The sequence below is a fragment of the Bacteroides sp. 2_2_4 genome, assembly GCF_000157055.1.
Taxonomy (GTDB): Bacteria; Bacteroidota; Bacteroidia; order Bacteroidales; family Bacteroidaceae; genus Bacteroides; species Bacteroides ovatus.
The window spans coordinates 53220-110890 of sequence record NZ_EQ973370.1; the positions used below are offsets into that span (position 1 = coordinate 53220).

Below are 57671 nucleotides of genomic sequence, written 5' to 3' on the forward strand. Positions count from 1 at the left end.
GTTGGAACCGAAAGGGTTTGAATTCCACTTTCAATGGAGCGATTTTAGTCAGTTTGGCAACCACTGTAGTCGGAGAGGCATACGTACCGACACTGACTTGTCGAAGTCCGATAATTCCGTCAAACGGAGCGCGAAGTTCAGTCAGTTCGATATTGGTTTTTATAATTTCTATGTCGGCGTTCAGGGTAGCTAAATCCGTCTTAACCTGTTCGTAGGCTTCTTTACTGACAGCATCCCGTTTCAACAAAGCGTCCTGACGGAATACACGGTCTTCTGCCAGTTTCAATTGTGAAACCAATCTTTGCAATTGCGCCTGTAACTGTCGGTCGTTTACCTTGGCTAGTAATTGACCTTTCTTTACAGCCGTTCCTTCTTCGAAGTTGATTTCTACAATTTTGCCCGAAGTCTCGAAAGATAAATCCACCTCTTCGTCCGGCAGAAGCACACCGGTAGTAGTAAACTCATCTGTCAGGGATTGCGGTTTTATGACCTTGGCATTTACATTTAGTACTTGTTTTCCTCTTTTCTGATTGCCACTCATTACTTTGTCGGCGGCTGCTAGTTCGTCGTTTTTTTTCGGTAATTGTGAGTAGATTCCTCCACCGATGATTCCGGCACCAACAAGAATAATGATGCCCCACTTAGTCTTCTTATTCATGGTTTAGTATTGTATATAGCAATTATATTATATGTCATCAAAGATTAGACTTCTCCCAAAGGGAAAGGTTTAAAGAAGAAAAAAGTAAAAAAGAGTTAATCAGTAGGCAGCCCGGTATTTCCCTTCCTCTTTATCTTCCAACATATTTAGATAAGAGGTATAGCGGGATTCGCTGATGAGATGTTCTTCCACTGCTTTGCGTACGGCACATCCCGGTTCATGACGGTGGGTGCAATTACCATATTTGCAGTCGGCAGAAATTTTGAATATTTCAGGAAAATAGTGTCCGATCTCTTCTTCCTCCATATCGAATGTGCCGAAGCCTTTGATGCCCGGAGTGTCGATAATATAACCGTTTCCTTCTACGGGAAACATCTCGGAGAAAGTGGTGGTATGCATTCCTTTGTTATGGTAAGAAGAAATCTCGCCGGTTCTGGTTTCTATGCCCGGCAGTATGGAATTGATAAGAGTTGATTTGCCGACTCCCGAATGTCCGGAGAATAAGGTAATTTTGCTTTCCAGAGCTTTCTTGATTTCCTCCACTCCATTACCGTTCTTTGCGGAAACTTTGAAGCAGGGATAGCCGATCTGTGTATATAAGTTGATGAGTGCGTCCAAATAGCGGAGTTCGTCCTCGTCGTAAGCATCTACCTTATTAAATACCAGTTTGACGGGAACACGATAGGCCTCTGCGGATGCGAGGAATCGATCAATAAAAATAGTGGAAGTTTCGGGATAATTGATCGTTACCACCAGCATACACTGATCGAGATTGGCGGCAAGGATGTGGGATTGTTTGGAAAGATTGGAAGAACGGCGAACGATGTAGTTCTTTCTATCTTCTATTTCGCTGATAAAAGCAGTGCCTTCCTGATTAAGTATAATCTGAACACGATCGCCTACTGCTACAGGATTAGTGCTGCGAATCCCTTTCAGTCGGAAATTACCTTTGATTTTACATTCGATAGATTGTCCGTCATCGGTTTTCACCTGATACCAACTACCCGTGTTTTTGATTACTAATCCCTTCATTTATTTAGTTGATAGTTAATAGTTGATAGTTGAGAATTGGTTGCATTATCCAGTAACTGCATAGTAACTATCAACTCTCAACTATCAATTCTCAACTAATTAAACAGTCATAATTTCTTTATCCTTTTCAGCCAGCATATCATCGATTTGCTTGATATACTTATCATGGATTTTTTGCAGTTTGGCTTCCGCATTCTTCTGTTCGTCTTCTGCCAATCCGTCTTTTACAGCTTTCTTCAGTGCGTCGATACCGTCACGACGAGCGTTACGTACACTAACTTTAGCTGTTTCACCTTCTCCTTTACACTGTTTTGCCAGTTGTTTACGACGTTCTTCCGTCAAAGGAGGAATACCGATACGGATCATTTCACCATTGTTTTCAGGCATGATACCGAGGTCAGAGTCGATGATTGCTTTTTCGATGACACGGAACATGCTTTTATCCCACGGTTTGATTACGATACTGCGGGCGTCCGGAGTGGTAATTGCTGCTACATTGCTGATAGGCACCATACTTCCGTAAGAATCTACGCGGATGCCATCTAATAAGCGGGCACTCGCTTTTCCAGCGCGGATATGTGCCAGTGCTTCTTCCAGATACATGATGGCCATATCCATTTTTTCTTGTGCATTGTCAAGGCAAGTCTTTACGTCTACCATATTTTTTGAGATTTAAAATTGCATTTTGATTGATTAAGTAGCAAAAGTATATTATTTTTTGTTCATCTGCAACAGCATTCCCATCTTTTTTATGAGTGACTTACCGATGATAATTAAGGTAACAGCGGTGATAATCATTAAAATACCTACCATTAACCGGGGAGTCAGTTTTTCGTGAAACAGGAGAACACCGAAAAATAGAGCTGTCACAGGTTCCAGAGCACCCAGTATGGCTGTTGGAGTAGAGCCTATATAATGGATGGCTAGTGCGGTACAGATCAGAGATACGGCAGTTGGCAGAATGGCTAGTGTCAGCACGTCGGCCCAGAGCCAGGCTGACGGTATTATTTGCAGTTCCGTACAAAAATTTAAACGGACGATATAAACCGATAGTCCGAACAAAATTGCGTAGAATGTGAGCTTGGTGGTCGGCAGGTTTTTCAGCGTCGAACGGTTCACACCTACTATATATATAGCATAAGAGAGTGAGGACAGCAGAACAAAGATAATTCCCAAAGTCGACAGCGGTTTGTTTCCGTCTCCCTGATAGAGCAAGGCGATACCAGAAAGTGCCAGCAGGATGGAAAAAACGGTAATTGCGGAAATCTTTTCTTTGAAGAATATCCCCATAATGACTGCTACCATCACCGGATAGACAAAGAGAATGGTAGAAGCAATACCGGCATCCATATAATTATAGCTCATAAACAAAAGTAGTGATGAAAAAGAGAATAGCAATCCCATAATGACTAAGGGCAAGACGTCTGCCTTATGAAGCGCAAAAGACTGGTGCTGCATTTTCATCAGAATACCCAATACGATTGTCGCAAAGAAGTACCGGTAGAATAAAACGGTATCGACACTCATTTCGGCTGCATAGAGCGGAAGTGCAAAAAGAGGATTCATACCGTAGCTGGCAGCGGCAATCGCTCCATAGATAAAACCTTTGGTTTTGTTGGTCATTGTTTTGCTTTTTTTTAATGGCGTGCAAAAGTACGCAGTTCACCAATGATAAACAAGCGTTTAGGCGGTTGGTAGTATAATTTAATCTTTCGTATGCTAAAAACTATTTCTTAGTGAAGAGGATACTAATCTTGTTTATGCATAAAATTAATCGTCTGACAGTTGATTCTTTTTCGTCTGACAACTGTCAGACGAAAGTTCAACAGTAGTCAGACGCAAGTTTAACAACTGTCAGACGATTAATTTTATTCGATCGGGAGATTAGTTATACGTAGTCCGAGGGATAATTAACAGGCAATAGTCAATCAGGTTTTTGCATAAACACTTGCATATATCTTGGATTTTCCCGAATATTGTATCCGAATTATCGAAAAACACAGATGACCAAAGCTAACTTTCTTGTTATTTATTGCCTGTTTATATCGGGACTTTGTTGCATGGCAAATGTGACGAAGGATATCAATATGCGTTTTAAAGACGTGAGGCAAGGACTTTCGCATCAAACGGTCAATTGTTTCTATCAGGATGAATTCGGATTTTTATGGATTGGTACTCAAGACGGACTGAACCGCTTTGACGGTCGTAAATTTGAAGTCTTCAAACCGGATAACGCCAATCCCTATTCAATCAATATAAATAATATCCGGCAGGTTTGCGGAAACAAGGAAGGATTGCTTTTTATCCGTAGTTTGCAGAGTGTGACTCTTTATGACATGCGTTTGAACCGCTTTAAGGTGTTGCGTGAAGGAGAAGTTGCAGGAATCTGCTATGCGCACGACGCATTGTGGATAGCTACCGGAAAAGAAATCTACCGTTATCGTGATCTCAACCAAGTGCCCGAGTTATTCTTTTCATTCCCTTCGGACGGAGAGGATATATTGATGAACAGTCTAATGGTTCGTCAGAATCAAACCGTGGTGGTGGGTACTTCTTCCAAGGGTATTTACTGTATCGATCAGGCTGCTCATATCACCCGTCATATTGATGTGGGGGCTGTTAATTCGATTACGGAAGACAGAGACGGGAGCATCTGGATAGCTACCAGAAATCGGGGACTTACCCGGTTGGAGGCAAATGGGGAGCTTACTCATTACAGATATAATAAAGTGGCTGATAATACAATCAACCATGATAATGTGCGTCATGTGACACAAGCCAATGATAGTCTTCTGTATATCGGAACTTACGCCGGTTTGCAGACTTTAAATCTCTCTACCGGAGAGTTTACGGATTATGAATATGACTTGAATGTGGAGGCAGCCGATATACGTTCCATCATTTCGATGCATTACGACACTTCGGGAACTTTATGGCTGGGCACTTTCTATCAGGGAATACAATATTATAATGTAGCGAATGATGCTTATCACTTTTACCGTTCGTCTACGGCTGTTGGCGGGCATTTGAATTCCTATATCATCAGTTCCATTGCCGAAGACTGTTCCGGGCGGATCTGGTTTGCAAGTGAAGGAAGTGGATTGAACTACTATGATAAATATGCCAAACGCTTTTTTCCGCTTAAACATTTATATGCTCAAGAGCTGTCTTTTAAGATTGTGAAGTCTTTGTATTATGAGAAAGAACCGGATTATCTTTGGGTAGCTTCGCTTTATCAGGGCATCAATCGGATTAACCTGTCGACCGGACATATAGAATCTATTACGGAAAATATCGATACTCCGGAAGGAAAAACAGTCGACAGGGCCTATAATCTGGTAAAAATGATAGAGTTTGCCGGTCATGATTCCTTATTGATAGCAGCCAAGGGTGGGCTGCTTGTATTGGATAAAAAACATCTCCGGTTGCATCATTTCGAACATCCTTCTTTAGCTTCCAGACATTTGTCGCAGGTTTGGGATATGACGTTTGATAAAGAAGGGGATTTATGGCTGACCACTTCTTTTGATTTGATACGGGTCAATTTGAAAGCGGGTACTTCCCGTAGTTATCCTTTCTCCCAAATAGCGCAGAGCACGGCACAGCATCACATTAATCATATTCTATGTGATAGAAAAGGACGTATATGGCTGGGATCGACGGGATCGGGAATTTATCTATTCGATAAGAAGAAAGACACCTTTGTAGGATACGGAGCGAAGCAGGGATTGGAGAATGGATTTATCACCGGATTGGTAGAGAGTCCGCTGGACGGTTCCATTTATGTGGCAACGAATGGCGGTTTCTCTAAATTCAATCTAGCCACTACCACATTCGAGAACTATAACAGGCAGAGTGATTTTCCCTTGAATAACGTGAATGACGGAGGGCTGTACATTACGTCCGACCACGATATTTATGTCTGTGGACTAGCAGGTATCGTTTCCATAGCCCAGGAGAAACTGAACAAGCAGTCTGTGGATTATAATGTGTTCGTAAAACGAGTGCTTGTGGATAATACGGAAATACAACCACTTGATTCGTTGGGACTTATCAAGGAAACGGTATTGTATGAACATCAATTAGTATTGCCGCCCAGGTATTCTTCCGTCACTTTTGAGATAGCGAGCAATACCCTGAATAATATTTCCAATATCGGTCTGGAATATAAACTTGAAGGATTTGATAACGAATATATGAAGGCGGGAGATAATACGATGGTTACTTATACCAATCTTCATCCGGGGCGTTATACTTTTCATGTTCGTGGCGACCAGTTGCGCATTCACGACCAGGAAGCACCTTCTGCCAGTTTTGAGCTGATAGTGGAGGCGCCCGTTTATCAACGAGCATGGTTTATTTTGCTGATGATATTGGCAGGTATCCTTATTGCAGGTTATATTATCCGTATGTTCTGGATACGGAAAACCTTGCAACATTCTCTATTGGCCGAGAAACGGGAAAAAGAGTATATCGAAAATGTGAATCAGTCCAAACTACGTTTCTTTACCAATGTATCGCATGAGTTCCGTACTCCGTTAACGCTTATATCCAGTCAGCTTGAGATGCTCCTGATGCATAAAGACATGATCCCCGAGGTGTATAATAAAATTTTGGAGATTTATAAGAACTCCCGCCGGATGAATAATCTGGTGGATGAAGTGATTGATATCCGTAAGCAGGATCAGGGATATCTGAAATTGAAAATTTCCAAAGAGAATATTGTTGCGGTGATAGAGGAGATTTGTTGTTCTTTCTATAGTTATGCGCAGCTGAATAAGATCGATCTCCGCTTTTCTTCCACTTTCAAAGAAGCGGATTTGTATATTGACAAGACGCAGATAGAGAAAGTATTCTATAATCTATTGTCCAATGCTTTTAAATATACGAAGCCCGGTGACTGGATTTCTGTAGAATTGGTAGCGGAAGGAGAGAATGACATTGTGATTTCAGTCAATAATCTAGGTGTCGGTATCGAAAAGTCCAAGATCAAACATGTATTTGAACGGTTTTGGCAGGATGACTCGGCAACAACTACACAGACAGTCAAAGGATCGGGTATCGGGTTGGCAATGGCGAAAGGAATTGTGGAATTGCATCAGGGAACTATCGGAGTGGAAAGTGAGCCGAATGGAATAACGTCTTTTATCGTTACTCTTCACCGGGATGCAAATGTGAATGTGGAAGCATCTTCCTCTGCAGATGAACGCGTTGCCGGACATTATGTAATAGAGCCTCAAGAAATCTCGGAAATGGTGAAGCCGGATAAAACGGTGAAAATACTGATTGTGGAGGATAACCCGGAGATGCGTAAGGTGTTGGCACAGATTTTTGAACAAATATATGATGTATATACGGCTGCCGACGGGCAGGAAGGATTGGAGCAGGCTTCTTCACTACAACCACAGATGATTGTGAGTGATATTATGATGCCTGTTATGTCCGGCCTGGAGATGTGCGAGAAGTTGAAAAGCAATTTGCAGACCAGCCATATTCCTGTGGTATTGCTGACTGCCCGCAACCGGGAAGAACATACCTTAGAGGGCTTGCAGACGGGAGCGGATGATTATATCTCCAAACCTTTCAATATCAAGATATTGGTGGCCCGTTGCAACAATATCATCCAGACTCGTAAACTGCTCCAGCAGCGGTTTGCCCGGAATGATGAACCTAAAGTGGAAGACCTTCCGTTTAATCCGATCGATAAAAAGATGCTGATGGATGCTACCGCGATTGTGGAATCTTATATTGATAACGCAGACTTTGACGTAGCCACTTTTGCACGTGAGATGTGCATGAGCAGAACTTTGCTTTTCACCAAACTGAAAGCATTGACCGGACAGACCCCGAATGACTTTATTTTATCTTTGAGACTGAAAAAGGCAACAGAAAAATTAATCAATGATCCCAATGCCCTGATTGCTGATATAGCATTTGATTACGGTTTTTCTAATCCAAGTTATTTTATCCGATGTTTTAAGAATGCTTATGATATTACTCCGGCTGCTTACCGGAGGAAATACACAAACGCTTAATATATAGCGTCTTATGTATTTGTCTCCTGGTGAGAATTGTACTATTTGAACTTTTATACGGACGATTCTATTATTCGAAATCACTAATTATTTGGATTTTTGCACTGTAATCATTCAAATTATTACATAGTATGAAAAACATCGTAATTAAATGGGCTGTGTTCCTGACAGCCTTTCTTATCTCTTTAGAGGTTAGTGCTCAAAACGTCAGAGTTTCTGGAGTTGTGACAGACGCACTTGGACCAATCCCCGGAGCTAATATTATGGAGGAGGGGACTACTAACGGTACAGTGACGGATGTAAATGGAAAATATTCAATCAGCGTATCTGCAAAATCTACCCTTGTTTTCTCTTGTATAGGATATAAGGAACAGAAGATACGTGTCGGTACGAAAACGGTACTGAATGTGGATATGGTAGAAGAGTCGAAAATGCTCGATGAATTAGTCGTTGTCGGCTATGGCGTTCAGCGTAAAAGTGACGTGGCAACTTCGGTAGCCTCGGTCAAAGCGGATGAAATGAAAACCTTTCCTGCCGGCAATGTGGCTGATATGCTGCGTGGACGTGCCGCAGGTGTGAATGTAACGAGTAGTTCCGGACGTCCGGGATCGACTCCTTCGATCACTATTCGCGGTTCCCGTTCTATCAGTGCGGACAATGCTCCTTTATATATCATAAATGGTTCTCCTTCTAGTGCAACGGAGTTTAGCACGTTGAGTGCGGACGATATTGAGTCGGTTGAAATTCTGAAGGATGCTGCGTCGCAGGCTATTTATGGGGCACGTGCCAGTGACGGTGTGGTATTGGTAACTACCAAGCGCGGTAAAGCCGGAAAGGTGGAAGTCAGTTATAATGGTTATCTGGGTATCCAGTCTCTCTGGAGGAATTTTGATTTCTATTCTCCCGAAGAGTATATGCAGCTTCGCCGTGAAGCGAAGGCACATGATAAGGGAATTGTTGATGCACGTGAGATTTCGATAGCCGAGGCATTGGAAGACGAGGTTATGCAGCGGGTATGGGCCAGCGGAAAGTTTATCGACTGGGAAAAAGAAATGTTCAGAAATGCAATTTACCATAATCATGATGTCAGTGTACGTGGAGGAACAGAGAAAATCAAAGTATCGGCAGGTGCCAACTATTTTGACCAACAGGGAATGGTGGTTACCGGATCGGGATACCAGAAGTTTTCTTTAAGGTTGAATCTGGACTTTGAAATATCAAAGTGGATTAGTTTTGGCATCAATTCTTCTTATGCGATGACTAAACAGGATCGTGAGGATGGTAACTTTAATGATTTTATTACCAGTTCCCCATTGGCGGAAATATATGATGTGGATGGTAAATATACAAAGTATATCAACTCGGAAGGAAATTATAATCCTTTGTACCGTGCTCAACATTACGGACGTGAAGTTTCTCGTGATAATTACCGCCTGAACTTTTTTATGGATGTGAAGCCTTTCAAGGGATTCAATTATCGTCTGAATACTTCCGTTTATAATCAGACATCTGAAGACGGTTCCTATAAAGATTCCCAATATCCGGGAGGCGGAGGAACAGCTGTGCTCGACGAATCACGCACGCAGAACTGGCTGGTTGAGAATATTGTGACTTATAAAGTGCCTATCCGCAATAAGAAACATCAGTTGACGTTGACCGGTGTGCAGTCTGTCGACCATAATGGCTCGAAGTCTATCGGCTATTCAGTAGAGAATCTTCCGGTAGATAAAGATTGGAATTTCATTTCTCAAGGTGAGTTTACAGGCAAGCCCCGTCGTCAGTTTAATGAAAATAATCTGGTGTCGTTCATGGCTCGTGCACAGTATTCGCTTTTAGACCGTTATCTATTGAATGTGGCTGTTCGTCGCGACGGTTCCAGCCGTTTCGGAAAAGAAAATAAATGGGGTACATTCCCGTCAGCTGCTTTTGCCTGGCGTGTCAATCAGGAGAATTTCCTGAAAGATGTGTCGTGGATTGATAACCTGAAATTACGTGTCAGTTATGGTATTGTTGGTAATCAGAACGGTATCGGCAATTACACTACTTTGGGGCTGGCAGATAATAAAGGATATGAGTTTGGAGATACTTTCCAGATGGGATATTTGCCGGGTAAGGAGCTTTCTAACCCGAACCTGAAATGGGAACAGTCTGCAACGGCTAATTTAGGTGTTGATTTTAGTTTCTTCAATGGTCGCCTGAATGGTACGGTGGAATATTACAATACGCATACGAAAGATTTATTGGTGGAACGCTCTTTGAATGCATCACTTGGATATACCACTATGCTGGATAATCTGGGAAAGACAAAATCCAGTGGTATCGATCTTTCTTTAAATGGTGATGTGATACGTACGAAAGAGTTTACCTGGTCGCTTGGAACTAATTTCAGTATGTATAAGAATGAAATTGTCCGTATTGACGATACGCTCGATGAAAATGGTAAACCCGCCAGTCAGGTAGCACAGGGATGGATTATCGGAGAACCGATCAATGTATATTATGATTATCTGGTAGACGGAATTTTTCAGTATGATGATTTTGATATTACTCGTGATGGTACAGGTAATCTGGTATATACGCTGAAAAACACCTATGACAGTAACAATGACGGTGTAGCCGACAGCCCGATTGATTACGGCGGCGCTATTGAACCGGGTATGGTTAAGGTACGTGATAACAATGGAGACGGAAAGATCACGGCAGATGACAGAGTGCCTATCCGGAAAGATCCGAAATTTACCGTCTCTCTTTCTTCCACATGGAACTGGAAAGGATTTGACTTGTTCATGGATTGGTATGGAGTTTCCGGCAGAAAGATAAAGAATAGTTATTTGTATGACTATAATTCCGGAGGTTCTTTGCGTGGAAAACTGAATGGAGTGAAGGTGGATTATTGGACTCCGTTCAATCCGTCGAACGAATTCCCGCGTCCTTCTTATAGCGCAGACCCTGCTTATTTGAGTGCCATCGCTATTCAGGATGCATCTTATATCCGTTTACGCACCTTACAATTGGGATATACTTTCCCGGCCAGACTATTGAAGAATACTCCGATTCATAAATTACGTCTGTATGCAACTGCTACTAACTTGCTGACATTTACGGAATTTAAGTCTTATAGTCCCGAACTGACTCCCGGGTCTTATCCGGAGTCCAGACAATATGTATTTGGTGTCAATGTTTCATTCTAAAATAAAGAATCCTTATGAAAAAGTTAATATATACAGCCTTTGTCATCTGCGGAATGTTGACCGCTTCCTGCTCGGATTTATTAAATCTGGAATCAAAGACAGACGTGACGAACAATTATCTGTTCACTACTCCCGAAGGGTTGAATACAGCTGTTACAGGTCTGTACTCCCTAGCTCGTGAATTGCCGGGTGGAGCGGATAATAATGAATCCAATCTGTACATCGTTACTATGTGTGACTTTAATACGGATATTGCGATACTTAGAGCAGGTGTTTCTACTTCAATCGGACGTTTGAACACGAGTTTTACTCCAAGTACTGGGGATGTCAATAAGTTCTGGAAACATCACTATGGTATTATTGGAAAAGCAAATGAAATTATTGTAGCCGCAGAAGCTCTGGGGCTGGATGACAGCGATGTGCTCCATGCATGGAGTGAAGCGAAATTCTTCAGAGGACGGAGCTATTTTGAACTCTGGAAACGCTTTGACCGTCTTTATCTGAATATCACCCCGACCACCGTCGACAATCTGAAACGGGAATACAAACCTGCTTCTCATGAAGAACTGATGACGCTGATTACAACTGACTTGGACGATGCCATGAAAGGGCTGGACTGGTCGCTTCCTCAAAATAATGGAAATGTATTGTATGGACGGGTAACAAAAGCTACTGCCAAGCATGTTCGTGCACAGGTTGCCATGTGGGAGTCAGATTGGGATACAGCCATTGAGGAATGTGAGGATATCTTTAAGCAGGAAGGCATCTACTCGATGGAAAAGAAAGCCGAGAATGTATTTAATGGGGCAGATTTGAAATCTCCGGAAGTGTTATGGAGTTTCCAATATTCACAAAACTTGGGTGGAGGTGGTTCCGGAACTCCGGTTGCCGGACATCGTGTCTCTATTCAAACCACTACCCGAATCAATAAAATTTCAGGTTGTATCAATACGGCCGATCAGGGTGGATATGGTTGGGGACGTATTTATCCGAATACCTATCTGTTGAGTCTGTACGATCAGGCAAAAGATACGCGATATAATGAGTTGTTTGTTCACCGTTTCAAATACAATGACCCTACTTCTCCTAAATATGGAGAATTGATTCCTCTTACACAGAGTTCCAGCTATTGTGAAACACTGCATTTTATGTCGAAAAAATACTTTGACCAATGGACGATGGCTGATAATCCGGACCGGACAACGGGTTTCAAGGATCTGATTGTCTATCGACTGGCAGAAACTTACTTAATGGCGGCAGAGGCATATATGCGTCGTGACGGAGGTATGAGTACAGATGCTTTGCGCTGTTACAATAAAACATGGGAACGTGCGGGAAATGATAAATTTGCAGGTCCTCTGACGCAGGATATACTTTTGGATGAATATGCCCGTGAGTTGAATTTTGAAGGCGTTCGCTGGCCTTTGTTGAAACGTTTGGGACTCTTGGGCGAAAGAGTGAAAGCGCATTATGGCGAGACGAAGGCTGAAAATCCTTATCTGGATAAAGATTATGCGGAATGCCGTACCAGTTTTGTGGTTGGAAAGCACGAATGTTGGCCTATTCCACAGGAACAGATTGACTTGATGGGGAAAGAGAATTTCCCACAGAATGAGAACTGGTATTAAGCGATTGATTATCTGTAAAACATGAATGAATATGAAAAAAATAATATACTTCTTATTGATTTTAAATCTGGGGTTACTTTCTTGTGTCGATGATGCATCGGTACGCGTGATGCCTGAATTTAATTGTAAAGATACAAAAGTAAATTTGGCGAAAGCGGCGGGTTCTTCTGTTACGTCGCTGTTATATACCAATGTCGGTCAGGTTGTTGCACAGTACGAAGCAGAATGGCTTTCTGTAGATGTAAGTTCAAAAAGTGTTGTCTACACGGCCTTGACACAAAATGATGGTGAAGATGCAAGAACGGCTGTCGTGAAACTGACTTGCGGCTCATATACAGTAGAAGTGACGGTTACCCAGGATTCTAAAGAACCGGATCTTTCTTTGAAGATAGGACAAAGTGTGGATGAGGGTATCGGTATGATTTTCTGGGTGGATCCTTCGGATAATATGGTAGGAAAAGCGGTTTCAGTGAAACGTCAGGGAGGGAATCCTTTTGAGGCTTCTGTGATGCCTCATAGTGCACTTTCCACCGTCAACGGATATGCTAATTCTGCCTTGTTCACTTCTCCGTCGGCAAATGATGCGGTAGCATATTGCCAGTCGTTGGGTGACGGGTGGTATCTGCCTGCCCGCGATGAATTATGGGAATTGTTTGATACCTATAATGGTGTTGGACATACTGATCCGGATTTTGTTTCAGCCGTACCTGATAAACTGACGGAAGTAGAGAAGGCGGCACGTGCTGCATTTGATAAGATGTTGACTGATTTACAAGGTGATGTGATGAACGAGGCTGCCGGTTCGGGTAATGGCGAAAGCTATTGGTCGAGTACGGAAAACGCAGCAGGTAATCAGGCTTATTGGGTACGTTTCGGTAAATCGGGAGCTGATGCAGGAAATAAAACAGCTACCAACCGTTTTGTAAGATGTATGCGTACAATCGGTGATTATACTTATCCTGAAGAACCGGCAACATTGACGGTTAATCCAAATCCTGTGACATTGGAAGGAGCTAATGAAGCGGAAGCAAATGTGACATTGACATCCAATAAAACGGTATTTAGTGTGGCTTTGGCAAATGATTCCTGGCTTTCGTATACTATTTCGGGCACAACAGTTACGTTCAAAGCAAAATCTAAAAATACCACTGGCGATGTTCGTACGACTGTTGCTACGGTTACAGCCGGTACTGGCACAGCCGCTAAGTCGGTGGAGGTAACGGTGAATCAGAATGTTGCGGCTGAAGGAGGCGCTTCTCTCGAGTTAAGCACAAATGCCGTGACTATTACTCCTGATGCTGTGACGAAATCAGAAGGAATAACGATGATTTCTGATGAAACAGAATTTACAGTAAATATAACTGATGAGTCTTGGGTGAAAGCGTATGTTGATATAACAAGTAAAACTCTTTATTTCTGGACATTATCGCCTAATTTGAATAGTTCTAACCGGGTAACGACTGCTACGGTAATAGCCGGAAGCGGAGCGAATGCACCTAAACAAGAAGTTACTATTACACAAAGAGGGCTTTTAAGTTCCGAGTTTACGGTGGGACAGGTGATTGCGGATAATGGTTCGTTAAAAGGGGGCATTGTGTTCTGGGTAGATGGCACTAATCGCGGTAAAGCTAAGATTATGTCGTTGGACAGAGAGAGTCTGGCATGGTCTACGGCAAGCTCTCCGGCTTCTACCGGTTTAACTTTATCCAATGACAATGGCCTGGCAAATACTACTGCGTTGGCAGCATTGCCGAATGCAGCAGAAATGCCCGCTCTTAAATATTGTATGGATAAAGGTTCCGGATGGTATTGGCCTACGAGAACGGATTTGGAACAGATGTTTGAAACTTATAATGGGACTGCAGTGGCAGATGCAACGGAGAATAACCCGGATGCGATTACTGATTTTGAGAAAGCAAACCGTACAGCTTGGGATCAAGTGATTACTGGTGCAGGAGGAACTATCATGAATACGGCAGCAGCATCTGCTACCGGAGATTCTTATTGGGCTAGTCGTGAAACGTCGAGCGGTACAAGCGCATTTTATGTACGTTTTGGAAAACCGCTTGCCTGGGATAAATCGAATGCTAAAAAAGACGGTAAAAGATTTGTTCGTGCAGTCCGTTCAATCTCGAAATAATGGTATTAGGTATGTATAAGGTATATCAAAAAATAATTTTAGCCTGTTTGTTACTGGTTATGACCGGCACGGTTTATAGTCAGCGTGTGACGCAAACGATTAATGATGGTTGGAAGTTCTCCCTCTTTGAGGGAGACGCGTCCACTGCTGACTTTGATATTTCCGGTTGGACTGATGTTTCCATTCCTCATACATGGAATGCAAAAGATGCAGATGATGAAATTCCCGGTTATTTCCGGGGAAAAGGCTGGTACAGGAAAGTGGTGACAGTGGAGGAACTGATTCCCGAACAAAGAGTCTATCTTAGTTTTGAGGGAGCCAATCAAGAAACGAATGTGTTTGTGAATGGAACGTTTGTTGGAAATCATAAAGGTGGTTATTCCGCTTTTACGTTTGACGTGACTGATTATGTCCATGCCGGACGCAATCTGATAGCTGTGAGTGTTGACAACTCGCATCATCCGGATATTGCTCCTCTTTCGGCGGACTTTACTTTCTTCGGGGGAATCTATCGGGATGTTTATCTGGTGTATACTTCTCCTGTGCAACTGTCTACTACTCATTATGCTTCTAGTGGTGTGTATCTCAAAGCATCGAAGATTACGGATTTGCAAGCAAATATTTCAGTGAAGACATTCTTGTCCAATGCTTTGAAGAGTAATCAATCATTGATTCTTGAAATGGAGATTTTGGATGCAGATGGTAACAGAGTAGCGCTTTCACAAAAGAAAGTAAATGTGAAGGCAGAAGAAAAGAATGTAGCTTTTGAATCGCTCATGACTATTACGCAGCCTAAACGTTGGGATGTAGACTCTCCTTATATATATAAGGTGTATAGCCGTCTGAAGAATAAAAAAGAGGAGGTGCTCGATTGTGTTGTCAATCCGCTGGGAATTCGTGAATATCGTTTTGATGCGGAGAAAGGTTTTTTCTTGAATGGGAAATATCGGAAATTGATTGGTACCAGTCGGCATCAGGATTACAAAGGAATGGGAAATGCTTTGCGGGATGAAATGCATATTCGGGATGTACAGTTGAGTAAGGATATGGGAAGTAATTTCCTGCGAGTGGCTCATTATCCGCAAGATCCGGTTGTGATGCAGATGTGTGATAAGTTAGGGCTATTGACTTCGGTTGAAATTCCAGTAGTGAATGCCATCACTCAAAGTAAGGCATTTATGGATAATTGCGTGGAACAGGTGACAGAGATGGTTTGTCAGAACTATAATTATCCATCTGTTATTATTTGGGCTTATATGAATGAAGTGCTTTTGCGTCCTCCTTTTAATCCGGAAAATAGGACGGAACGGGCGGACTACATGACATTCCTTCATCAAATAGCTTCGGCGGTTGAGGCGCAGATCAGAAGTCTGGATTCGGAACGCTATACCATGTTGCCTTGTCATTCTACTTCTCAAATCTATCAGGAAGCAGGAATTGCAGAATTACCGATGCTATTGGGTTTTAATCTTTATAATGGATGGTATGGTGGTAGCTTGAGTGGATTTGAAGAGAAACTGGAAGAACTTCACAGGGAGTTTCCTCACAAACCGTTGCTCATTACCGAATATGGGGCGGATGTGGATACTCGTATTCACTCTTTTTCGCCGATGCGGTTTGACTTTAGTTGTGAATTTGGTTCCATCTACCACGAACATTACTTGCCTGAAATTCTAAAGAGGGATTATATCGTGGGAGCTATGGTTTGGAACTTGAATGATTTTTATTCCGAAGCCAGAAGAAACGCTATGCCTCATGTGAACAATAAAGGGTTGGTAAGTACGGATAGAGAACGTAAAGATGGATATTATCTTTATCAGGCTTATCTGAAAGAGGCACCTGTCCTGCACATTGCTTCTAAATCGTGGAAGAACAGGGCAGGAGCCAGTCGGGATGGAAAGAGCTGTACGCAACCTTTGAAGGTGTATACCAATACAGATAAGGTAGAAGTCTTTTTAAATGGAAAGAGTTTGGGAGTATATCCGGTATCGGATAAGGTCGTTTCTGTGGATATTCCTTTTGTCAACGGAGAAAATGTGGTAGATGCTGTAATTGAAAAAGAGGGACGCGAATATCGTGACCAGTATGTTTGCAATTTCCAATGTGTCAATGTGAAGAACGGCTTTACGGAAGTCAATGTATTACTGGGTGCTCAACGTTATTTCGAGGATCGGACAGCAGAACTGTGCTGGATACCGGAACAGGCTTATGAAAAAGGCTCATGGGGATATATTGGCGGAGAAGTGGCTCCGAACAAGACTCGTTACGGTTCTTTGCCTGCCAGCGACACTGATATACTGGGAACGGATCAGGATCCTATCTTTCAAACGCAACGGGTAGGTATTGAGGCCTTTAAAGCGGATGTGCCGGATGGTGTCTATGCTGTATATTTGTATTGGACGGAACTTACTTCTGAAAATAAGAGAGAGGCTTTGGTGTATAATTTAGGAAATGATGTGGTGAAAGAGGAGTATGCAAACCGGGTATTTTCTGTGGATATAAATGGGGTATCTGTTGCCGGGCAAATGAATATTGCAGAAGAATACGGTTCCGAACGTGCGGTCATTAAAAAGTATATTGTTCCGGTTTCACAGGGAAAAGGGCTTGTCGTTCGTTTTGGAGCGGTAGAGTCTGTGCCTATTTTAAATGCAATACGAATCGTAAAAGAATATTAGAAGATGAAAAATAGTATAGTTATATTGTTTTTACTGCTGTTATCCCAGTTGGGTTATGGGCAGGGGCGTACATTTAAGGTCACTGCCCGTCCGTGGGTGAAAGGACAGAAAGATTTTCCATGGAAGGAGTATGATACCCGTACCATTGCTCAATTGGATGGTTTTAAAGCTACTGATAAAGTGCATGTAAATGAGTATGGAAGTGATTTGGATGCTCCGAAACACCGGGCTACTGGATTTTTTAGAGTAGAACGTATTGGAAATCGTTGGTGGATGATTGATCCCGACGGATATCGGCATTTGCAGAAAGTGGTGGTTGGAGTACGTTTGGGGACTTCCGAACGCAATAAACAAGCGATGCTGGACAAATTTGGTACGGAAGAAAAATGGATCGAAAGAACAGCACAGATGATTCATTCACTGGGCTTTTCCGGTACGGGCTCTTGGAGTAACGAAGAGGCGATTGCTTCTTACAATGCATCCCACAAGGAGGTCTTGACCCGCTCAATCATTCTCAACTTGATGAGCGGATATGGAAAGAAACGGGGAGGAACTTATCAGTTGCCTGGTAACACGGGATACCCTAATCAGTGTATTTTCGTTTTTGATCCGGAATTCGAAACTTATTGCGATGAGATGGCACAAAAACTGGTTGCGAATAAAATGGATAAAAACATCATTGGTTATTTTTCGGATAATGAACTTCCGTTCGGACCCAAGAATCTGGAAGGCTATCTGACTTTACAGAACCCTGGTGATCCGGGAAGAGTGTATGCGGAATCCTGGTTGAAAAAGCAGGGAATTACTTCGCAACAAATAACCGATGAGCACCGGGAGGAGTTTGCAGGGGTGGTAGCTGAACGATATTATAAAGTGGTATCGGAAGCGATTCGGAAGTATGATCCCAATCATCTCTATCTGGGTAGTCGTTTACATGGAAAACCGAAGTTTATCCGCCAGATTGTGGAAGCGGCAGGCAGGTATTGTGATGTCGTTGCAATTAACTACTATGGAGCGTGGACGCCGAGTGAGAAGACCATGAAACATTGGGGAGAATGGGCTCAAAAACCTTTCATCATTACGGAATTTTATACGAAAGGAATGGATTCCGGACTGGCGAATACGACAGGAGCAGGTTTTACCGTTCAAACTCAACAGGAACGTGGATATGCCTATCAGCATTTTGTTTTAGGATTATTGGAAAGTGGAAATTGTGTCGGATGGCACTGGTTCCGTTATCAGGATAATGACCCGACGGCAAAAGGAGCAGATCCTTCGAATCTGGACTCTAACAAGGGACTGATAGATAATGAATACAATCTTTATAAACCGTTGGCCGATGCTATGAAAGAATTGAATATCAATGCCTATCGTTTAGCCGACTGGTTCGATCAACAATCAAATAACAATCAATAAAATACACACCATGAAAAAAATATTTATACTGGGAGCTTTACTGTTTATAACTTCTATTCCTATGGTTTCTTGTACGGATGATGATGATAAGGACCCTAATTTTATGCCTCCTGATATAGTGATGGGTGGGGGAGATGTGGAGTCGGAATACCCGGAAGATTTACCCGTTCCTGGAGCCTCTGTGGTATATGCTCCGTCATTAAATGCCAATATGTATCGCCCTATCAGTGTCAAGTATTCCAGTGCTTATCCTCCCATATCCAGTTGGACAACGGGGAATACACGTATTATTGCTTATATGGATGGATATAAACCGGCTATTAAGACATTGAAAGCGTATCAGGAGTCGGTGAATAAATATGGAAGTTCGACAACGCTTCCGAAACAAGCAGCTACGGGCAGGTTTTATACGAAGAAGATAGATGGACGTTGGTGGTTGGTTGATCCAGAAGGTTGTTTACATCTGGAACGCAGTGCGACTTCTTTGCGTAAGGGGACTTCCAGTCGTAATAAAGCGGCTTGGAATAGTAGGTTTGGAACTGATGAGAAATGGCTGTCTACTACTCAACGTGAATTGAGCGAGATTGGCTTTCATGGTACAGGTGCCTTCTGTACAGGTACTTATTCACTGATTCAGACTCATAATGCTTCCAATCCGAGCAGTCCGTTGACTTTGGCGCCTTCATTTGCTTTTCTAAGCCAGTTCAAGAGTGCGAAGTCTTATAATTATCCCGGAGGAAGCGATGATAATGCTGCAGGTCTTGTGTTTTATAATGGATGGGCCGAATGGTGTGATTCATATTTGGCAGGTAGTGCTTTCGCAGATTATTTGCGTGATCCTAATGTCTTGGGGTTCTTTTCGGATAATGAGATAAACTTCTCTTCAAACAGTTCCCGGATTTTGGATCGTTTCCTGGCTATCAACAGTTCGAATGATCCGGCTTATGTTGCGGCAAAAAGCTTTATGGATTCCAAGGGCGTGCAAAGTGTGACGGATGCCTTGAATAATGAGTTTGCAGGCATCGTAGCAGAGAAATATTATAAAGCAGTGAAAGAGGCAGTGATGAAAGTAGATGATAAGCTGCTTTATCTGGGGACTCGATTGCATGGAACTCCTAAATATATGGAGGGAGTGATGAGAGCTGCCGGAAAATATTGTGATGTCATTTCTATCAACTATTATAGCCGTTGGAGTCCCGAACTGACAACAGCGATTGCAGACTGGGCAAGTTGGGCAGATAAGCCGTTTCTTGTAAGTGAGTTTTATACGAAAGGGGTGGAGGATTCCGATCTGAATAACCAGTCGGGAGCCGGGTATTCTGTTCCTACACAAAATGAGAGGGCTTATGCTTATCAGCATTTTACATTAGGATTGCTTGAAGCTAAGAATTGTATCGGATGGCATTGGTTTAAATATCAGGATGATGATGGTACGGATAATTCGTCGAAACCTGCCAATAAGGGTCTTTATGATAATTCTTATCAGTTGTTTCCTTATTTATCTTTCTTTGCCCGCGAATTGAATTTTAATGCGTATGATTTGATCCAGTATTTTGATAAATAGGTATTCGTTTCGATATAATATTTGAAAAGAAATAAAAAGTGCGAATTTCGCTGTATAGCTTTGATAAAAACTACTGTTGCAAAATTCACACTTTTTATTTTCTGATTAGTTGTGTACTAACGTACCTATCTCTTCTCCGCTGATTACTTTCTTTAAGTTACCTACTGTGTCCATATCAAATACGACGATAGGCAGGTTATTTTCTTTGCACATACAGGTCGCAGTTAAATCCATAACTTTCAGACCACGTTTCAACACTTCATCATACGTAATATCATCGAATTTGGTTGCGGTAGGATCTTTTTCAGGATCAGCTGTGTAAATGCCATCTACGCGAGTACCTTTCAGCATAACGTCTGCTTCGATTTCTATTCCTCTAAGTGAAGAGCCGGTATCTGTAGTAAAGAAAGGATTTCCCGTTCCTGCAGACATAATGACCACTTCACCGTTTTCCATACATTCGATGGCTTTCCACTTACTGTAGAATTCACCGATAGGTTCCATCCGTACTGCTGTCAATACACGTGCTTTTACACCGGTAGCCACAAGAGCAGAACTTAGAGCGAGGCTATTGATAACGGTAGCCAACATTCCCATTTGGTCACCTTTCACACGGTCAAAACCTTTATTGGCTCCGCTTAATCCGCGGAATATATTACCTCCTCCGATGACGATACCAATCTGTACCCCTTGTTCGTGGATTTCTTTGATTTGTTGAGCATATTCTGCCAGTCTTTTTTCGTCAATGCCGTATTGCTTTTCGCCCATCAAGCTCTCTCCACTGAGCTTTAGTAAGATTCTTTTATACTTTGCCATACCTTTTGCTTTTTATTGTTTGCCGCAAATATAGAGATAATTTATCGGATAGCCTCACTGGGATGCGATTACTTTTTTCATTATTTGCCTTCCCAAAAAGGTTTGTACAACCCCTCGCAGGGAAAGATAAATGAGAAAAGCCAGCCACAGGGCGTGATTTCCCAGGAGAGGATGGAAAGCGTAATATACTCCGAAGAAGCTGGCGGAAGCGACTAACATGGAGTAAAGCATCTGACGGGTAGCGGTGGCACCAATAAATACTCCATCCCACAGGAAAGCAGAAAAGCCAGCTAGCGGAATGATAAGTGCCCAGTAAAAATAAGTGTCTGAAGCGTTGATTACTGAAGTGTCATTGGTTAGTAGGCCCAGAAATTCTTTTCCACCGATTGCATAAAGGATGGTGAATATCAATGAAAGACCTAATCCCCAATAGAAAAGGTGATGTACAGTGTTGCGTAAGGCTGTTTGATTCTTGGCACCTATGTAGCGGCCGGCCAGTGCTTCACCGGCATAAGCAAATCCGTCCATGATGTAAGAAAACAGAGTGAATAGTTGCATGAGCAAGGTGTTTACAGCTAATACAATTTCTCCTTGGGCGGCTCCTGCAGAGGTGAAAAACATGGTGACCACAACCAGGCAAAGGGTACGGAAGAAGATGTCCCGGTTGACTTGGAAGAAACGGTACATGGCTTGTTTCTGTATAATTTCTTTCCATACAATCCGCTTTCTTAGTACACTATAATAGTGCATATATAGCAATATGGCCATGAAGAAACCTGCATATTGGGCTATTAAAGTTCCTGTTGCCACTCCTGCCACTTTCATATCCAACAAGTAGACAAAGGATAGGCTGGCTACAATATTGACAATATTTTGAGTAATAGCGATATACATGGGAAAGCGTGAATTCTGCATTCCGATAAACCAACCGGCGAATCCATAAAGTCCTAATGTGGCGGGAGCTCCCCAGATACAGATATAGAAATAAGTAGTTGCCAGTTGCTCGACTTCCGGTGTGGTTTGTATCAGAGTGAATGCCAATTTCAGGATGGGGTATTGGAGTATCAACAGGCAAAGAGCTATAAACAATCCTACGCCAACGGAACGTAACAGTAACCGGGTGATTTCATTTAGATCATGCTGCCCATACGCTTGTGAGGTCATGCCACTCGTCCCCATGCGTAGGAATCCGAAAATCCAATAGATAATATTAAACAACATTCCCCCTACAGCGATGGCTCCAATGTAGGCCGGAGAACCGAGGTGTCCTACGATGGTAACATCGATAAGTCCTAGTAGCGGGACGGTAATATTTGATATAATCGATGGTATGGCTATCCGTAATATTCGTCTGTTTTCGGAGGATTGTTTTTTATCTATCATTTTATAGAAACACTTTTATCAAATTGATTGTTCTTTTCGTCCACAAAGGTACATTTTTAATTTTTTTGTTGTATCTTTGTGAATCACGAACTAAATAGCAATCAGATGGATTATGAGGACCTTAACTATTTTTTTTATCTCTTTATTCTCACTGCCGCTGGCGCTGAATGCACAGTCGGTTGATGAGATGTTGCAGAAAATATCTGCCGCCATTGAGGCTGGGCAGAATGGACAGGCTGTGAGCTATTTCCGACAGACTATTCCTCTGAATATAGACCGTACGGAAATGTATTATTGGACGAATGTGGACAAGAATAGTGAAATTAGCTCCAAACTGGCTACTGAATTAGCTCTCGCCTATAAAAAGAAACGGAATTACGACAAAGCTTATTTGTTCTACAAAGAGTTGCTGCAAAAGGACCCAAATAATGTAGATTGTTTGGAAACATGTGCGGAAATGCAAGTGTGCCGCGGACAAGAAAAAGATGCTTTGCGTATGTACGAAAAAATATTGCAACTCGATGCGGATAATCTGGCTGCTAATATCTTTTTAGGAAACTATTATTATTTGATGGCAGAGCAGGAGAAGAAAAAGTTAGAAACGGATTACAAAAAACTTCCTTCTCCCACTAAAATGCAGTATGCCCGCTATCGGGATGGATTATCGAAGTTGTTTACTACCCGGTATGAGAAAGCGCGTAACTCTTTACAGAAAGTTGTTCTACGTTTTCCATCGACAGAAGCTCAAAAGACATTGGATAAGATATTGAGAATAGAAAAAGAGGTGAATCGCTAGGTGGTTCACCTCTTTTTCTATTCTCAAGGTATTTTTATTCCATCTCAATCGGACAAAGTAGCACTCCACCAGTAGTATGGCGATCTATCGATTGATATATAGGTTGGCTTCTTTGTATTGTTTGAGACGACATTGTTATGTTTCTTGTATTCCGATTGGTTCCCGTTATCAGAGTAATGGCCTTGTTTAACATAAACTCATCAGAGCTGCCTAAAGGGAGCAAAGTGTCTTCTGGATTTTGGGCTAAATTAAACTCGTTCCAATCGTAATCGGGGGTAAATCCGGCACTATAGTCTGAATGTACAGCATTGGTAACTTTTGTAGTAATAGGCCAATACGCCCATTCATATTGATCATCTGAATACTTCTGCATTCCGACATTTTTCCCTTCTGTTAATTCACCGATGAGTATGATATTCATGAAGGGTTCCAAACTGCTGATAACCAATTCTGAGGATGATGCGGTATTTTCACTTGTTAAGATATAAATGCGATTAGAATTAAGCTTCAAATAGCCTGTCGTTCCTCCAGTTTCCGTATTGAAATATCTGGTGTGTGTCACTTTCCCTTTGTTGTTGGAAAAAATACCAAAGACTTTATCTTTGTACTCTTCGGAAATCAAAAGTCCTGCTAGCATATTGGCCGAATGTTCATAACCGCCCCCGTTATAGCGCAAATCTAATACAAATTCGTTCACTCCTTTTGATTGGAAATCGGCAAATATGGTTTTCATTTCTTCATCATAAGTACGATCATCTACGCCCGTTGGCCCCGGAGTGAAATGGTTGTAAACCAGATAGCCTATTTTCTTATCTCCAAACGTAAGTACGTCATGATAATATAACGGATTATCTTCGACTGCCGTAGAAGCTCCTATGGCAATTGTCTTAGTTTCTGAATTGTGTTTTATAATCCATTGAGAAGCAGAACCATTCAATAGGGCCTTGTAATTTCCTTCTTTTATATTATTTTTTCCATCTATACCTATAATCCAATCTCCTCGTTCCAAACCGGCTGCATGTGCAGGGCTATTGGGTAGAATATACACTACTCGGGCATAATAATATCCTAAAGGTTTGTTATTTCCATCTACTATATTAAACAATGTAAATTCCATTCCATAGGTATTGTCTGCATCAATACTGGTACGTGTTTTATAATCTTTATTCTTCTCCATGTAAGAATAGTAGTAGAGGTGTTTTCCATTCCTTGTTTTGCCATCGTTCAGACTGAGCAATGAATAAAAGAAAGTTTCAGGGTCGGCTGTGTAATCTATTTTGTTAGTTGCTGGTAACTCATTATACCATAAATAATCGTTACGCAATTTTTTCTCTATCCAATGATTTATGCTAAGATCCGTATCATCATCGTCTCCTTTTATCGAATCTGTATCATCATCTGAACAAGACACGCTAAATAAACAAAGGAATATTCCTATCCATATATGTAGGCCGAATTGAGCTTTCGTCATTTTTCTCATTTTTTATAAGGTTGCTAATTCACAAATATATTTATTTTTTCAACACAATGTAGCAATAATAGTTTGTTAAGTGATGATTATTTCAGTAAATATTCCACCTCCTTAAACATATAGCCTCTTTTGTTTAGTATTTCATCTTCCAGTATTAATCTTCCTTCGGGTTCTACACAAATGATTCGTGCAAGAAATTCACCGTTGGCATCTTTAAAACGATGCATTCCTTCCTTTCTGAAAAGAGACATTTCATATTGGCAGACTATTGATTCCGTATTGCCTTTTTTAAGTAAACTATAATAAGATTGGATACGCAATACGATGTTCTTCAGTATTTCAAATAGATCGAACTCTTTTCCTGTAATTTGTCGCAGTGAAACAGGATTAGGGGCAAAACTGTGAAACGTTTCCTGATTAATATTGATTCCAATCCCTGCTATACTTTGACTGATGTTCCGTCCCATCAGGTCATTTTCTATCAATATTCCACATATTTTCTTTTCTTTCCAATAAATATCGTTCGGCCATTTGATAGAGATATCGGTGGTATAGGTATCCAGTTCTTCCTTAATAGCCAAAGAAATAATCTGTGAAATGAGAAACTGGCGTCGTGCTTCCAGGAATTCAGGGAAGATGACGATGCTGAAAAGAAGATTCTTACCGGAATCTGATTCCCAAGAGTTGCCGCGTTGTCCACGACCGGAAGTCTGAAAGTCGGCGACTACGACAGTGAGTTCTTCCACTTTTTGTTTAGAACAGAGAGACTGCAGATAGTTGTTGGTAGAATTAGTCTCGCTGATATGAATCAATGGAACCGGGAATATATCAGGGGAGGGCATCATATTCTGCGCGTAACTTTTTAGTAAATTTCTTGATTACCTCATCATAAGAGTGATCGATAAGTTCTTTCATCAGTTTATCGTCTACGTCACTCTCAAAACGAACACTGTTCCAGTATTTTTTATTAAAATGATAAGCTCCTTCAATTCCTGAATAATGTTCGCGTAGTTCGATCGCTTTTTCCGGATCACATTTCAATGCGATGTGATTGGCTTCTTCCAAATCGATGAGAGCAAACATTTTGTTCATCACCTTGACAACAAGTGATACATCATCGAAAGGGAAAGACTCGGTAACTCCTTTCTTGTTGAGGCAGTATTCTCTGACAGTTTCTACATTCATAATGATTCGATTATATAATAACTCTATGTATTCTGCATCTTCTGTAGTGAACTTTAATATAAAGGAGGATAAAATGCTTCCTCTATGTGTTCAACCTTGAAATTTATCTCATCGCCTACTATCGTAATGATATCAAAGCGTACAGGAGAGTCAATCTGAAACAATCTGATATAGGTATCCGCTGCGCGTACCGTACGTCTTATTTTAGGTAAATCAACAGCATCTTCCGGCTCTGCAAACAGAGTATTACTGCGGGTTTTCACTTCTATTACAATCAGTTCATTATCCTTTGCTGCTACAATGTCCAGTTCGAAATGTCCTTTTCTCCAGTTCCGGTTACGGATGAGATACCCCTTCTGTTCAAGATAAGCTACGGCGGCATTTTCTCCGGCTTTTCCTAAATCATTATGTTTAGCCATCTTTTTTTGCAAATTTACTGCTTTTATTCTTTGTATTTACAGAAGTAAAAGTAATTTTGCAGAAGATATGAGAAAAAGGAGTAAGAAGTGCCTGAAAATGCATGTCGAGTGTACCAAAAGGGAACGACGGATGAGCATTTTATTGAGCGACGAAGAACAGCTGATTGTAGATCGTTATCTTGAGAAATATAAGATAACGAACAAGTCACGTTGGCTTCGTGAAACGATTCTCATGTTTATTCATAAGAATATGGAAGAAGATTATCCAACCCTTTTTGGTGAACACGACATGAGACGATAGGGGGATAATAAAAATAATAGATTCAAAATTAAAGGGTGGAATGCTGGACGATATTTACTTCATGAAACAAGCTTTGATAGAGGCAGGAAAGGCTGCCGAGCGGGGGGAAGTTCCCGTTGGAGCTGTCGTGGTTTGTAAGGAGCGGATTATCGCACGTGCCCATAATCTCACAGAAACATTGAATGATGTAACGGCTCATGCCGAGATGCAGGCTATTACAGCTGCTGCCAATGTGCTTGGTGGCAAGTACTTGAACGAATGTACCCTGTATGTCACGGTTGAACCTTGCGTAATGTGTGCCGGAGCTATTGCTTGGGCACAGACTGGTAAACTTGTATTTGGCGCTGAAGATGAAAAACGCGGCTATCAGAAATATGCCGGTTCGGCTCTACATCCTAAAACGGTGGTTGTAAAAGGGGTAATGGCTGACGAATGCGCTACATTAATGAAAGAGTTCTTTGCTGCGAAACGAAAATAAAAGCAGTATCCTGTTTTATTTGATTTCCTCAAAATCTACATATTCACCATCGTCCTGGGTGAATATTTTTTTATGTCTTTTCTCCGGAACATTCTCGGAATATATTTCCTCTTCATCATCATTTGAACGGCGATCTCTTTGGCCATAGTCCTGTTGGCTTGTACGTCCCGATTCCGTTTGTTTCGGGCGTGATGAAGAAGAACCACGTCCTAATCCGAAAATCGTTCTTAGTATGAAGCCGATAATAGAAAGGCCAAATACGAAAATGGCAATAATAAAAATGAGTATGAATAAAAGTATATGCATCGGGCTATGATTTTTATGTTGTTACTTCGATAAAACTCATAGTACAACAAACGTGCCAAGAGATTGTTTATTTACTTTTTCTTGTAAAAAGTGAAAGTAAAATATACCATACAATGATGGCGGCAAAGCTACTGATTTCAAGAAATATAAGAAGAGGAATGCAGATAATCAGGAATATAAAACTGATTTTGTTGTCATTCCATGACAGATTTTTAAATTTCAGCGAAAACATCGGTATTTCTGATACCAGCAGTCCGGAAAACAGACAGACAAGTATAAGAAGGTAGACAGGATGGCAGTTGTCTGATATCAGGAAGTCATGTGCACCCGCCACTAAAGAACCCCAGAACAGAGCGTTGGCGGGAACCGGAAGTCCCACAAAAGAACTGGTCTGTCGCGTGTCATTATTGAATTTAGCCAGGCGCAATGCTGAAAAAACAGAAATCAAGAATGCCAAATAAGGTAGGTAAGGAGCGATGAACTCCATACTTGCCGGATAATACATTTCTTTGAACAGAGAGAATACGATCAGTGAAGGAGCAACTCCAAAACTGACATCATCTGCCAATGAGTCCAAGTCTTTTCCGATAATGGAATGTGCGTTGAGCATACGAGCCAACAATCCGTCGAAGAAGTCGAAAATGGAACTTAAAGCAATGAAAAGTAGTGCCAGCTCATATTTGGCTTCAAAAGCCATGACGCAGGCAATACAACCGGAGAAAAGGTTCAGGCAGGTTACGGTATTCGGAATACTGTTTTTAATAACGTTTGTCATTGTGACAGAATTATTTAAGTTTGGCGATAACCGTTTGGTTACCAGTCGTTAATTGTCCCATGCTGACACATACTTCTGTGCCAATGGGTAAATACACATCCACACGGGAACCGAATTTGATAAATCCCATGTGTTCGTCAATATAACATTCTTCTCCTACTTCAGCGTAGGTGACAATACGGCGTGCCACTGCTCCGGCAATTTGCCGGGTGAGTACTTCCACTCCTTCCGGAGTTTCGATTACTACCGTAGAACGTTCGTTTTCTGTGCTGGCTTTCGGCAGCCATGCTTTCATGAAGTTTCCATTATGATGTGCTACCTTTTTAATGGTACCGTCCACCGGATACCAGTTGGCATGTACATTCACAATGCTCATGAAGATGGATATCATTAACCGGCGGTCATGGAAATATTCGTTTTCATCGACTTCCTCGATAACGACGATTTTTCCATCGGCGGGTGCTACGACAATCTTTTCAGTGTCCTGTCCGAAGAGACGGATCGGACATCGAAAGAAATTCACCATCAGCAGATAGACTGCTATACTCGCTACTGCTACCACATAAAATGGTATTTTGCAATCGATCCCCCAATAAAGAGCCGCATTAATCAATAGCAATAGCAAGAAGCTAGCCCATAATATATGTGTTCCTTCGCGGTGAATACGTATTTTCTTCAATTTCTTTAGTCGGCCCATGAATGCTGTTTAATGATATTGTCTGCAAAAATATACTTAATTTAAAAATTCAGCAAGTAAATGAGCATAGAAATGCGAATGTTGATAACTTTTTGAGGATTATTTTTGTTTATAACCCGGGAGGTAGTAATTTTATGCCTTCAAATTAACTACTTATCATTATGCAGGATTTCGTTCATTTACATGTCCATACTCAATATTCTTTGTTGGATGGTCAGGCTAGCGTAGCTCGTCTGGTTGATAAAGCTATGAAGAATGGGATGAAGGGTATAGCCGTGACCGATCATGGAAATATGTTCGGTATCAAGGAATTTACGAACTACGTCAATAAGAAGAACAGCGGTCCGAAAGGTGAAGTCAAGGACCTGAAGAAGCGAATTGCAGGAATTGAGGCCGGCACGATAGAGTGCGAGGATAAAGAGGCGGAGATTGCTGCTTGCAAAGCTAAGATCGTGGAAGCGGAAAACAAACTATTCAAACCGATCATCGGTTGTGAAATGTATGTGGCACGCCGTACCATGGACCTGAAAGAAGGCAAGCCCGACCAGAGTGGTTATCACCTGATCGTATTGGCTAAGAATGAAACTGGTTATCACAACCTTATTAAATTAGTATCGCACGCGTGGACGCGCGGTTATTATATGCGTCCGCGTACTGACCGTAGCGAACTCGAAAAATATCACGAAGGACTTATTATTTGTTCAGCCTGTCTCGGTGGTGAGGTGCCGAAGCGGATTACTGCCGGGCAATTTGCCGAAGCGGAGGAAGCAATACAATGGTATAAGAACTTGTTTGGCGATGACTACTATCTGGAGTTACAACGCCATAAAGCGACTGTTCCCCGTGCCAATCATGAGTGTTATCCGTTGCAGGTGAATGTGAACAAACATTTGATAGAGTATGCTAAGAAATTCAATGTCAAACTGATTTGTACGAATGACGTTCACTTTGTAGACGAAGAGAATGCGGAAGCGCACGACCGTTTGATCTGTTTGAGTACCGGTAAGGATTTGGATGATCCTACCCGTATGCTTTATACCAAACAGGAATGGATGAAGACACGCGAAGAGATGAACGAACTCTTTGCCGACGTGCCCGAAGCATTGAGCAATACACTGGAGATTCTTGATAAGGTAGAATACTACTCCATCGACCATGCGCCTATTATGCCGACTTTCGCCATTCCCGAAGATTTCGGAACAGAGGAGGGGTATCGGGAGAAGTTTACAGAAAAAGACTTGTTCGACGAGTTTACTCAAGATGAACATGGTAATGTGGTATTAAGTGAAGAGGATGCGAAAGCAAAAATTAAACGCTTGGGTGGTTATGATAAACTTTATCGTATAAAACTTGAAGGAGATTATTTGGCAAAACTGGCTTTTGACGGAGCTAAAAGAATTTATGGTGAACCTCTAACGGAAGAAGTCAAAGAACGAATGAACTTCGAATTGTACATCATGAAAACGATGGGTTTCCCCGGATACTTCTTGATTGTACAGGACTTTATCAATGCGGCACGTAAGGAACTGGGTGTGTCGGTGGGTCCGGGACGTGGTTCGGCAGCAGGTTCAGCAGTGGCTTATTGTTTGGGTATTACGAAGATAGACCCTATCCAATATGATTTGCTGTTTGAACGTTTCTTGAATCCAGACCGTATTTCCTTGCCCGATATTGATGTGGACTTTGATGATGACGGTCGTGGTGAGGTACTTCGTTGGGTGACAAATAAATATGGTCAGGAAAAAGTTGCTCATATTATTACGTATGGTACTATGGCGACAAAGATGGCTATCAAGGATGTCGCGCGTGTACAAAAGCTACCTTTGTCAGAATCCGATCGTTTGTGTAAACTGGTTCCTGACAAGATTCCTGACAAGAAACTTAATTTGCCGAATGCCATTGCTTATGTTCCCGAATTGCAAGCAGCGGAAGCGTCATCTGATCCTCTATTGCGGGATACGATCAAGTATGCCAAAATGCTTGAAGGCAACGTGCGTGGTACAGGTGTACATGCTTGCGGTACGATTATTTGCCGTGATGATATTACTGACTGGGTACCTGTCAGCACTGCTGATGATAAGGAAACGGGCGAAAAGATGCTTGTTACCCAGTATGAAGGCTCGGTGATTGAAGATACTGGGTTGATTAAGATGGACTTCCTCGGTCTGAAAACTTTGTCTATCATCAAAGAAGCTGTTGAAAATATCCGTTTAAGTCGTAATGTTGAAGTGGATGTCGATGCGATAGATATTTCTGATCCGGCTACTTATAAATTATATAGTGACGGACGTACGATTGGTACATTCCAGTTTGAATCTGCTGGTATGCAGAAGTACCTGCGCGAATTGCAGCCTTCTACATTCGAAGATTTGATTGCCATGAATGCCCTTTATCGTCCGGGACCGATGGATTATATCCCTGATTTTATTGATCGTAAACATGGACGCAAGCCGATTGAGTATGATATTCCTGTAATGGAAAAGTACTTGAAGGATACGTATGGGATTACGGTCTATCAGGAACAGGTGATGCTTCTGTCACGTTTATTGGCAGACTTTACTCGTGGTGAGTCTGATGCACTCCGTAAGGCCATGGGTAAGAAGTTGCGTGACAAGTTGGATCACATGAAACCTAAGTTTATTGAAGGCGGACGAAAGAATGGACATGACCCGAAAGTGCTTGAGAAGATTTGGACAGACTGGGAAAAATTCGCGTCTTATGCTTTCAATAAATCACATGCTACTTGTTATTCGTGGGTGGCTTACCAAACAGCCTATCTGAAAGCCAATTACCCTCCTGAATATATGGCTGCTGTGATGAGCCGAAGCTTGTCGAACATTACTGATATCACGAAACTGATGGACGAATGTAAAGCAATGGGTATTCAGACGCTGGGACCGGATGTGAATGAAAGTAACCTGAAGTTTACCGTAAACCATGACGGTGATATTCGTTTCGGACTTGGTGCTGTCAAAGGTGTAGGTGAAGCTGCTGTACAAAGCATAATGGAGGAACGGCGTAAGAATGGTCCTTTTCTCGGTATATTCGACTTTGTGCAACGTGTCAACCTGAATGCCTGCAACAAAAAGAATATGGAATGTCTGGCATTAGCCGGAGGGTTTGATAGTTTTCCTGAACTGAAACGGGAACAATATTTTGCTGTAAATTCTAAAGGTGAGGTATTTCTGGAAACATTGATGCGTTATGGTAACCGCTATCAGGCAGATAAGGCAGCTGCTGTCAATTCTTTGTTCGGTGGTGAAAACGTTATTGATGTTGCAACTCCTGAAATTCCTCAAGGTGTAGAACGTTGGAGTGATCTTGATCGTCTGAATCGTGAGCGTGATTTGGTCGGTATCTATCTTTCTGCTCATCCGTTGGATGAATTTTCTATCGTATTGGAACATGTCTGCAATACACGGATGGCGGATTTGGAAGATAAAGCTGCACTTGTTGGTCGTGAAATAACGATGGGAGGAATTGTGACCAGTGTTCGTCGTGGAGTTAGCAAGAACGGAAATCCGTATGGTATTGCCAAGATTGAGGACTATTCCGGTTCTACCGAGATTCCATTCTGGGGAAACGACTGGGTGACTTATCAGGGATATCTCAATGAAGGAACGTTCTTGTATATCAAGGCTCGCTGTCAAGCCAAACAATGGCGGCAGGATGAATTGGAAGTGAAAATCACCTCTATGGAGCTTCTTCCCGATGTGAAAGAAGAACTGGTGCAGAAGATCACGATTATCATTCCTCTGTCAGTCTTGAACTCGGCTTTGGTTACTGAACTTGCCACTCTGACTAAGGAACATCCGGGAAATACGGAATTGTATTTTAAAGTGACGGATGATGCCGATGTAAGCCACATGTCAATTGATTTGATTTCCCGTCCGATTAAGCTTTCGGTGGGGCGGGATTTAATAACATATTTAAAGGAACGTCCGGAACTGGGATTTCATATAAATTGATTATTGGTGATTTATGGCGTTTTGAAATAAGAATTTTGCTTTGTCTATTTCTTTATGGAACAAAGATAAGGAGGTTAATTTAAAATTTAGAAAAATAATAAAAGAGACAATGTTGTAGAAAACATAGTCTCTTTTTATTTATATAGTTGTGTGCTATTTTTTCAATCTTTGTTATCCTTTTTCGATTTACGATACTCACGTGGAGACATCCCCATGATTTTGCTGAATAACCGGGAGAAATAATAGGTATCTTCTATACCTATTTTATAGCATATCTGATTAATTTTCATATCAGTAGTGTCGAGTAGCTGGCAGGATTGCTGTATCTTTAATAAGTTGAAATAGGTCAAAGGACTATGGCCTGTTTTCTTTTTGAACAACAGGGAGAAGTGGGAAGGAGAATATCCGATCTGATCGGCTATATCTTGTAGGCTAAGATGCTTTTCCATATTCTCTTTCATATAATGAATAGCCAGTTCGCTTACATTTTCATCTTCTGCTGCATCATTATTTGCAGTTGCATTGCGAAATTGTTGTATATATCGCAATGTTCCCAAATAAAAATGAAACATAGAGAATGCATAACGCAGGTTCTCATTACTATAACCATTCTTCAAAGTATTGAATATCTCTTCAAATAAATTGATTCGTGTACTGATGCGTGAATGCGATTCAGGTTGGATATCCATTGGGCGGCTTGCCTCTTGAGCGTAAAAGGGAGCGAGAATACCTTTAAAGTGTATCCAGTAAATAGTCCATGGATACGATTTGTCGGAAGCATAGGCATGGGGAACTCCCGCAGGGAGGATAAAATACTGGTTGGCGGATACGGTATATTCCTGATTGCCGATGCGATACCATCCGGCCCCGTCTATGCAATAGATGAATACATACTGGTTGATAGGCTCTTTCCGTTCCCGGAAGTGATGCTTGGCTTTCGGATAATATCCGATGTCAGTAATGTGTAGCATGGAGGTAAGAGGGTCTTCTTCCATTTTGTCAACGATAATGCGGGGAAGCACTAAAGCTCTTTCTCCGGTAAATCCATCTTTCAACTTTACCATAATCTCATAGTATATGATTCGACTGTTCTGCGCAAATATATAACAATGTATCTTATCTATCAAATAAACTGCAAAAAATAAGATTGTCCATCTTTATCGAATGAAATTCTATTTTTTATGCTCTTGACATGCTCTATCTTTGCAGTATCAATTAATCAATCTTCTAATGGTATGAAAAGTTATAATAAAAAGTTTGTCTATTTTATATGTTTAGTCTCTGCGATGGGCGGACTTCTCTTTGGCTACGACTGGGTGGTGATAGGGGGAGCGAAGCCTTTCTATGAACTCTATTTCGATATTGCCGATGTACCCGCCATGCAGGGACTTGCCATGAGCGTGGCTTTGCTCGGTTGTTTGATTGGCGCTATGGTGGCAGGCATGATGGCAGACCGTTATGGACGTAAGCCTCTCCTGATAATTTCTGCTTTCATATTCTTGTCTTCAGCTTATGCTACCGGAGCGTTTTCCGCATTTAGTTGGTTTTTGGCAGCCCGTTTTTTAGGTGGCATCGGAATCGGAATTGCTTCGGGACTTTCTCCCATGTATATTGCCGAAGTAGCTCCTACGTCAATTAGGGGAAAACTCGTTTCGCTAAATCAATTGACGATTGTACTCGGTATCCTGGGCGCTCAAATCACTAACTGGCTGATTGCAGAACCTATTCCTGCAGACTTTTCTCCTGTGGATATTTGTGCTTCATGGAACGGGCAGATGGGATGGCGATGGATGTTTTGGGCGGCTGCCTTCCCTGCTGCGATATTCTTGTTGTTGGCATGTTTCATCCCCGAAAGTCCCCGCTGGCTGGCGATGAAAGGAAAAGAAGAGAAAGCATGGAATGTGCTTAGTAAAATAGGTGGTGATGATTATGCCGATCAGGAACTTCGCTTGGTGGAAGAAACCGGTTCTTCGAAGTCGGAAGGAGGATTGCGGTTATTGTTTAGCCGTCCGTTCCGCAAGGTACTTGTTTTAGGCATTATTGTGGCTGTATTCCAGCAATGGTGCGGTACGAATGTAATCTTCAATTATGCGCAGGAGATATTCCAGTCTGCAGGGTATTCGTTGGGAGATGTTCTCTTTAATATTGTGGTGACAGGTGTGGCGAATGTAGTTTTTACTTTTGTGGCTATCTATACAGTCGAACGCTTGGGACGTCGCGCTCTGATGCTTTTGGGTGCCGGAGGGCTGGCTGGCATTTATCTCATTCTCGGCACTTGCTATTTCTTCGAGGTAAGCGGATTCTTTATGGTGGTACTTGTTGTGCTGGCTATCGCTTGTTATGCAATGTCCCTGGGGCCTATCACTTGGGTGCTGCTTGCCGAAATCTTCCCGAACCGGGTGCGTGCCGTTGCAATGGCAACCTGTACATTTGCTTTGTGGGTAGGTAGTTTCACGCTGACATACACTTTCCCGTTACTGAATAATTTCTTGGGAAGCAGTGGTACATTCTGGATTTATGCAGTCATTTGTGCTGTCGGCTATTTGTTCTTCTTCCGTGCGTTGCCCGAAACGAAAGGCAAATCACTGGAAGCATTGGAAAAGGATTTAATCAAATAAAAAAAACAACAGGTTGGCAAATTAACAAGTAAGTAAATAGGTATTGGATAACATCATCAATCAGGCAGGGAGAATGTAAAATCTCCCTGTCCCTGACCCTCTTTGTCTCTTGATCTCTTTGTCAACGAATACAAAAACAAATTTATAATCAATAATACGATGGTAAAAGCATGGAAAGAAAAGGTGGTTATACCTACTTATGAAGTAGGCAAACCGGAGAAGAATCCAATATTCTTGGAGAAACGCGTATATCAAGGCAGTAGCGGGGTGGTCTATCCTTATCCTGTGATTGAATCGATGTCTGATGAGAAAGTGGATAAGGAATACAATGCTATTTTTATCGAAAACGAATACATTAAGGTCATGATTCTGCCCGAACTGGGCGGACGTGTACAAATGGCATACGATAAAATTAGAGAACGTCATTTCATTTATTATAATCATGTGATAAAGCCTGCTTTGGTAGGGCTTGCCGGACCGTGGATTTCAGGCGGCATTGAGTTTAACTGGCCTCAACATCACCGCCCCAGCACCTACATGCCTGTAGATACGACTATTGAGGAAAATGCTGACGGAAGTGTCACGGTATGGGTGAATGAAATGGAACGTATGTTTCATCAGAAAGGAATGGCAGGTTTTACGCTTCGTCCGGGACATGCTTTTCTTGAAATCAAGGGAGTACTTTACAATCGTACTGAAGTACCGCAGACCTTCCTGTGGTGGGCAAACCCTGCCGTAGCGGTGAACGACTACTATCAGAGCGTATTCCCGCCCGATATCAATGCCGTTTTCGACCATGGAAAGCGTGCCGTATCCAGTTTCCCCATCGCAACGGGTACTTACTACAAGATGGATTATTCTGCCGGAGTAGATATCTCGAACTATAAGAATATCAAGGTTCCTACTTCCTATATGGCTGTCAACTCCCGCTTTAACTTTGAGGGTGGATATGAGAATGATACTCGTGCCGGCATGCTTCATGTAGCGAACCACCACATTTCTCCGGGCAAGAAACAGTGGACGTGGGGAAACGGCGACTTTGGCCGCGCATGGGACCGCAACCTGACGGACGAAGACGGGCCGTACATTGAACTGATGGCAGGTGTCTATACCGAAAATCAACCGGACTTTACCTGGCTCCAACCTTACGAAGAAAAGAGCTTCGTTCAATATTTCCTGCCTTACCGGGAATTGGGAGTGGTGAAGAATGCCAGCAGGGATTTGCTGATGAATATTGAACCGGAAGGGGAGGACAGCGTTCGCTTCAAGATATTTGCTACTTCGCGCCAAACGGTAAATGTTGTCTTGAAAGGTGAAGACGGGAAAATATATTATAGCAAGGAAGTGACTATCACTCCGGAAGAATTGCTGGATGAAACGGTAAATGTGAATGGTGAGAAGCTCGACAAACTGATTCTTGAAATCACGGCAAACGGAAGGGAATTACTTTATTGGCATGCAGAACCGGAAGAAGTGAAACCTATTCCCGACGCTGCTGAAGCAGCCCTGCTCCCGGAAGAAATAAAGACTACTGAACAGCTTTATCTGACCGGCTTACACTTGGAACAGTACAGACACGCCACATACAATCCCGTAGAATACTACGAAGAAGCATTGCGCCGTGATCCGATTGATGTGCGTAATAACAATGCGCTTGGTCTATGGTATATCCGTAAAGGCCGTTTCCATAAAGCGGAGCAATACTTGCTTACAGCCGTAAAGACCTTACAGAAACGTAATCCGAATCCATACGACGGAGAACCGATCTATAATCTCGGTCTTGCCTTGAAATACCAGAGACGATACAATGAGGCTTACGACCGTTTCTATAAATCTTGTTGGAATGCCGCCTGGCAGGATGCGGGATACTTTGCCTGCGCGCAGATTTCTACCATGCAAAGTCGTTTGGAAGATGCCTTAGACGAAATAGACCGTTCGCTTATCCGCAACTGGCATAATCATAAAGCTCGCGCTCTGAAAACTGCTATTCTCCGCCGGATGGGCAGAACCGAAGAAGCCCTGCAACTGATTGAAGACTCATTGGCTATTGATAAATTCAACTTTGGCTGTCGTTATGAGAAGTATCTGATAACGAACGTAGTCGACGAATTGTCTGTCATGAAAGAGATGATGCGTGGAGAACCTCACAACTATGATGAAATAGCTCTTGACTATTGTGCCGCAGGTTGTTGGCAGGAAGCTGCTTCCTTATGGAATATAGCCATTGCCGAAGGTATTGTTACACCAATGACTTACTATTATCTGGGCTGGTGTCTGCACCAGGGGGGACTTTCCGGAGTGAAACAGGCATTTGCCGATGCAGTCAAAGCTTGCCCCGATTACTGTTTTCCCAACCGTTTGGAAGCAATTCTTGCTTTGCAATGTGCCATGGTACAGAATCCGGACGATGCAAGAGCTCCTTACTATTTGGGTAATCTGTATTACGACAAGCGCCAGTACGACCTGGCTATGGAAGCATGGGAAACTTCCGCAAGACTGGACGGTAGCTTTCCGACCGTATGGCGTAACCTGGCTTTGGCATTCTTCAACAAGAAAAATGAGGAAGCGAAAGCCATCGAATGTATGGAACGTGCTTTCCGCCTTGACACAACCGATGCACGTATCTTGATGGAACTCGATCAACTTTACAAGCGTGTCCGTCGTTCGCACAAAGAGCGCCTAGCTTTCCTGCAACAATATCCTGAACTTATTAAGCAGCGTGATGACCTGATACTGGAAGAAATCACCTTGTTGAATCAGACAGGAGAGTACGAAAAGGCGAAAACGGTATTGGATGCACATAACTTCCATCCCTGGGAGGGTGGCGAAGGAAAAGTGCCTGCCCAATATCAACTGGCTCGTGTGGAATTGGCAAAGAAAGCATTAACTGCCGGTGAGAATAAAGAAGCAATATCATTATTGGAAGAATGTCTGGAATATCCGCATCATCTTGGTGAAGGCAAATTGTATGGTGCACAGGAGAATGATTTTTATTACTTCCTGGGTTGTGCTTACGAAGGATTGGGACAACATGACAAGGCTGTGGAATGTTGGGAACAGGCAATCATCGGACCTACCGAACCGGCTGCCGCCATGTACTACAATGATGCGAAACCTGATAAAATATTCTATCAAGGTCTGGCATTATTGAAACTCGGGCGTATGGATGAGGCTAACGGCCGCTTTCATAAATTGACTTCTTATGGAGAAAAACACTTGTTTGACAAGATTAAAATGGATTATTTTGCAGTGTCACTACCCGACTTATTGATTTGGGAGGATGACTTGACGATAAGAAACGTAATTCACTGCAAATATATGATGGCATTAGGATATTGGGGACTGAACCGGAAAGAGAAATCCCTCCGGTTATTAAGTGAGGTCGAAAGATTGGACATTAATCATCAGGGTATTCAGGCTTTCAGAAGCCTGATAGGATAGGACAACTTAGTGACGGTGTTTATTTTAAAGCATCGTCACAAGTTTATTTTTATATAAACCTTAAATAGCAATGACATGAGAAATATTAAAAACGGTTTAATCATGAAAATTACAGGCTTTATTGCAATTAGCTTTTCCATTGTGTGCAGTACGGCTGCTTGTTCGGACGATCCGGTAGCAGTCGCTAACCCCGAACCTGCTGTTACAGTGGTGAAAGTACCTAACGGAAGTTTTGAAGAAGACGCTGCCGAAACAGCTTCTCCTAAAGGCTGGACAGTAAGCGGGGACTATTCTGCCGCGAAAGTGGTACAAGGGGGATGTGAAGGCAATTATGCTTTACAGTATGGAGCAACCTCGGCGTATACGGTATCTACCCGTCAGACTGTCAACGGTCTGGAAGATGGTATTTATGACCTTGAATTTTATTATAAAAGTACCGGAGGACAAATATCCTGTTATGTGGCAGCCGGCACTGATACTAAGAAAATGACTTCATTACAAGCATCTCCTTCTACCTGGGTTCGCTCTTATGTACGCGGGATAAAAGTGGAAGGCGGTAAATGTGATATTGAAATCCACAGCGAATCGGCTGAAGCAAACTGGAGTCGCTTTGACGGACTGCGTTTGAAGAAAACAGAAAAGGAATTTAATCTGCTGAAAGGCGGTGATATCTCGCAACTGACTTACGTAGAGCAGATGGGTGGCAAATTCTATGAAAACGGAGAAGAAAAAGACTGTATCGAAATATTGAAGAATAATGGTTTCAACATTGTCCGTCTCCGTCTGTACAATGACCCGGGAAATCCGGACTATTCTCCTTCCAACCGTTTGCCCGCAGGTATTTCAGGGCCGGAAGATGTTTTGCGGCTGGCAAAAAGAGCCAAACAAGCCGGTATGCAGATACAGTTGACTTTCCATTATAGTGATTACTGGACAAATGGAGAAGACCAGAACAAACCTCATGAATGGGAAGGGCTCGACTTTGATGGACTGAAAAAAGCACTCTACGATTTTACCTTTGATTTCATGAATAAGATGAAAGCACAGGGGACGACTCCCGAATTTGTCTCGTTGGGTAATGAAGTACAAGCCGGCATGTTATATCCGGATGGAAGTTGTGACAATTTTGCGCAGCTTTCCGAACTATTCAATACAGGTTATGATGCGGTGAAAGCTGTATCACCGGATTCAAAGGTCATTATTCACTCGGCAGGTGCCGGAGATAAAGACTTGTATAACTGGTATTATGGTGAACTGAAAAAAAGAAATACGAAATATGATATAATCGGTACTTCTTATTATCCTTTCTGGACGAAAAATACGGCAGCACAAATGCGTGAATGGGCGGATTATATCACAGCTAAATTTGATAAGGATATTTTAATTATGGAAACTGGATATAGCTGGGACAAGACTTTGCCTGACGGAACTCAGGGGCAACTGTCGGACAACGGGCCGTATTTGGATTTTTCCCCGCTTGGACAGAAAAACTTCATGCTTGAACAAATAAAAGAAATAAAGCAAGCGAAAGACTGCCGCATACTTGGTTTTCTTTATTGGGATCCTATCTTTATCGAAGTGGAAGGCATGGGATGGGAACTGGGTGCCAAGAATTATGTAAGCAATACCACCTTGTTTGGTTATGAAGGAAATAGATTGGAAGTATTGGATGCATTCAAATATAACAACTAAAAGGAAGATACCATGAAGAATATTTTAAGTAGATTCGGAAAAATCAGTTTGTTGCTGGCACTTATATATTTTGTTGTCGGTTGCGATGATGATAAGGAAGATGTGGCTCCCGGTCTTTATGTAATGAGTGATGAGATAGAGACGTTTCCCGGTGACACCGTTTTGGTATCAGGAACCGCATCTAATTATGTAGGATTGGAAAGCGTCACGTTAAGTTGTGAACAATGGGGGATTCATAAAGTATATGAACTGGGCGGGCAGAAGCCCAAAGTCTTTAATTATGATTATCGGCTCATTGTACCGAAAAACGCTAGTTTTGAAGAATATTTATTGATTACTATCCGTGACGTAGACGGTCGGGAAAGCAAGAAAAATGTGCTGCTGACTTATGTCGCTGATATGGAGAGTCCGATTATGCAAACCCAACTTCCGTCGCGGATAGCAGTAGATTTCGATGCAGCCGCAAATAAAGGAAGTTGGAGTCTGAATGTGAAGTTCACCGATGATCGCGAGTTGAAAGATATTCGTCTTCAAATCCCCAGTATGCAAATAGATGAGACGGTAAAAGTAACCGGGCGTAATGGAGAATTGAAACGTACTATTGATTTTACTACGGGAGAATTTCCTGTCACTTTGACTATAACGGATGCCGGAGGCAATGAAACTGTTGTCATTACTACGGTTGTTGTTATGTTGGCAGAGAAGGAAGAACCATTTGAAGATTACCCTGTAATGTGGGTGGTTAATGCTTCGGAGAAAGCTGACGACTACCTTGACGGCTACTATGCACCGATGACCCGCAAGGGAGAATACCAATATGAAGGAAAAATTTATGCTGACAAGGCGAACTTCCAAATCTATTTTACGGCTGAGAAAACGATGGACGGTGACCTTTTCGGTGTAAGTCCTTACGTTAATTCAAAACTGATGAATAATAATGATTATGTGGTACCTGTTACGGTGGCTGAGTCAGGCTATTATGGTGTTTGGATTGATTTGCAGGCACATACTTATAGCATGTGGAAACTGGAACCTTCAGCGACAACCTATACAGGATCGCTCACCGTGTCCGGCTGTGGCTTCAGTGATTTTGCCGATTGGGGTACGCCTGCTACAGAGATGGCGCGCAATGGATATCGTTATACCTCTACCTTGCACCAAATCGGCAGTTATTCAAGTACGCGCCAATACTATGCAGCCCGTGTGTCCGACTGGGGATATGTTCTCCGCTATTGGGGCGATGCGACCGGATGCGGCTGGTGGGAAGATACTACAAGCGCAGGTGGCAGTGTGGCAAGCTATGCAAGCGACTATGACGGTGCAGTGCAAATCACCTTCGATACAGCTATTCTTTGGGCTACAATCAAGAAAGTAACAGAATAAAAAGAGAACAACTATGAAAACAATATATTCAATATGTGCGAGGACAGGATTCTTTTTTACCTTCCTGTTGTTGGCTATTTCACTGATGGCACAAAATATCCAAGTGAAGGGACTGGTGAAAGACCCGGCTGGTGAAGCTATTATTGGTGCGAGTGTAGTCGTGAAAGGTACTACCAATGGCTCCATTACCGATTTGGACGGTAAGTTCAGCCTGTCTGACGTACCCTCGGGAGCAACGATTACCGTTTCGTATATCGGTTACATTTCTCAAGAGAAGAAAGCGTCCGCTACACCGATGGAGTTTATACTGAAAGAAGACACTAAAACATTGGATGAGATTGTAGTAGTCGGCTATGGTACGACTAAAAAGAGCAGTATCTCCGGTGCGGTGGCTTCCGTAAAAGCCGATGAATTGCCAACGGCTGCATCAGCTTCAGTAGGTTCCATGTTGCGTGGACGTTCGTCAGGAATGAATATCACACAAAACAGTGCCAATCCGGGCGGTTCGATGAATATCTCTATTCGTGGTGGGCTTTCGGGACAAAGTCCGTTGATTGTAATTGACGGTGTGCCGCAGTTGTCAACAAAAACAGTGACAGCAGGAACAGCATATAGTGGTGGCGAGAAAGACAATGCTCTGATTAATCTCAATCCTAATGATATCGAGACAATTGATATTCTGAAAGATGCTTCCGCGGCGGCTATTTACGGTTCGGATGCTTCGGGCGGTGTGATTCTGATTACTACCAAACGAGGAAAAACAGGTAAGCCCGACATCTCTTATTCCGGTTCGGTTGCTTTCCAGTATATTAAGGATGCGCCGGATTTCCTGAATGCGCGTGATTTTATGATTGAACAGAATAAAGTGTTTGATGAACTGGGACGTGGGGATGAAAAGAAATATACTGATGGGCAGATTGCTAATTTCGTAGGCGACGGAACAGACTGGATGGATGAAGTAACCCGTGTAGGCGTCGTTAATGAACATAATCTTTCGGTTTCTGCCGGTACGGACGCCACTAAATACTTGTTCTCATTGAGTTATTATGACCACCAGGGAATTGCCAAAAATAATTCGATGAACCGTATTACCGGACGTTTGAATGTTGACCAGACTATCAACCGTATGTTGAAAGCCGGTATTAATTCCACTTTCTCACAGATAAAGTATCACGATGTACCGTTGGGTGATGCCCGAAATGATAATTCAGCGTTGATATACTCGGCTATGACATTTATTCCTACCGTACCGGTGCGTGATGAAGAGGGTAAATATTCCGTAAATCCGATTCGTGATGTCTACCCGAATCCGGTTTCGTTATTGGATATTACCGACCAGACAGTGAGCCGCGACCTTTTTGTCAGTGGTTATCTGGAATTCCGACCAATCAAAGATTTGCTGATAAAAGCTACTGTCGGTTTCGATATGAAAGATGTGCAGGCCGACCAATACATTCCCACCACGACCAAAAAGGGATATAGTGTGGACGGTCAGGCTTCCAAGCAAAATGCGAAATCGCAAATGAACCTGTTCAATGTGATTGCCAATTACACGAAAGTGTTCAATGAAATACATGACGTGAACCTGATGGCTGGTTTTGAATATAAGAAGTCGTCTTGGGAAGGGATGGGTATCGTCGCTTCACAATTCCCATACGACGGCTCTTTGATGAACAATATCGGGACAAGTGAGCAGGAAAAACCGACTATCAGCTCATATAAGGGAGCTAGTGAAATGGCTTCATTCCTTGCACGTTTGAATTATTCGCTGGCATCCAAATATATCTTGACTGTGAATCTCCGCGTAGACGGTTCGTCCAACTTCTCAAAGGAGCATCAATGGGGCGCTTTCCCGGGAGTATCGGCAGCCTGGCGTATGAATGAAGAAAACTGGCTGAAGAATATCGGTTGGTTGAGCAACCTGAAACTCCGCGCAGGTGTGGGGCAAACCGGTAATGCGGGCAACCTCACCGGTATCAATACCTATTATAAAGTTTCACAAGGCGCATTTGCACCTAACGGAAGCTTGGTAAACGGTATGGCTATCTCCAAACTGGGCAATGATAAATTGAAATGGGAGACACTGACCGACTATAACTTCGGTATTGATTTCGGTTTCTTCAACAACCGTTTGTCCGGGTCTGTCGACCTCTACCAACGTCTGCGTAAGGATGTCATTCTGGAGAAAAATTTGATGTCCTATCAGGAAGTGAAGACGATAGATTACAATTCGGCGACAGTTTACCGTGCCCGTGGTATAGATATCGGTATCCACAGTGTAAATTTCGACAATAAGAACTTTGGCTGGACTACTGACATCAATTTCTCCTATTACCGCAATCACACAACGAAACGTGATCCGGACTTCATTCCTGCTGTCTATCAGGACTATGTGGAAAGATGGGACAACATCTACGGATACAGGACGAATGGCCTGATTCAGATGGATCGGACTTACAACCATCTCCAGAAATCTGGTGCCGGAGCTATTCTGTATCAGGATTTGAATGGTTACCAACTGGATGAGAAAGGCGAAAAGATGCGGGATAGTGAAGGGCGTTATATCCGGACAACGGGAGAAGATGGCGTGCTCGATGAAGCCGACATGGTGGTACTGGCAAATAGTACCCCGATTCCTTTCAGTATCAACAATACTTTCCGTTGGAAAAACTGGGATGCCAACATTTACTTGTATGGCTCTCTGAACGGATGGAAGGTGAACGACATCAAGTTGCAGTCCATTTATGGAATTGAAGACATTACGTATGGCGTCAATGTCTTGGATGAGGTAAAGAACCGCTGGTCGCCTGCCAATCCTATGGGTACATTGCCGGGTGTGGCGGAGGCTTCTTCGGGCGTTGACCCCAAGAAGAGTGACTTCTTCCTTGAGAAGGCTTGGTATCTGCGTTTGGATAATGTGTCAATCGGTTATACTTTCCCCGCCCAATGGTTCAAGAATAAGATTCGTTCAGTCAGGCTGTATGCCGCGGGGCGCAATCTGGCCGTATTTACTCCTTATAAGGGAATGGATCCTGAAACCGGAAACGGTATCGGAGCTTATCCGAATCAGTCTTCATTTGCTATTGGTCTGGATGTGAAATTCTAATATATACTGGGTATGAAAACAATGAAATATATAGCAACAGCCTTGATGCTGTTATCAATGACTTCCTGTGAACTGGAACGTTTGGACTATACCGAAATCTCTCCGGAAAACTTCTTTAAGACGGAGACTGACTTGAAACTGGCGGTAAATTCGCTCTACTATGATTTTAACCCCGGTGATTTCAAAGCTGTTTATTCAGCGGATTATATGGGATATCAAGTAATAGGTGATATGACGACTGATGTGCTTTGGTGTTGTTGGGCGTGGGAGTCGGATGAACTTTATTTCCAGCAGTGGTATGCTACTGTGGGAGGTAGTATTCAGAATCATGCTTATTCGAATTTCGAGCGTTATAATTTTCTTTCGAAAGCACGTAATACCATTCGTCGTATTGAAAACTCTCCGGTGAGTGAAGATGCAAAAGCGCTTTATTCAGGTGAAGCGAAGGCTTTGCGCGGATGGATGGGGCTTTACCTTTATGATATGTTCGGTCCTGTGCCGGTGGCTTCGGATGAGGTGTTAGACGACCCGCAGACTTTTGTCTATCTTCCCCGTCTGACGGAAGAAGAATATGACGCGATGATGGAAACGGACTTGCGCGATGCAATCCGTGATTTGCCCGAAGTGGCGGAGGCACGCGGACGTATGACGAAAGGGGCGGCACGTATGATTCTGTTGAAATATTACATGATAAAAGGCTACTTTGATAAAGCGGAAACTTTAGCCCGCGAATTGTTGGAGATGGAAGGACGTGTGTATAGCCTGCAACCTGATTATAACTATATCTTCTCCAAAGAGGGAATAGGTAACAATGAAGTGATTCTGCAACTGGCTTGCAACAATACCGCCAGTTGGTACTCCAACTACATGACTGCCGAAGTGCTTCCCGCCGATTATCCTTGGGCTGAAAAGGCAACCGGTTGGGGTGGCTATGTAATGCCTTGGGATTTTTATGACACATTTGAAGAAGGCGATTTGCGTCTGAAAAACGTAGTGACTGCTTATACGAATAAAAATGGAGAAAAGATAGACCGCTCAAATAGCAGTCAGTTGGCAAAGGGTGCACTACCCTTGAAATACGGTATGGATCCGGATATGAAAGACGGGCAAAGCGGCATTGACGTGGTTATCTATCGTTACGCTGATGTGCTGTTGACACTTGCCGAGTGTATCAACCGTAATGAGGGCAGTCCTACAACGGAAGCCATTGGTTTGGTAAACCGTGTACGCAAGCGTGCCGGATTGTCGGAACTGGATGACGCTCAAACAGCTTCCGGTGAAGCCTTCAATGAAGCCATCCTTCTGGAACGCGGTCATGAGTTCTATCTCGAAGGGCTTCGCCGTCAAGATTTGATTCGCTTTGGAAAGTATGTGGAATATGCCAATAACCGCATTGATGCCATTAATAAATCCGAAGGACGCGGCTACTTCAATGTACACGAAGGACACAACCGTTTCTGGATTCCGCAGAGTTTCATTGATGAGTCCAAAGGGGCTATCAAGCAAAATAATTATGATAGATAGTAAATAGTAGTAAGTAGATAAACCATGAAATATATATTCTTATATATCCTTGCCTGCCTGTTTACGGTAAATGCGGTAGCGCAAAGTATCAGACCGACTGTTGCGGTCTTGGGCGATTCATATTCTACCTTTGAGAAGTATATACCGGACACCAATAAAACGTATTACACAACTACCGATTGGTCTAAGACAGGGGTAGTGAATGTGAAACAGACGTGGTGGTGGCAGGTCATCAAGAAAGCCGGTTTCAAGTTGGGAGCAAACGACTCCTATAGCGGGGCTACTGTATCCTATTCGGGATATAATGACGAGGACTATGCCGACCGTTCATTTATTACAAGGGTTCCCCGTTTGGGGAATCCTGATATCATCCTCATCTTCGGTGGAATCAATGACAATTGGGCAAACACTCCTATCGGTGAGTACAAATATGAAGATTTCAAGCGTGCCGATCTGTATACCTATCGTCCTGCATTGGCTAAATTGATAGAGTTGGCTCAAGAGCATTATCCCAATGTGACGCTTTACTTTATCATCAGTGATGACTTGAAAACGGAGATTGTGGAATCGACCAAGGTTGTTTGCGAACATTACGGAATAAAATACGTACAACTGCAAGGAATCGAGAAAGAAAGCGGGCATCCTACTGTAAAAGGAATGGAAACAATTGCGAATCAAGTATTGACTCTGATTAAATAAGAATTACATCATTAAAAACACATATTATGAAGAAGAAAATTTATGCAGCTTTAGCGTTTGCTCTATATGCAACCACTTTTCATGCACAGCAGATTTATGAGCTTTCCGCTCCGGTGAAAGAGAAGACTATATATACGGGACACCTCAAGATGGGGGGCAGTAACCCATCGGGTGGAAATATTTCCGTAAACAGCTATTATATGTCTATCGACGGAAAGCCTGTGATACCTGTTATGGGAGAGTTCCATTTTACCCGTTATCCCCGTGCACAGTGGGAACAGGAGATTGTAAAGATGAAAGCCGGTGGGGTGAATGTATTGCCAACCTATATTTTCTGGGGATTACATGAGGAAGAGGAAGGCAAGTTCTGCTGGAGCGGCAATAAAGACCTACGCCATTTCATAGAACTTTGCAAGAAGCATGACATGCCGGTCATCGTACGTATCGGCCCTTTCTGTCACGGTGAAATACGTAACGGCTCCATACCCGACTGGCTTTTCGCCCGTCCGGTGGATGTACGCAGCAATCAGCCTCTATACCTCTCTTATGTAAAAAGACTTTATGGAGAGATAGGCCGGCAACTGCAAGGATTGTATTATAAGGATGGCGGTCCGATCATCGGCTGCCAGTTGGAAAATGAGATGCAGCATTCTGCATCTCCTTGGGGAGTGAATTATCCCGGTGAACCGTTGGATTTTACTGTGGCAAGTTATGACATTGACTATGCTATGATTGGCGTAAGTGTAATGGATAAGAAAGTCACTACCGCCGAACTTGGGGAGGAACACATGCGTACCCTTAAAAGAATGGCACAGGAAGAAGGTATTATCACTCCGTTCTATACAGCCACCGGCTGGGGAAACGCAGCTGTTATTGACAATGAAGCAATTCCTGTGACATCTGCCTACACCTATCCTTTCTGGGAAGAACCGAGAATGTCGCCTTTCTGTATGTTCAAAGATATACACCGTGTGCCTGATTATGCTCCGGTGCGTTATGACGCGGAACGATTCCCTTCGTTCTGTGCGGAAATGGGTGCAGGTATACAGATGATTTACCGGCGCAGGCCTATCGTTACGGCACGTGCAGCACAGGTGTTGATGATTCGTACGCTCGGTAGCGGAAGCAACGGCATCGGATACTATATGTATCATGGAGGAAGCACTCCGCTACGTCAGGATAATATAGGAAGTTATCAGGACGAACCGATGGGGATGCCCAAAATCTCCTATGATTTCCAGGCTCCTCTTGGTGAATTCGGATTGGAACATCCGTCTTATCGTTACCTGCGCACCATCCATTCGTTTCTTGCTGATTTCGGCAGTAATCTTGCTCCCATGGAAACCGTATTACCGGAAGGTTGGGACAAGATGACTCCTGACAATCGGGACGATTTGCGTTACGCTGCCCGGATGAAAGACGACAGCGGATTTATTTTCATGATAAACTTTCAGGATCATGACACATTGCGGCATGATATGGACGGTTTGCAATTGCAACTGAATCTTCGGAATGAAACACTGTGCATACCTGAACAGGGAACTTTTACATTGCCGAAAGATGAAAGCATGATTCTGCCATTCAACTTGATGCTCGGAAGTGCCAGACTCCGTTATGCTACAGCACAACCTCTGATGAAAATCAATGATAACGGTATCGACCACTATATTTTCTTTGCCCCGGAAGGTATGAAACCGGAGTATTGTTTTGATGCCCGCACCGTCAAAGGTAAGGTTAAATACGCTGTCACAAGCGGTCTGAAAAGTACTATTACTGTCACACCCCGCAACGGTAAGAAAATAAAGATTACGACACTGAATCATGAACAGGCACTCAATGCCATCAAGGTGGATGGGCAACTATTGATAACGACAGCTACCGTATTACCGACGGCAGAAGGTATCACCCTGCAACAACTTGGAAATAACGCTTTTGATTATATCTTGTATCCTTCGGCAAAAGGATGGCAATCACAAACAGTACAGGTTCAGCCTGTCAGCCCCGAATGTCGTGTAGAGAAGATAACCACCCGTCGTATTACCGTAGCTTTCAGTGATACCGTTCACGCGCCGCAAGTGAATGAATACTTCATGAAGATAGATTACACGGGTGATGTGGCAATGGCCTTCCTCGGTGGAAAGATGGTACAGGATGAATTCTGGCATGCCCAACCATGGATGATTGGTCTTAATCGTCATAAAGAGATGATGAGTAAAGAAGCTATGTCGTTCTATTTCCGTCCTTTACGTTCGGATGCTACTTGTCTGCAAGATTTGCCCCAGTCTGCTATTCCTGATTTTAAAGGAAATAACCAGATGCTTGAAATTAAGAACGTGGAGATTATTCCTCAATATCAAGTGGAGATAAATAAATAGTTCACGTGAATCAGTAGTTGAATGTAAATCGAAACCGAACTTTCAACTACTGATTCGTATCTAATCATGAAAATCAAAAAAAATGTGCAGCGATATGCCAGATTGTAGAACGGAGTACTTGGCAACAAGAAATAAGCAGTTTCTCTGCATGACAATCTTTTTTCTTTTCTTGTCTCTTTCTGTCAAGTCACAAACAGTAAGTGTTGCTGATTTCTTGGGTGATCGTCAAGCCGCAGTGAGCCTTACTTTTGACGATGGTATCCAGGAACATTATACTTTAGTAGCCCCTCATTTGAATCGGTATGCACTTCGGGGCACGTTCGGGATAAATGGTAAATATATGTGCGATATTGATGACCATTTTGCCCCTCGACTCACTTGGGAAGAATGTAGGCGCATGGTGGCTGACGGTCACGAGATATGTAACCATTCATGGAGTCATCCTAACTTGACGGCAATTGACAGGCATACTCTCTTGCTGGAAATTAGAAAGAATGACTCCATTATCAAGGCCGAGACAGGAGTAAACCCCACAAGCATCCTTTACCCTTTCAATGCAACGACACCTCAGGTGAGAGCTGTCTGCGAGGAAGAGAAGGTAGGGGCACGCATTGAACAGTTCGGACTCGGACAACGGAATTCAGGTTGCACTGCGGCATCAATAGATACTTGGTTACGTCAACTTATTAATGACAGGCGGTGGGGTGTGACCATGACTCACGGGATTTATACAGCATGGGACCAGTGGGATGAACCGTGGGTTCTATGGAATTTCTTCCGTGAACTTGCTTTCAAGAAAGACTCGGTATGGGTTGACACTTTCTCGAACATACAAGCTTATGTGAAAGAACGGAATGCCGTCACTCTGACAACCCGTTGGTGTAATAATACCCTTATAATTACTCCCGCCTTGGGTCTGGACTGTAAAGTATTCCGTATGCCACTCACCTTGAAGATTACCGGAATGGAAAAGAATCGATGCATGAAAGCTGTTCAGGACGGCAAAAACCTTCAAGTATCATATCGGGGGGATTATCTTACTATTGACATCAATCCTTATGGATCACCGGTCGCAGTGAGTTATATGAAGGAAAAAACGCTTGAAGGAAAAACGATGTGCGTTATTGGAGATAGTTATGTGTATAACCATGGTTGTCCGGTTTCAGAGACTTGGCATTATAAACTGGCAACAAAGCATGGCATGAAGTATCAGAATCTCGGACAAAACGGCAACAGTATCGCATTCGAGCGTGACAGTATATATGGCGCACCATTATATAAGCGATATAGTATTATTCCGGAAAACGCTGACTATATACTCATCATTGCCGGTCATAATGATGCATATTTGGTAAACGGAGATATTGACCGGCAAAAAGTGTTGCGCCAACGTTTGGATGAACTGCTGAAAGGGTTGAAAAGGAAGTATTCCGGTGCCAAAATTGGTTGGGTCACTCCCTGGAATGTAGCGTATGAAGGATTTCCGGCGACAATAAACATCATAGAGGAAATGTGCCGTAAAAATGACGTCAAAGTTTTAAATGCCGCATATACTAGTGGTATCAATCCCAATGACCCGGTTTTTCGGTCACGCTATTTTCAAGGGAAAGATGACAATGCTCATCTTAATAATGCCGGTCATAATCTGTTAATGCATTGGGGAGAACAATTTGTAATGGGTTTGTAGCCCTGAAATTAGTATCATAATCATAAATATCATGAGGAAAAGCTTATTTACATTATTAATAATTCTTCTCGGCACAATGGGATATTGTACCGAGAAGGTCTATATGGACAAACAAGGTGTAATACGTTGGACGGAAAGCCGTGAGGAAGTAGCCTTGTTCGGTGCCAATTATTGCCTGCCTTCCGCGTGCGATTTTCGTGCGGCAGATTATGTGGGCGGTGAACGCAAGCAAATGATTGTGGAAGACCTGGAACATTTCAAGCGAATGAACTGGGACGGATTACGTCTCTGCTTTTGGGGAGACTATCAGAATACGGATCGTGAGGGTAATCTGCAAGAGAACGAACATCTCCATCTGTTGGACTATCTGATTGCCGAAGCGGATAAACGGGATATTTATATGTTGCTTAGCCCTATCGTGACCTATAATTCACAATGGCCGGAAATGAGTGATACGACAAATACCGGTCTGGCCAAATATTATCCTAAAAATACACTTATACACGACGAGGAAGCTATTCGTGCACAGGAAAATTACATGAAGCAACTGCTCAATCATCGTAATCCTTACACTGGTCGCTGCCTGAAGGATGAGCCGAACATATTGTTTGTCGAGCTAATCAACGAACCTACCCAATTTCCGGAAGACATTCCAGGTATGGTGCGTTATATCAACCGGATGTGCAAGGCAATCCGGAGTACCGGTTGTAAGAAGTTGACTTTCTATAATGTCAGCCAAGACTTCTGTGTGGCTCCTGCTATTCGGAAATCGGATATACAAGGTTCTACTCATGCCTGGTATCCGAGTGCGTTGAATAACAATTATTCCATTGAAGGAAACGGCTTGTTGTTCGTAGACCGTTACGAGCAGATGTTTCATCCCGATTTATGCGGAAAAGCAAAAATCGTTTATGAATTTGACGTAACGGATATGGCTTCCGGTTTTATGTTCCCGGCTATGGCGCGTGAGTTCCGTAGGGGCGGTATCCAGTTTGCTGCCATCTTTTCTTATGATATGCTGCGTACAGCTCCGATGAATTTAGGCTGGCAGACTCATTTTTTCAATATGGTCTTTACTCCTTCAAAGGCGGTAAGCAGTATGATTGCCGCTGAAGTGATGCGTCGTATCCCACGTGGCAAACACTTCGGGTATTATCCGGATAACAAGACTTTCGGCGATTTCCGGGTGAGTTACGATGAACAGTTGAGTGAATTGAACTCCGGAGATATGTTCTATTATTCAAATACTACGTCTACCCGTCCCAAAAATCCGGCAACATTGAAGCATATTGCCGGGGTTGGCTCTTCTCCGGTAGTCCGTTATTCGGGAACAGGTATTTATTTTCTTGACAAACAGGATGATAATACCTGGCAACTGGAAATCTACCCTGATATAATGGATATAGATGATCCTTATAAAATGCTGAATAAACACAGGGTGTCAAGAAAATCGGCGTACAATGAACGGAACATTCAAATACAGCTTCCCGGTTTGGAAACTGAAATGGTTGTATTGCCCGGAAAATATCTGCTGTCAGACGGAAAGATAGTTAGCAGGGAAGAACTTCCTGCCAAAGATTTCTATCAGACTCCGATGAAAGAGTGGAAAATAGCCAATCATACCTGCTCGGAGTTTACTGCTGATAAGGAAGTGACATTCCGGTGTGAAGTGTTCGGCCCCAAACGTCCTCAACAGGTAGATGTTTATCTGATGTTGAAGCCCTGGGGATGCAAGCGTATACCGATGACGGCGGAAGACGGTTTCTTATACACGGCGAAAGCCGATATAAGCTGGCTTGCTAAGGGGGATTATGAGTATCATTTCGGCATAGATACGGGAGATGATACAATCTTGTTTCCGGAAAAGACATATTGCACTCCTGAACGGTGGGACTATTATGAACAAGCTACTTACGCTATGCGTCTGATAAACGAAACAACTCCTTTGTCTCTTTTAGGACCACAGGACAATTGGAAGCATATCCGTCGTACACGCACGTTTAGGAGCCCCGAATCACAATTCAGTTCGGTAGTATCAGGACCGGAATTGCTGCCTGCCTTTCAGCTTTCTGTTCCTGATTTGGAGAAAAAGGAAGATTATATAGCTCCTTGTGATGTGACTTTTTCCCATTATATAGGTGATCGGATAACTTGTCGGAGTAAAAGTAAGACGGCTCCTGCCTATATTCGTATTCGCGCTTATGGATTGAACAATACTGATAAAGCCATTTGCAATTTTGTCGATAAAGAGGGAAGAGGATATGGTGCTGCGTTTGATTTGAAAGCTGACGCATCGGATATCCTGATTCCGGTATCCGACCTTGTACCGACTAAGGCGGCTATGTTACCGCAGGATTGGCCGGGAGTGAATCCTTATTGGTATCCGGCTTCTGCACAAGAGAATAATGGTATTGCGTTGGATTGGAAGATTATCGACTTTGTTCAAGTTTCACTTCGAGAGGAATTGTACAATATCGGAAATCAGAAGAATAAGGGAGTTGTTGTAGAAAGGATTGATTTATTATTTCAGTGATAGTTGACTGATATCTGAATGATATGCTTGTCATTGCTTCATATTTACCATAATAGTTAATTATTTAAGGTTCATTTTTAGGGGTGAAATTAGACTTTTCCAGTAAATGGATGATTCTCAATGATTATTATAAAACTTCCAATTAAAGTCTATCACAATAGGATAAATTGATTATATTTGTGGCGAGAATAAGCTAACGAAATAACGTTTAATAATTAATACTTAAAAAAATGGCTTTAGAAATTACAGACAGCAACTATAAAGAGGTTCTTGCAGAAGGAAAACCGGTTGTTGTAGATTTTTGGGCTCCTTGGTGTGGCCCTTGTAAGATGGTGGCTCCTATCATTGAAGAATTGGCTGCGGAGTTTGAAGGACAAGTAATCATCGGTAAGTGCGATGTAGACGAAAATGGTGATATGGCTGCCGAATATGGTATCCGTAATATTCCTACTGTATTGTTTTTCAAGAACGGTGAAATAGTAGACAAACAGGTAGGTGCAGTTGCTAAACCTGTATTTGCGGAAAAAGTAAAGAAGCTTTTATAGTCGATAATACTTATCACTTAATACTAAAAAAAATGGGACTGGAAGACGATTTTTTATTAGCAGATGCCGATGATGAAAAGACCATCGAGTTTATCAAAAACTATCTGCCTCAAGAACTGAAGGAAAAGTTCTCGGACGACGAATTGTATTATTTTCTCGATTTAATCGACGAGTACTACTCTGAAAGTGGCATTCTCGACGCTCAACCCGATGAAGATGGTTATGTCAACATCGATTTGGAAGAGGTTGTGGCTTACATTGTAAAAGAAGCCAAAAAGGATGAAGTAGGAGAATATGATCCTGAAGAAGTCCTCTTTGTGGTTCAGGGAGAGATGGAATACGGAAACTCTCTGGGACAAGTGGACTAAACGACGTCCGGTCTCATTGCAGATAAAATTAAGATAAGGGGTGTGCTCTGTGAGTATACCCCTTTTTTGTGCGGTGTTTTTTCTCAAACATTCTTATGCCTATGAGAAAAAGTTCTCACTGCGATGAGAAAAAATACTCATTGCAATGAGAATTAATTCTCACTATGGTGAGAATAATCCCTTGCCTGAATAGCCTGAAACAGCGTATTCTGGTTATATTTCCTCCAATGCATAATACTGATAATCGCGAAGTACAGTCTGAAGAAATTTTTCCTGATTACCGTCACGAGGAGTAACGGAAAGCAATTCCTGTACTTTCTTAGCAAGTGCCGTGACACGTCTTGCCCGGTCTTTCTCGCTGGATTCCAGTGTTCGGGTAATTACATTCACTTGTTCGAGTGATAAATCAGCCGATTGTGGATATACCGGATGATAATTCTGGGTAAGATAATCGAATTCATCCAAGCTAACATGAATCTTACGGTAGTTTTTCTCTTTAATCACCATCGTACCGGCAGCAAGATCTCCTAGCCGTTGATTATTTTTATTCAATAAAATGACCAGAAGTCCCAGGCCGCTTGTGATAGGACCATCAATTGGGAAAAGAATCCATCGTAACAGATAAGATCCTATGCTGGGAGTGGAACCGTCCACTTTTACAACACGGATATTGATGAGTTTCTTTCCAAAACTCTGTCCGTGATTGAACATCTCGCAAAGAAAAGAATAACCGAGAATAGGCAAATAAACGATGCACAGAAAAAAGAATAAACTGAATCCTGACGGTATACTTAATTTAGACAAGAGTGTAATAGTAGACAAGATGTAAAGCCCGATCAGAAAATAATCGATGATTAAAGCCATTAGTCGTTCGCCGATACTGGCTGGCGTTTGGCTGATACGAACGAATTGTCCGGTTATTATCGTAGATTCTGCCATTTCAGGTTAAACATTTTTAGGATTCCGTTGCAAATATATCATAATTCTCTTATTTTTGCTTCCGGTTTCGGACAAAACTTATCCGAAATCTATTGAAAAGCATGAAAGAAGTAACGTTTATTCGTCGGAACATTGAAAAATGGAAGGAGACAGAGAAGGTTGTGGAGCAGGCGGCAAGTCTGTCTCCCGATCAACTGGCCGATGCATATACGGACTTGACAGCTGACCTGGCATTTGCTCAAACACATTTCCCGACTTCCCGTATTACTATTTATTTGAATAATCTGGCTTCGGCGTTACATAACGAGATTTACCGGAATAAACGAGAGAAGTGGACACGCATTATAACCTTTTGGACACAGGAAGTGCCACGAACCATGCACGATGCACGCCGCGAATTACTGACTTCCTTTCTGATTTTTGTAGCCAGTGCATTAATCGGTGTATTATCAGCAGCGAATGATCCGGATTTTGTCCGGCTGATATTAGGAAACGGTTATGTAGATATGACACTCGACAATATAGCCAATGGTGAGCCGATGGCCGTGTATAACGGCTCTTCTGAAGTACCGATGTTTCTAGGCATTACGCTTAATAACGTGATGGTATCTTTCAACTGTTTTGCCATGGGATTGCTGACCAGTTTCGGTACAGGATATATGCTTCTTTCCAATGGCATCATGGTGGGAGCTTTTCAAACATTCTTTTATCAGCACGATTTGTTATGGGAGTCCAGTCTTGCTATCTGGCTACACGGGACGCTTGAGATTTGGGCGATCATCGTGGCCGGCGCCGCCGGATTAGCTTTAGGCAACGGTTGGTTGTTTCCCGGCACGTATTCACGATTGGAATCTTTCAGAAGAGGAGCGAAGCGAGGCTTGAAAATAGTGATCGGCACTGTTCCGGTATTTATTATGGCAGGCTTTATAGAAGGTTTTATTACCCGTCACACAGAACTTCCCGATATGTTGAGGCTCGGTGTGATACTCACTTCTCTGGCATTTATTATATTCTACTATATTTATTTACCAAATAGAAAAAAACATGGAATCACAGAAACCTAAGATTGCGATGTATGTGAAACGTCCTTTCGGTGAGAAGTTGAACGCTTCTTTTGATTTTATAAAAGAGAATTGGAAACAATTGTTTAAGTATTCAACTTATCTGATACTTCCTATATGCTTAATTCAGGCTGCTAACTTTAGTGGTTTAATGGGAAGTATGACAGATCTTAGTGCCATGCAGACTTCAGGAGGAATAGGTGAGAATCCGTTGGCTGCCCTGGGACCCTCATTTGCATTGAATTATGCGGGAGTAATCTTCTTCTTATGCTTGGGAGGTTTGCTGTTGACTTCCCTGATTTATGCGATGGTGCGATTGTACAATGAACGGGAAGAACGCCTGAACGGAATTGTATTTGGCGATATAAAACCGTTGCTGCTCCGTAATGTCAAGAGGCTGTTTCTGATGGGGATTGCTTGTGGCTTCTTGTTCCTCTTTGCGGTGATCCTTGTTGTTCTATTGGCTGTGTTAACACCTTTCACACTCATTCTGACCATTCCGCTTTTATTCGCATTTATGATACCTTTGGTATTAATGTCTCCCATCTACTTATTTGAAGACATTTCGTTGAGCGAGGCATTTGCAAAGACATTCCGGTTGGGATTCGCAACCTGGGGTGGAATTTTTCTGATATTAATTGTAATGGGACTCATTGCCAGCGTATTGCAGACAATTGTTTCTATACCATGGTATGTAATCTATATTGTGAAAATGATCTTTACTATGAGTGACGGAGGTGCAACCTCTTCATCGGTCGGACTGAAC

The 57671-nt window shown here is 42.5% G+C and carries 39 protein-coding genes (1 of these 39 only partly in view); 25 read left to right on the forward strand and 14 right to left on the reverse strand.

Annotated features, from left to right (window positions below; all coding sequences use genetic code 11):
* Positions 1–757: 757 nt before the first annotated feature.
* The 3 genes from rsgA to BSCG_RS03635 all read right to left on the reverse strand — a co-directional run bounded on the left by rsgA (position 758) and on the right by BSCG_RS03635 (position 3313).
* A complete protein-coding gene (gene rsgA, locus BSCG_RS03645) occupies positions 758–1690 on the reverse strand; it encodes a ribosome small subunit-dependent GTPase A (protein ID WP_004306535.1) in 933 nt (310 codons plus the stop codon).
* Positions 1691–1789: 99 nt separating this feature from the next.
* Positions 1790–2350 (reverse strand): ribosome recycling factor, encoded by a 561-nt coding sequence (gene frr / locus BSCG_RS03640; RefSeq protein ID WP_004299198.1) that lies wholly within the window; start codon positions 2348–2350, stop codon positions 1790–1792.
* Positions 2351–2401: 51 nt separating this feature from the next.
* Complete coding sequence (locus tag BSCG_RS03635) at positions 2402–3313, reverse strand: DMT family transporter (protein WP_008777236.1); 912 nt, start codon at positions 3311–3313, stop codon at positions 2402–2404.
* 380 nt (positions 3314–3693) lie between these two features.
* On the opposite strand from BSCG_RS03635, the gene BSCG_RS03630 reads away from it, so the two are divergent.
* The 7 genes from BSCG_RS03630 (at position 3694) to BSCG_RS03600 (ending at position 20339) form a co-directional block, all read left to right on the forward strand.
* Complete coding sequence (locus BSCG_RS03630; RefSeq protein ID WP_004307915.1) at positions 3694–7725, forward strand: hybrid sensor histidine kinase/response regulator transcription factor; 4032 nt, start codon at positions 3694–3696, stop codon at positions 7723–7725.
* Between the two features lie 131 nt (positions 7726–7856).
* Positions 7857–10916, forward strand: a complete 3060-nt coding sequence (locus tag BSCG_RS03625) for a SusC/RagA family TonB-linked outer membrane protein (protein WP_004306541.1) — start codon at positions 7857–7859, stop codon at positions 10914–10916.
* 14 nt (positions 10917–10930) lie between these two features.
* Positions 10931–12544, forward strand: coding sequence for a RagB/SusD family nutrient uptake outer membrane protein (locus BSCG_RS03620; protein WP_004306542.1), 1614 nt, complete (start codon positions 10931–10933; stop codon positions 12542–12544).
* Positions 12545–12569: 25 nt separating this feature from the next.
* Positions 12570–14684, forward strand: coding sequence for a BACON domain-containing protein (locus BSCG_RS03615; RefSeq protein WP_008777239.1), 2115 nt, complete (start codon positions 12570–12572; stop codon positions 14682–14684).
* A gap of 11 nt (positions 14685–14695) precedes the next feature.
* Positions 14696–17359 carry a glycoside hydrolase family 2 TIM barrel-domain containing protein gene (locus tag BSCG_RS03610; RefSeq protein WP_008777240.1) on the forward strand — a complete coding sequence of 888 codons (2664 nt, stop codon included), beginning with the start codon at positions 14696–14698 and terminating at the stop codon, positions 17357–17359.
* Between the two features lie 3 nt (positions 17360–17362).
* Positions 17363–18775: a hypothetical protein gene (locus BSCG_RS03605; protein ID WP_008777241.1), complete on the forward strand. Its 1413-nt coding sequence runs from the start codon at positions 17363–17365 to the stop codon at positions 18773–18775.
* Positions 18776–18785: 10 nt separating this feature from the next.
* Positions 18786–20339 (forward strand): hypothetical protein, encoded by a 1554-nt coding sequence (locus BSCG_RS03600; RefSeq protein ID WP_004306550.1) that lies wholly within the window; start codon positions 18786–18788, stop codon positions 20337–20339.
* Positions 20340–20444: 105 nt separating this feature from the next.
* On the opposite strand, the gene pyrH is transcribed toward BSCG_RS03600, so the two are convergent.
* Together pyrH and BSCG_RS03590 are read right to left on the reverse strand one after the other, a co-directional pair.
* Positions 20445–21155: a UMP kinase gene (gene pyrH, locus BSCG_RS03595; RefSeq protein WP_004306551.1), complete on the reverse strand. Its 711-nt coding sequence runs from the start codon at positions 21153–21155 to the stop codon at positions 20445–20447.
* Positions 21156–21209: 54 nt separating this feature from the next.
* The gene (locus BSCG_RS03590; RefSeq protein ID WP_004306553.1) at positions 21210–22538 is read right to left on the reverse strand and encodes an MATE family efflux transporter; all 1329 of its coding nucleotides are present in this window, start codon (positions 22536–22538) and stop codon (positions 21210–21212) included.
* A 112-nt stretch (positions 22539–22650) separates the two neighbouring features.
* Between BSCG_RS03590 and BSCG_RS03585 the strand changes: the two genes are divergently transcribed.
* A complete protein-coding gene (locus BSCG_RS03585; protein WP_008777244.1) occupies positions 22651–23334 on the forward strand; it encodes a tetratricopeptide repeat protein in 684 nt (227 codons plus the stop codon).
* A 34-nt stretch (positions 23335–23368) separates the two neighbouring features.
* Here BSCG_RS03585 and BSCG_RS03580 read toward each other — a convergent pair whose 3' ends face one another.
* The 4 genes from BSCG_RS03580 to BSCG_RS03565 form a co-directional block, all read right to left on the reverse strand.
* Positions 23369–24805 (reverse strand): S41 family peptidase, encoded by a 1437-nt coding sequence (locus BSCG_RS03580; protein WP_008777245.1) that lies wholly within the window; start codon positions 24803–24805, stop codon positions 23369–23371.
* An 86-nt stretch (positions 24806–24891) separates the two neighbouring features.
* The gene (locus BSCG_RS03575; RefSeq protein ID WP_032849782.1) at positions 24892–25650 is read right to left on the reverse strand and encodes a biotin--[acetyl-CoA-carboxylase] ligase; all 759 of its coding nucleotides are present in this window, start codon (positions 25648–25650) and stop codon (positions 24892–24894) included.
* Positions 25634–25990 carry an MmcQ/YjbR family DNA-binding protein gene (locus BSCG_RS03570; protein ID WP_004307924.1) on the reverse strand — a complete coding sequence of 119 codons (357 nt, stop codon included), beginning with the start codon at positions 25988–25990 and terminating at the stop codon, positions 25634–25636. Before BSCG_RS03570 ends, BSCG_RS03575 begins: the two co-directional genes overlap by 17 nt.
* Before the next feature lie 53 nt (positions 25991–26043).
* On the reverse strand, positions 26044–26409 hold the full coding sequence (locus tag BSCG_RS03565) for a YraN family protein (RefSeq protein ID WP_004326250.1): 366 nt from the start codon (positions 26407–26409) through the stop codon (positions 26044–26046).
* A 67-nt stretch (positions 26410–26476) separates the two neighbouring features.
* Between BSCG_RS03565 and BSCG_RS03560 the strand changes: the two genes are divergently transcribed.
* Both BSCG_RS03560 and BSCG_RS03555 read left to right on the forward strand, forming a co-directional pair.
* Positions 26477–26710 (forward strand): hypothetical protein, encoded by a 234-nt coding sequence (locus BSCG_RS03560; RefSeq protein WP_004299215.1) that lies wholly within the window; start codon positions 26477–26479, stop codon positions 26708–26710.
* Between the two features lie 40 nt (positions 26711–26750).
* Positions 26751–27188, forward strand: coding sequence for a nucleoside deaminase (locus tag BSCG_RS03555; protein ID WP_004299216.1), 438 nt, complete (start codon positions 26751–26753; stop codon positions 27186–27188).
* 15 nt (positions 27189–27203) lie between these two features.
* Here BSCG_RS03555 and BSCG_RS03550 read toward each other — a convergent pair whose 3' ends face one another.
* From BSCG_RS03550 to BSCG_RS03540, 3 genes are all read right to left on the reverse strand, one after another.
* Complete coding sequence (locus BSCG_RS03550; protein WP_004306562.1) at positions 27204–27494, reverse strand: DUF4834 family protein; 291 nt, start codon at positions 27492–27494, stop codon at positions 27204–27206.
* A gap of 67 nt (positions 27495–27561) precedes the next feature.
* Positions 27562–28269 (reverse strand): CDP-diacylglycerol--serine O-phosphatidyltransferase, encoded by a 708-nt coding sequence (gene pssA, locus BSCG_RS03545; RefSeq protein WP_032849783.1) that lies wholly within the window; start codon positions 28267–28269, stop codon positions 27562–27564.
* 10 nt (positions 28270–28279) lie between these two features.
* Positions 28280–28966, reverse strand: coding sequence for a phosphatidylserine decarboxylase family protein (locus tag BSCG_RS03540; RefSeq protein WP_004299219.1), 687 nt, complete (start codon positions 28964–28966; stop codon positions 28280–28282).
* 161 nt (positions 28967–29127) lie between these two features.
* Between BSCG_RS03540 and dnaE the strand changes: the two genes are divergently transcribed.
* Positions 29128–32934 carry a DNA polymerase III subunit alpha gene (gene dnaE / locus BSCG_RS03535; RefSeq protein ID WP_008650090.1) on the forward strand — a complete coding sequence of 1269 codons (3807 nt, stop codon included), beginning with the start codon at positions 29128–29130 and terminating at the stop codon, positions 32932–32934.
* 161 nt (positions 32935–33095) lie between these two features.
* Here the strand turns inward: dnaE and BSCG_RS03530 are convergent, their stop codons facing one another.
* The gene (locus tag BSCG_RS03530) at positions 33096–33998 is read right to left on the reverse strand and encodes an AraC family transcriptional regulator (protein WP_008777248.1); all 903 of its coding nucleotides are present in this window, start codon (positions 33996–33998) and stop codon (positions 33096–33098) included.
* A gap of 171 nt (positions 33999–34169) precedes the next feature.
* On the opposite strand from BSCG_RS03530, the gene BSCG_RS03525 reads away from it, so the two are divergent.
* The 12 genes from BSCG_RS03525 to BSCG_RS03470 all read left to right on the forward strand — a co-directional run bounded on the left by BSCG_RS03525 (position 34170) and on the right by BSCG_RS03470 (position 54905).
* Positions 34170–35552 carry a sugar porter family MFS transporter gene (locus tag BSCG_RS03525; RefSeq protein ID WP_004307928.1) on the forward strand — a complete coding sequence of 461 codons (1383 nt, stop codon included), beginning with the start codon at positions 34170–34172 and terminating at the stop codon, positions 35550–35552.
* Positions 35553–35711: 159 nt separating this feature from the next.
* A complete protein-coding gene (locus tag BSCG_RS03520; protein ID WP_008777249.1) occupies positions 35712–38993 on the forward strand; it encodes a DUF5107 domain-containing protein in 3282 nt (1093 codons plus the stop codon).
* A 75-nt stretch (positions 38994–39068) separates the two neighbouring features.
* Positions 39069–40685, forward strand: coding sequence for an arabinogalactan endo-beta-1,4-galactanase (locus tag BSCG_RS03515; protein ID WP_008777250.1), 1617 nt, complete (start codon positions 39069–39071; stop codon positions 40683–40685).
* Positions 40686–40697: 12 nt separating this feature from the next.
* Positions 40698–42068, forward strand: coding sequence for a hypothetical protein (locus tag BSCG_RS03510; protein WP_004307931.1), 1371 nt, complete (start codon positions 40698–40700; stop codon positions 42066–42068).
* 13 nt (positions 42069–42081) lie between these two features.
* Entirely contained in the window at positions 42082–45174 is a 3093-nt protein-coding gene (locus BSCG_RS03505) for a SusC/RagA family TonB-linked outer membrane protein (protein WP_008777251.1), read from the forward strand.
* Between the two features lie 12 nt (positions 45175–45186).
* Entirely contained in the window at positions 45187–46698 is a 1512-nt protein-coding gene (locus BSCG_RS03500) for a RagB/SusD family nutrient uptake outer membrane protein (protein WP_004307933.1), read from the forward strand.
* Between the two features lie 24 nt (positions 46699–46722).
* A complete protein-coding gene (locus BSCG_RS03495) occupies positions 46723–47397 on the forward strand; it encodes an SGNH/GDSL hydrolase family protein (protein WP_004307934.1) in 675 nt (224 codons plus the stop codon).
* Positions 47398–47423: 26 nt separating this feature from the next.
* The gene (locus BSCG_RS03490; RefSeq protein WP_004307935.1) at positions 47424–49772 is read left to right on the forward strand and encodes a beta-galactosidase; all 2349 of its coding nucleotides are present in this window, start codon (positions 47424–47426) and stop codon (positions 49770–49772) included.
* Between the two features lie 148 nt (positions 49773–49920).
* Positions 49921–51459 (forward strand): polysaccharide deacetylase family protein, encoded by a 1539-nt coding sequence (locus BSCG_RS28380; RefSeq protein ID WP_050428070.1) that lies wholly within the window; start codon positions 49921–49923, stop codon positions 51457–51459.
* A gap of 31 nt (positions 51460–51490) precedes the next feature.
* Entirely contained in the window at positions 51491–53992 is a 2502-nt protein-coding gene (locus BSCG_RS03480; RefSeq protein WP_008777254.1) for a hypothetical protein, read from the forward strand.
* A gap of 230 nt (positions 53993–54222) precedes the next feature.
* Positions 54223–54537 (forward strand): thioredoxin, encoded by a 315-nt coding sequence (gene trxA, locus BSCG_RS03475; protein WP_004307938.1) that lies wholly within the window; start codon positions 54223–54225, stop codon positions 54535–54537.
* 32 nt (positions 54538–54569) lie between these two features.
* Positions 54570–54905 carry a hypothetical protein gene (locus tag BSCG_RS03470; RefSeq protein ID WP_004307939.1) on the forward strand — a complete coding sequence of 112 codons (336 nt, stop codon included), beginning with the start codon at positions 54570–54572 and terminating at the stop codon, positions 54903–54905.
* Positions 54906–55118: 213 nt separating this feature from the next.
* Here the strand turns inward: BSCG_RS03470 and BSCG_RS03465 are convergent, their stop codons facing one another.
* Positions 55119–55844 carry an RDD family protein gene (locus tag BSCG_RS03465; protein ID WP_004299251.1) on the reverse strand — a complete coding sequence of 242 codons (726 nt, stop codon included), beginning with the start codon at positions 55842–55844 and terminating at the stop codon, positions 55119–55121.
* A 101-nt stretch (positions 55845–55945) separates the two neighbouring features.
* Between BSCG_RS03465 and BSCG_RS03460 the strand changes: the two genes are divergently transcribed.
* Together BSCG_RS03460 and BSCG_RS03455 are read left to right on the forward strand one after the other, a co-directional pair.
* Complete coding sequence (locus BSCG_RS03460; protein WP_008777255.1) at positions 55946–56908, forward strand: stage II sporulation protein M; 963 nt, start codon at positions 55946–55948, stop codon at positions 56906–56908.
* Positions 56889–57671 carry the 5' portion of a hypothetical protein gene (locus BSCG_RS03455; protein WP_004299254.1) on the forward strand. Its footprint extends 156 nt past the window's final position, so 783 of the gene's 939 nt are visible here — the first part of the coding sequence; the start codon lies at positions 56889–56891; the stop codon falls past the right edge of the window. The genes BSCG_RS03460 and BSCG_RS03455 overlap by 20 nt, the downstream gene beginning before the upstream one ends.

Excerpts from the sequence above, each read along its gene's own strand:
- rsgA (WP_004306535.1), bottom strand. The coding sequence starts at position 1,690 with ATGAAGGGATTAGTAATCAAAAACACGGGTAGTTGGTATCAGGTGAAA.
- frr (WP_004299198.1), bottom strand. The coding sequence starts at position 2,350 with ATGGTAGACGTAAAGACTTGCCTTGACAATGCACAAGAAAAAATGGAT.
- BSCG_RS03635 (WP_008777236.1), bottom strand. The coding sequence starts at position 3,313 with ATGACCAACAAAACCAAAGGTTTTATCTATGGAGCGATTGCCGCTGCC.
- BSCG_RS03630 (WP_004307915.1), top strand. The coding sequence starts at position 3,694 with ATGACCAAAGCTAACTTTCTTGTTATTTATTGCCTGTTTATATCGGGA.
- BSCG_RS03625 (WP_004306541.1), top strand. The coding sequence starts at position 7,857 with ATGAAAAACATCGTAATTAAATGGGCTGTGTTCCTGACAGCCTTTCTT.
- BSCG_RS03620 (WP_004306542.1), top strand. The coding sequence starts at position 10,931 with ATGAAAAAGTTAATATATACAGCCTTTGTCATCTGCGGAATGTTGACC.
- BSCG_RS03615 (WP_008777239.1), top strand. The coding sequence starts at position 12,570 with ATGAATATGAAAAAAATAATATACTTCTTATTGATTTTAAATCTGGGG.
- BSCG_RS03610 (WP_008777240.1), top strand. The coding sequence starts at position 14,696 with ATGTATAAGGTATATCAAAAAATAATTTTAGCCTGTTTGTTACTGGTT.
- BSCG_RS03605 (WP_008777241.1), top strand. The coding sequence starts at position 17,363 with ATGAAAAATAGTATAGTTATATTGTTTTTACTGCTGTTATCCCAGTTG.
- BSCG_RS03600 (WP_004306550.1), top strand. The coding sequence starts at position 18,786 with ATGAAAAAAATATTTATACTGGGAGCTTTACTGTTTATAACTTCTATT.
- pyrH (WP_004306551.1), bottom strand. The coding sequence starts at position 21,155 with ATGGCAAAGTATAAAAGAATCTTACTAAAGCTCAGTGGAGAGAGCTTG.
- BSCG_RS03590 (WP_004306553.1), bottom strand. The coding sequence starts at position 22,538 with ATGATAGATAAAAAACAATCCTCCGAAAACAGACGAATATTACGGATA.
- BSCG_RS03585 (WP_008777244.1), top strand. The coding sequence starts at position 22,651 with ATGAGGACCTTAACTATTTTTTTTATCTCTTTATTCTCACTGCCGCTG.
- BSCG_RS03580 (WP_008777245.1), bottom strand. The coding sequence starts at position 24,805 with ATGACGAAAGCTCAATTCGGCCTACATATATGGATAGGAATATTCCTT.
- BSCG_RS03575 (WP_032849782.1), bottom strand. The coding sequence starts at position 25,650 with ATGATGCCCTCCCCTGATATATTCCCGGTTCCATTGATTCATATCAGC.
- BSCG_RS03570 (WP_004307924.1), bottom strand. The coding sequence starts at position 25,990 with ATGAATGTAGAAACTGTCAGAGAATACTGCCTCAACAAGAAAGGAGTT.
- BSCG_RS03565 (WP_004326250.1), bottom strand. The coding sequence starts at position 26,409 with ATGGCTAAACATAATGATTTAGGAAAAGCCGGAGAAAATGCCGCCGTA.
- BSCG_RS03560 (WP_004299215.1), top strand. The coding sequence starts at position 26,477 with ATGAGAAAAAGGAGTAAGAAGTGCCTGAAAATGCATGTCGAGTGTACC.
- BSCG_RS03555 (WP_004299216.1), top strand. The coding sequence starts at position 26,751 with ATGCTGGACGATATTTACTTCATGAAACAAGCTTTGATAGAGGCAGGA.
- BSCG_RS03550 (WP_004306562.1), bottom strand. The coding sequence starts at position 27,494 with ATGCATATACTTTTATTCATACTCATTTTTATTATTGCCATTTTCGTA.
- pssA (WP_032849783.1), bottom strand. The coding sequence starts at position 28,269 with ATGACAAACGTTATTAAAAACAGTATTCCGAATACCGTAACCTGCCTG.
- BSCG_RS03540 (WP_004299219.1), bottom strand. The coding sequence starts at position 28,966 with ATGGGCCGACTAAAGAAATTGAAGAAAATACGTATTCACCGCGAAGGA.
- dnaE (WP_008650090.1), top strand. The coding sequence starts at position 29,128 with ATGCAGGATTTCGTTCATTTACATGTCCATACTCAATATTCTTTGTTG.
- BSCG_RS03530 (WP_008777248.1), bottom strand. The coding sequence starts at position 33,998 with ATGGTAAAGTTGAAAGATGGATTTACCGGAGAAAGAGCTTTAGTGCTT.
- BSCG_RS03525 (WP_004307928.1), top strand. The coding sequence starts at position 34,170 with ATGAAAAGTTATAATAAAAAGTTTGTCTATTTTATATGTTTAGTCTCT.
- BSCG_RS03520 (WP_008777249.1), top strand. The coding sequence starts at position 35,712 with ATGGTAAAAGCATGGAAAGAAAAGGTGGTTATACCTACTTATGAAGTA.
- BSCG_RS03515 (WP_008777250.1), top strand. The coding sequence starts at position 39,069 with ATGAGAAATATTAAAAACGGTTTAATCATGAAAATTACAGGCTTTATT.
- BSCG_RS03510 (WP_004307931.1), top strand. The coding sequence starts at position 40,698 with ATGAAGAATATTTTAAGTAGATTCGGAAAAATCAGTTTGTTGCTGGCA.
- BSCG_RS03505 (WP_008777251.1), top strand. The coding sequence starts at position 42,082 with ATGAAAACAATATATTCAATATGTGCGAGGACAGGATTCTTTTTTACC.
- BSCG_RS03500 (WP_004307933.1), top strand. The coding sequence starts at position 45,187 with ATGAAAACAATGAAATATATAGCAACAGCCTTGATGCTGTTATCAATG.
- BSCG_RS03495 (WP_004307934.1), top strand. The coding sequence starts at position 46,723 with ATGAAATATATATTCTTATATATCCTTGCCTGCCTGTTTACGGTAAAT.
- BSCG_RS03490 (WP_004307935.1), top strand. The coding sequence starts at position 47,424 with ATGAAGAAGAAAATTTATGCAGCTTTAGCGTTTGCTCTATATGCAACC.
- BSCG_RS28380 (WP_050428070.1), top strand. The coding sequence starts at position 49,921 with ATGACAATCTTTTTTCTTTTCTTGTCTCTTTCTGTCAAGTCACAAACA.
- BSCG_RS03480 (WP_008777254.1), top strand. The coding sequence starts at position 51,491 with ATGAGGAAAAGCTTATTTACATTATTAATAATTCTTCTCGGCACAATG.
- trxA (WP_004307938.1), top strand. The coding sequence starts at position 54,223 with ATGGCTTTAGAAATTACAGACAGCAACTATAAAGAGGTTCTTGCAGAA.
- BSCG_RS03470 (WP_004307939.1), top strand. The coding sequence starts at position 54,570 with ATGGGACTGGAAGACGATTTTTTATTAGCAGATGCCGATGATGAAAAG.
- BSCG_RS03465 (WP_004299251.1), bottom strand. The coding sequence starts at position 55,844 with ATGGCAGAATCTACGATAATAACCGGACAATTCGTTCGTATCAGCCAA.
- BSCG_RS03460 (WP_008777255.1), top strand. The coding sequence starts at position 55,946 with ATGAAAGAAGTAACGTTTATTCGTCGGAACATTGAAAAATGGAAGGAG.